This window comes from Kitasatospora purpeofusca (assembly GCF_042691725.1).
Classification (GTDB): Bacteria; Actinomycetota; Actinomycetes; order Streptomycetales; family Streptomycetaceae; genus Kitasatospora; species Kitasatospora purpeofusca_B.
Map to the genome: position 1 here is coordinate 7,695,159 of NZ_CP170483.1, position 57,671 is coordinate 7,752,829.

At 72.2% G+C, this 57,671-nt stretch carries 42 protein-coding genes and 2 pseudogenes (1 of these 44 only partly in view); 16 read left to right on the top strand and 28 right to left on the bottom strand.

The annotated features are described in order from the left end of the window. The 3 genes in view from ACFCLZ_RS33175 to ACFCLZ_RS33185 are tightly spaced (at most 50 nt apart) and all read right to left on the bottom strand, a layout consistent with a single transcriptional unit that may run on beyond the window. Positions 1–106, bottom strand: the start of a protein-coding gene (locus ACFCLZ_RS33175) for a beta-ketoacyl-[acyl-carrier-protein] synthase family protein (protein ID WP_380281582.1). It extends 1,154 nt beyond the left edge of the window; 106 of the gene's 1,260 nt are visible here — the first part of the coding sequence; its start codon is at positions 104–106; its stop codon lies off the left edge, out of view. Beyond that, positions 103–537, bottom strand: a complete 435-nt coding sequence (locus ACFCLZ_RS33180; protein WP_380281583.1) for a cupin domain-containing protein — start codon at positions 535–537, stop codon at positions 103–105. Before ACFCLZ_RS33180 ends, ACFCLZ_RS33175 begins: the two co-directional genes overlap by 4 nt. A gap of 50 nt (positions 538–587) precedes the next feature. After that, on the bottom strand, positions 588–1,754 hold the full coding sequence (locus tag ACFCLZ_RS33185; protein WP_380281584.1) for a SchA/CurD-like domain-containing protein: 1,167 nt from the start codon (positions 1,752–1,754) through the stop codon (positions 588–590). Positions 1,755–2,056: 302 nt separating this feature from the next. Here ACFCLZ_RS33185 and ACFCLZ_RS33190 point away from each other — a divergent pair, with 302 nt between their 5' ends. After that, entirely contained in the window at positions 2,057–3,682 is a 1,626-nt protein-coding gene (locus ACFCLZ_RS33190) for an FAD-dependent oxidoreductase (protein ID WP_380281585.1), read from the top strand. Positions 3,683–3,846: 164 nt separating this feature from the next. Here the strand turns inward: ACFCLZ_RS33190 and ACFCLZ_RS33195 are convergent, their stop codons facing one another. Further along, the gene (locus tag ACFCLZ_RS33195; protein ID WP_380281586.1) at positions 3,847–5,511 is read right to left on the bottom strand and encodes an APC family permease; all 1,665 of its coding nucleotides are present in this window, start codon (positions 5,509–5,511) and stop codon (positions 3,847–3,849) included. 468 nt (positions 5,512–5,979) lie between these two features. Between ACFCLZ_RS33195 and ACFCLZ_RS33200 the strand changes: the two genes are divergently transcribed. Then, complete coding sequence (locus ACFCLZ_RS33200) at positions 5,980–6,843, top strand: EamA family transporter (RefSeq protein ID WP_380281587.1); 864 nt, start codon at positions 5,980–5,982, stop codon at positions 6,841–6,843. A 69-nt stretch (positions 6,844–6,912) separates the two neighbouring features. Here the strand turns inward: ACFCLZ_RS33200 and ACFCLZ_RS33205 are convergent, their stop codons facing one another. Continuing rightward, positions 6,913–7,224, bottom strand: coding sequence for a hypothetical protein (locus ACFCLZ_RS33205; protein WP_380281588.1), 312 nt, complete (start codon positions 7,222–7,224; stop codon positions 6,913–6,915). After that, positions 7,221–7,550 (bottom strand): SAV_915 family protein, encoded by a 330-nt coding sequence (locus ACFCLZ_RS33210; RefSeq protein ID WP_380281589.1) that lies wholly within the window; start codon positions 7,548–7,550, stop codon positions 7,221–7,223. The genes ACFCLZ_RS33205 and ACFCLZ_RS33210 overlap by 4 nt, the downstream gene beginning before the upstream one ends. A 287-nt stretch (positions 7,551–7,837) precedes the next feature. Between ACFCLZ_RS33210 and ACFCLZ_RS33215 the strand changes: the two genes are divergently transcribed. From ACFCLZ_RS33215 to ACFCLZ_RS33225, 3 genes are all read left to right on the top strand, one after another. Further along, positions 7,838–8,302, top strand: a complete 465-nt coding sequence (locus tag ACFCLZ_RS33215; RefSeq protein WP_380281590.1) for a helix-turn-helix domain-containing protein — start codon at positions 7,838–7,840, stop codon at positions 8,300–8,302. After that, positions 8,295–8,687, top strand: a complete 393-nt coding sequence (locus ACFCLZ_RS33220; protein WP_380281591.1) for a DUF4180 domain-containing protein — start codon at positions 8,295–8,297, stop codon at positions 8,685–8,687. The genes ACFCLZ_RS33215 and ACFCLZ_RS33220 overlap by 8 nt, the downstream gene beginning before the upstream one ends. 131 nt (positions 8,688–8,818) lie before the next feature. Beyond that, positions 8,819–11,041, top strand: coding sequence for an NADP-dependent isocitrate dehydrogenase (locus ACFCLZ_RS33225; RefSeq protein ID WP_380281592.1), 2,223 nt, complete (start codon positions 8,819–8,821; stop codon positions 11,039–11,041). A 98-nt stretch (positions 11,042–11,139) separates the two neighbouring features. Here the strand turns inward: ACFCLZ_RS33225 and ACFCLZ_RS33230 are convergent, their stop codons facing one another. Further along, a complete protein-coding gene (locus ACFCLZ_RS33230; RefSeq protein WP_380281593.1) occupies positions 11,140–12,600 on the bottom strand; it encodes an MFS transporter in 1,461 nt (486 codons plus the stop codon). Between the two features lie 142 nt (positions 12,601–12,742). Between ACFCLZ_RS33230 and ACFCLZ_RS33235 the strand changes: the two genes are divergently transcribed. Beyond that, positions 12,743–13,456 carry a TetR/AcrR family transcriptional regulator gene (locus ACFCLZ_RS33235; RefSeq protein ID WP_380281594.1) on the top strand — a complete coding sequence of 238 codons (714 nt, stop codon included), beginning with the start codon at positions 12,743–12,745 and terminating at the stop codon, positions 13,454–13,456. Between the two features lie 112 nt (positions 13,457–13,568). Here the strand turns inward: ACFCLZ_RS33235 and ACFCLZ_RS33240 are convergent, their stop codons facing one another. Next, on the bottom strand, positions 13,569–14,537 hold the full coding sequence (locus ACFCLZ_RS33240; protein ID WP_380281595.1) for a cytochrome c oxidase assembly protein: 969 nt from the start codon (positions 14,535–14,537) through the stop codon (positions 13,569–13,571). A 254-nt stretch (positions 14,538–14,791) separates the two neighbouring features. Beyond that, positions 14,792–16,828 (bottom strand): acyltransferase domain-containing protein, encoded by a 2,037-nt coding sequence (locus ACFCLZ_RS33245; protein ID WP_380281596.1) that lies wholly within the window; start codon positions 16,826–16,828, stop codon positions 14,792–14,794. Between the two features lie 171 nt (positions 16,829–16,999). Here ACFCLZ_RS33245 and ACFCLZ_RS33250 point away from each other — a divergent pair, with 171 nt between their 5' ends. Then, the gene (locus tag ACFCLZ_RS33250; RefSeq protein ID WP_380281597.1) at positions 17,000–17,998 is read left to right on the top strand and encodes a zinc-binding alcohol dehydrogenase family protein; all 999 of its coding nucleotides are present in this window, start codon (positions 17,000–17,002) and stop codon (positions 17,996–17,998) included. 21 nt (positions 17,999–18,019) lie between these two features. Here ACFCLZ_RS33250 and ACFCLZ_RS33255 read toward each other — a convergent pair whose 3' ends face one another. The 9 genes from ACFCLZ_RS33255 to ACFCLZ_RS33295 all read right to left on the bottom strand — a co-directional run bounded on the left by ACFCLZ_RS33255 (position 18,020) and on the right by ACFCLZ_RS33295 (position 26,669). After that, a complete protein-coding gene (locus ACFCLZ_RS33255; protein WP_380281598.1) occupies positions 18,020–18,967 on the bottom strand; it encodes an alpha/beta hydrolase in 948 nt (315 codons plus the stop codon). After that, on the bottom strand, positions 18,967–19,671 hold the full coding sequence (gene fabG / locus ACFCLZ_RS33260; protein ID WP_380281599.1) for a 3-oxoacyl-ACP reductase FabG: 705 nt from the start codon (positions 19,669–19,671) through the stop codon (positions 18,967–18,969). Before fabG ends, ACFCLZ_RS33255 begins: the two co-directional genes overlap by 1 nt. A gap of 38 nt (positions 19,672–19,709) precedes the next feature. Beyond that, positions 19,710–20,945 carry a beta-ketoacyl-[acyl-carrier-protein] synthase family protein gene (locus tag ACFCLZ_RS33265; RefSeq protein ID WP_380281600.1) on the bottom strand — a complete coding sequence of 412 codons (1,236 nt, stop codon included), beginning with the start codon at positions 20,943–20,945 and terminating at the stop codon, positions 19,710–19,712. Next, positions 20,942–21,184: an acyl carrier protein gene (locus ACFCLZ_RS33270; RefSeq protein WP_380281601.1), complete on the bottom strand. Its 243-nt coding sequence runs from the start codon at positions 21,182–21,184 to the stop codon at positions 20,942–20,944. The genes ACFCLZ_RS33265 and ACFCLZ_RS33270 overlap by 4 nt, the downstream gene beginning before the upstream one ends. A 96-nt stretch (positions 21,185–21,280) precedes the next feature. Beyond that, positions 21,281–22,303 (bottom strand): beta-ketoacyl-ACP synthase III, encoded by a 1,023-nt coding sequence (locus tag ACFCLZ_RS33275; RefSeq protein ID WP_380281602.1) that lies wholly within the window; start codon positions 22,301–22,303, stop codon positions 21,281–21,283. After that, a complete protein-coding gene (locus ACFCLZ_RS33280) occupies positions 22,300–23,883 on the bottom strand; it encodes an FAD-dependent monooxygenase (protein ID WP_380281603.1) in 1,584 nt (527 codons plus the stop codon). The genes ACFCLZ_RS33275 and ACFCLZ_RS33280 overlap by 4 nt, the downstream gene beginning before the upstream one ends. Beyond that, positions 23,880–25,001, bottom strand: coding sequence for a ketoacyl-ACP synthase III family protein (locus ACFCLZ_RS33285; protein WP_380281604.1), 1,122 nt, complete (start codon positions 24,999–25,001; stop codon positions 23,880–23,882). Before ACFCLZ_RS33285 ends, ACFCLZ_RS33280 begins: the two co-directional genes overlap by 4 nt. A 1-nt stretch (position 25,002) precedes the next feature. Further along, positions 25,003–25,686 carry an HAD family hydrolase gene (locus tag ACFCLZ_RS33290; protein ID WP_380281605.1) on the bottom strand — a complete coding sequence of 228 codons (684 nt, stop codon included), beginning with the start codon at positions 25,684–25,686 and terminating at the stop codon, positions 25,003–25,005. Beyond that, on the bottom strand, positions 25,683–26,669 hold the full coding sequence (locus ACFCLZ_RS33295; RefSeq protein WP_380281606.1) for an AfsA-related hotdog domain-containing protein: 987 nt from the start codon (positions 26,667–26,669) through the stop codon (positions 25,683–25,685). The genes ACFCLZ_RS33290 and ACFCLZ_RS33295 overlap by 4 nt, the downstream gene beginning before the upstream one ends. Before the next feature lie 496 nt (positions 26,670–27,165). On the opposite strand from ACFCLZ_RS33295, the gene ACFCLZ_RS33300 reads away from it, so the two are divergent. From ACFCLZ_RS33300 to ACFCLZ_RS33310, 3 genes are all read left to right on the top strand, one after another. Further along, positions 27,166–30,438: a BTAD domain-containing putative transcriptional regulator gene (locus tag ACFCLZ_RS33300; protein WP_380281607.1), complete on the top strand. Its 3,273-nt coding sequence runs from the start codon at positions 27,166–27,168 to the stop codon at positions 30,436–30,438. 188 nt (positions 30,439–30,626) lie between these two features. Continuing rightward, the gene (locus tag ACFCLZ_RS33305; RefSeq protein WP_380281608.1) at positions 30,627–31,547 is read left to right on the top strand and encodes a BTAD domain-containing putative transcriptional regulator; all 921 of its coding nucleotides are present in this window, start codon (positions 30,627–30,629) and stop codon (positions 31,545–31,547) included. Positions 31,548–31,645: 98 nt separating this feature from the next. Continuing rightward, entirely contained in the window at positions 31,646–32,560 is a 915-nt protein-coding gene (locus ACFCLZ_RS33310; RefSeq protein ID WP_380281609.1) for a TIGR03560 family F420-dependent LLM class oxidoreductase, read from the top strand. 98 nt (positions 32,561–32,658) lie between these two features. On the opposite strand, the gene ACFCLZ_RS33315 is transcribed toward ACFCLZ_RS33310, so the two are convergent. Beyond that, on the bottom strand, positions 32,659–34,266 hold the full coding sequence (locus ACFCLZ_RS33315; RefSeq protein WP_380281610.1) for an MFS transporter: 1,608 nt from the start codon (positions 34,264–34,266) through the stop codon (positions 32,659–32,661). 173 nt (positions 34,267–34,439) lie between these two features. Here ACFCLZ_RS33315 and ACFCLZ_RS33320 point away from each other — a divergent pair, with 173 nt between their 5' ends. Beyond that, on the top strand, positions 34,440–34,772 hold the full coding sequence (locus ACFCLZ_RS33320; RefSeq protein ID WP_380281611.1) for an ArsR/SmtB family transcription factor: 333 nt from the start codon (positions 34,440–34,442) through the stop codon (positions 34,770–34,772). Here ACFCLZ_RS33320 and ACFCLZ_RS33325 read toward each other — a convergent pair. Continuing rightward, a complete protein-coding gene (locus tag ACFCLZ_RS33325) occupies positions 34,759–35,142 on the bottom strand; it encodes a PPOX class F420-dependent oxidoreductase (protein WP_380281612.1) in 384 nt (127 codons plus the stop codon). The two genes, ACFCLZ_RS33320 and ACFCLZ_RS33325, sit on opposite strands and share 14 nt — an antisense overlap. A 176-nt stretch (positions 35,143–35,318) precedes the next feature. On the opposite strand from ACFCLZ_RS33325, the gene ACFCLZ_RS33330 reads away from it, so the two are divergent. Together ACFCLZ_RS33330 and ACFCLZ_RS33335 are read left to right on the top strand one after the other, a co-directional pair. After that, the gene (locus ACFCLZ_RS33330) at positions 35,319–36,149 is read left to right on the top strand and encodes a mycofactocin-coupled SDR family oxidoreductase (protein WP_380281613.1); all 831 of its coding nucleotides are present in this window, start codon (positions 35,319–35,321) and stop codon (positions 36,147–36,149) included. Positions 36,150–36,174: 25 nt separating this feature from the next. Beyond that, positions 36,175–36,960, top strand: coding sequence for a BTAD domain-containing putative transcriptional regulator (locus ACFCLZ_RS33335; RefSeq protein WP_380281614.1), 786 nt, complete (start codon positions 36,175–36,177; stop codon positions 36,958–36,960). Here the strand turns inward: ACFCLZ_RS33335 and ACFCLZ_RS33340 are convergent. Both ACFCLZ_RS33340 and ACFCLZ_RS33345 read right to left on the bottom strand, forming a co-directional pair. Continuing rightward, entirely contained in the window at positions 36,951–37,517 is a 567-nt protein-coding gene (locus ACFCLZ_RS33340; protein ID WP_380281615.1) for a DUF2087 domain-containing protein, read from the bottom strand. The two genes, ACFCLZ_RS33335 and ACFCLZ_RS33340, sit on opposite strands and share 10 nt — an antisense overlap. 120 nt (positions 37,518–37,637) lie before the next feature. After that, positions 37,638–38,873, bottom strand: coding sequence for a CynX/NimT family MFS transporter (locus ACFCLZ_RS33345; protein WP_380281616.1), 1,236 nt, complete (start codon positions 38,871–38,873; stop codon positions 37,638–37,640). A gap of 112 nt (positions 38,874–38,985) precedes the next feature. Here ACFCLZ_RS33345 and ACFCLZ_RS33350 point away from each other — a divergent pair, with 112 nt between their 5' ends. Next, entirely contained in the window at positions 38,986–39,810 is an 825-nt protein-coding gene (locus ACFCLZ_RS33350) for a helix-turn-helix domain-containing protein (protein ID WP_380281617.1), read from the top strand. Positions 39,811–39,853: 43 nt separating this feature from the next. On the opposite strand, the pseudogene ACFCLZ_RS33355 reads toward ACFCLZ_RS33350, so the two are convergent. Both ACFCLZ_RS33355 and ACFCLZ_RS33360 read right to left on the bottom strand, forming a co-directional pair. After that, positions 39,854–40,543: pseudogene (locus ACFCLZ_RS33355) on the bottom strand (NAD(P)-dependent oxidoreductase); the annotation flags it as partial. 620 nt (positions 40,544–41,163) lie between these two features. Next, positions 41,164–44,682 carry a ricin-type beta-trefoil lectin domain protein gene (locus ACFCLZ_RS33360; RefSeq protein ID WP_380281618.1) on the bottom strand — a complete coding sequence of 1,173 codons (3,519 nt, stop codon included), beginning with the start codon at positions 44,680–44,682 and terminating at the stop codon, positions 41,164–41,166. A gap of 843 nt (positions 44,683–45,525) precedes the next feature. Here ACFCLZ_RS33360 and ACFCLZ_RS33365 point away from each other — a divergent pair. After that, positions 45,526–52,491 carry an RHS repeat-associated core domain-containing protein gene (locus ACFCLZ_RS33365; protein WP_380281619.1) on the top strand — a complete coding sequence of 2,322 codons (6,966 nt, stop codon included), beginning with the start codon at positions 45,526–45,528 and terminating at the stop codon, positions 52,489–52,491. Beyond that, positions 52,439–53,128, top strand: coding sequence for a hypothetical protein (locus ACFCLZ_RS33370; RefSeq protein ID WP_380281620.1), 690 nt, complete (start codon positions 52,439–52,441; stop codon positions 53,126–53,128). The genes ACFCLZ_RS33365 and ACFCLZ_RS33370 overlap by 53 nt, the downstream gene beginning before the upstream one ends. A 141-nt stretch (positions 53,129–53,269) precedes the next feature. Here the strand turns inward: ACFCLZ_RS33370 and ACFCLZ_RS33375 are convergent, their stop codons facing one another. The 4 genes and pseudogenes from ACFCLZ_RS33375 to ACFCLZ_RS33390 form a co-directional block, all read right to left on the bottom strand. Continuing rightward, positions 53,270–54,325 (bottom strand): tyrosine-type recombinase/integrase, encoded by a 1,056-nt coding sequence (locus tag ACFCLZ_RS33375; protein WP_380281621.1) that lies wholly within the window; start codon positions 54,323–54,325, stop codon positions 53,270–53,272. Continuing rightward, positions 54,325–54,468 carry a hypothetical protein gene (locus tag ACFCLZ_RS33380; RefSeq protein ID WP_380281622.1) on the bottom strand — a complete coding sequence of 48 codons (144 nt, stop codon included), beginning with the start codon at positions 54,466–54,468 and terminating at the stop codon, positions 54,325–54,327. Before ACFCLZ_RS33380 ends, ACFCLZ_RS33375 begins: the two co-directional genes overlap by 1 nt. After that, positions 54,468–55,912: pseudogene (locus ACFCLZ_RS33385) on the bottom strand (replication initiator). The gene ACFCLZ_RS33380 and the pseudogene ACFCLZ_RS33385 overlap by 1 nt, the downstream one beginning before the upstream one ends. A gap of 736 nt (positions 55,913–56,648) precedes the next feature. Continuing rightward, positions 56,649–57,644 carry a 2-hydroxyacid dehydrogenase gene (locus tag ACFCLZ_RS33390; protein WP_380281623.1) on the bottom strand — a complete coding sequence of 332 codons (996 nt, stop codon included), beginning with the start codon at positions 57,642–57,644 and terminating at the stop codon, positions 56,649–56,651. Between the last annotated feature and the right edge of the window lie 27 nt (positions 57,645–57,671).

Here is a 57,671-nt window from a genome sequence, read left to right on the forward strand (position 1 = left end):
GGGTCGCCGTCCGCCCGGCGGTGAGGAGGTCCCAGAACGCCGGGACCCCGACCCCTCCGGGCGCGACCACGCCGATTCCGGTGACGGCGACCCGACGGCGGCTCACGAGCTCACCTTGGCGTGTTCCGGAGGGCCGGAGTTGACCACCGGCCCGGTCTCCTCGGTGTCGACGTGGCCGAGTTCGGGGCGCGGCGCCAGCGGGCCGAGGTGGAAGACCATCTTGGCCACGGTGTCGCCGACGTTGCGGAACCGGTGGCGCATGTCGATCGGGATCATCAGGCCCTGCTCGGGCTTGAGCACCCGGGTCTCGCCGTCCAGGTCCACCTCCAGGTCGCCGGTGACGACGAACACGAACTCCTCGGAGTACGGGTGGTAGTGCTCGCCGATCTTCTCGCCGGGCTGCACGATGGCCAGGCCCATGAACCCGCTGGTGGCTCCGCAGGTGGCCGGGGTGAGCATGGCGCGCAGGTCGCCGCCGCGCCGGCGGTTCTCCGGCGCCTCGGAGACGTGCACGATCCGTGGGTACTGCGTGGACATGGTTTCTTCCCTCTCTTGCCGGAGCTTCCGGTGCCGGAGTGCGGTGGTGGTCAGGAGTCCTGGGACGTCCGGTCGGTGACCGGGTTCATGCTGCGGGCGGCGAGGAAGGCGCGCAGCCCGGCGTCGGTCCGCAGGTCGCCCTCCGGGCCGAGGTCGAGCAGCCGGCCCAGTACGGCGGCCTCGCGCTCACCGGCCACGCCGAGCGCCGCCGCCGGGTCCGCCTCCGGCGGCAGCCGCAGGTCGGCCAGCCGCACCACGACGTCGTCGCGGTGGAAGACGGTGCTTCCGGCGACCGGGCCGGTCGGATCGGCGGTGGCGAGGTCGTCGTGCTCGGCGAGCAGGTCGGCGACCGCCGGCCCGTTGCCGGGCTTCACCGGGTACAGCACGGCGTGCCGGTGCAGCCGTCCGGAGGCGGGGGAGCCGGCCACGGCCTGGTGGACGGCCGGCAGCGCGGCCCGGGCGAAGAAGGCGCGCGCCGCCTGCGGGTCGCCCAGGCGGCGTTCCTCCTCCAGGTACGGGTTGATGGCCTCCTCGACGGCCCGCACCTCGGGCTGCATGGCGACGTGCCGCAGCGCGTCGCCGAGGCTGCCGATCACCTCGACCGCGCGGACCACCCGGTTGCCGTGCATGAACAGCGAGGTGCGGTGCAGCCGGGTGGTCTCGTCCACCTCCGCGCGCGGGGAGGCGTAGCCGGACAGGATCCGGGCCACCTCGGGCTCGCTGCCGGGCTCGACGGTGAAGGTGAGCGCGTGCCGGACCACGCCGTCGGGGCCCGGGTCGGCCTTCGGCGGGCCGGCCTGTCCGGCGGGGGCGGTGCGCGGCAGGTCGGACGGCACCTCCAGAGGCGGCCGGCTGCCGGTGGCGCCGGCGGCGGAGGTCTCCCGGAGGATGGCGTAGCGCAGGGAGCGGAAGGTGTCGCTGACGCAGCCGTGCATCGGCTTGACCATCTCCCGGTGGGCCGGGCTGTCCACCCACTGCAGGAAGGTCTCCTGGTCCTCCCACTCGCTGGTGATGAGCCACTGGCGGGGGTCGTTGATGGACTGGCAGAGCTGGTCGCTGACGTGGCCGGGCACGGTCGCGACCTCGTGGCGCAACTGCTCGTAGACGTCCATGAAGCGCTGCTGGGCGCCGTCCTGGATCTCCAGCATCAGCACCACCCGCAGGCGGGTCTCGGAGGGGGAGTGCTGCCGGGCGGGCGGTTCGGACAGGGTCGTCATGATCCACTTTCTGCTTCTGGGCCGCGCGCGTCGGGGGCCGCGTGCGGCGGCGCCGGTGCCGGAGGGCCCGGGCGGCCCCCGGCGGGAGGGGTGCTGCGGTGGCCGTCGGCCACCAGGCCTGAAGTCGATCGTGCGCGGCGCTTCTGAGTGGCGCGAGATATGCGGGCCATCCGGGCGAAGAGACGGCACAACGCGTCCGGCACGGGGGACGGTAGGACCGGGCCGTCGTGCCCGAGGCCCCTGCGAGGGCCGCGCCGAGCCTCGCACTCGGCCCAGAACTCCCGTACAGGCTGGAGCAATTGATGAATCCGAAGGTGGACGACCGGGTACCGGTCCTGATCGTCGGCGGCTCGCTGGTCGGGCTGTCGGCCTCGCTCTTCCTGGGCCGACTGGGGGTCAGGCACCTGCTCGTCGAGAAGCATGCCGACACCTCGCGTCACCCGCGCGGCCGAGGCAACAACGTCCGGACGATGGAGCTGTACCGGGTGGCCGGGATCGAGAAGGCGATCCGCGAGGCGGCGTCCGTCCTGGCCCCGAACCACGGCATCCTGCAGGCCCCCTCACTGACCGGCGAGGAGCAGGAGTGGCTGTTCCGGGAGATCGACCCGGGTGGCCGGCTGGCCCGGTTCAGCCCCAGCTCCTGGTGCCTGTGCAGCCAGAACGACCTGGAGCCGGTGCTCCGCCGCGCCGCCCGCGAGCTGGGCGCCGACATCCGCTTCGGCACCGAGCTGCTCTCCTTCGAGCAGGACGCCGACGGGGTGACGGCGCTGCTGCACAGCCGGGAGACCGGCGAGGAGCGGGTCGTCCGGGCCGACTACCTGGTCGCGGCGGACGGTCCGCGCAGCCCGGCCCGCACCCGGCTGGGCATCGGCCAGAGCGGCAAGGGCGAGCTGTTCCACAACGTCAGCATCACCTTCCGGGCCAAGCGGCTGGCCGAGGTCGTCGGCGACCGCCACTTCATCGCCTGCTACCTCACCGCCCCGGAGGCGGACGGCGCCCTGCTGCCGGTCGACAACCGGGAGGAGTGGGTGTTCCACGCGCCGTGGCACCCGGAGCACGGGGAGCCGCTGGAGGCGTTCACCGACGAGCGCTGCGCCCGGCACATCCGGGCCGCGATCGGCGTGGCCGACCTCGAGGTCGAGGTGACCGGCAAGGCCCCGTGGCACGCCGCCGAGCGGGTCGCCGAGCGCTACTCGGGCGGGCGGGTGTTCCTGGCGGGGGACTCGGCGCACGAGATGTCCCCGACCGGCGCGTTCGGCTCCAACACCGGCATCCAGGACGCGCACAACCTGGCCTGGAAGCTCGCCGCGGTGCTCTGCGGCTGGGCCGGTCCGGGGCTGCTGGACAGCTACGGGCAGGAGCGCCGGCCGGTGGCACAGGTGACCGGTGAGCGTGCCTCGGCCCGCTCCGCCGAGCACAGCCACCCCGGGTACGCCGTCGTCCCGGGCGTCGGCCGGCAGGCCGGGGTGCTGGCGGTGGCGCTGGGCTACCGCTACCCGCAGGGCGCGGTGCTCGGCACCGACCCGGCCGGCCCGGTGGTCCCGGACTCCTTCGAGTCCGCGGGCGAGCCGGGCGGCCGGGCCCCGCACCAGTGGCTGCTGCGGGCGGGCGTGCGGCTGTCCACCCTCGATCTGTACGAGCAGGCGATGGTGCTGCTGACCGGCTCGGCGGGCACCGCCTGGCAGGACGCCGCCCGCCGGGCGGCGGACCGGCTGGCCGTCCCGCTGGACGCCTTCCGGATCGGCGACGGCGCGGACGACGACCTGGCCCCCGAGCCGGGCGCCGACTTCGCCGCCCTGCACGGCATCCGCCCCGACGGCGCGCTGCTGGTGCGCCCCGACGGCTTCGTCGCCTGGCGCTCCGAGCACCCGGCCGACGACCCCGAGGCCGCCGTCGAGTACGCCCTGCGCGCGGTGCTGTCGCTCTGAGCCGCCCCGCCCGGGGCCGTGCGGGAGGCCGGCGGGCGGCCCCGCCGCGCCCCGGGCCGAAGGCCCACCCGCCCCGAGCCCCATGCACGAGGCGAGCGGGCGACCAACACAAGGGCCCGCCGGATGCACTGGCCGGCGGGCCCTTCCTGCTGCCTGTCGCGGGGTCAGTGACCGCCCTCGTCGACCACCTCGACGTCCTCGATGTTCCGCTCGATGATGTCGGCCGGCAGCGCGACCCGGATCGCCCAGTAGTAGATCGCCAGGGAGAAGACGGCGACCGCCGCGATGTCCCACCACATCGGGATCCGGCCGGTGCCGTCGCCGAAGCCGCCCTGCCAGGAGATCAGGCCGAGGCCCAGCAGGTAGGCCGGCAGCCACTGCGCGGCCCGCCAGTCCATGTGCGGGGCGTTCGGCAGGCCCTTGCGGATGGCGTACAGGGCGTAGCTGCCGAGCAGCAGGTAGCCGATGACGATCGCGATGCCCAGGCGGGACAGGGTGTGCCAGCCGGACCAGTAGATGATGAGGCTGGAGACGATGAAGGACGCCGGGGCGATGACCGCGCCGCCGGGCAGGCGGTAGGAGCGCTCGCGCGCCGGCAGCCGGCGGCGCAGGGCGCCGAAGGCGAGCGGGGCGCCGGCGTACATCAGCACGCTGGCCGAGGTGATGAAGCCGACCAGCTCCTGCCAGCTCGGGAACGGCATGAAGCAGATGACGCCGGTGACGAACGACATGATCAGGCCGAACCACGGTGCGCCGCGCTTGTCGACCCGCTCGAAGAGCTGCGGCGCGTAGCCGTTCTTGCTGAGGCCGTACGCGATGCGCGAGGTGGAGGTGGTGTAGATGAGGCCGGTGCCGCCGGGGGAGACGATGGCGTCGAAGTACAGCACCCAGGCCAGCCAGCCGAGGCCGACCACGGTGGCCAGGCCGGCGAACGGGCCCTCGATGCCGGGGAAGTCCAGCTTGTCCCAGCCGTTGGCGAAGGAGGCGGCGGGCAGCGCGGCGATGAAGACGACCTGCAGCAGCACGTAGATCGCGGTGCCGATGGCGACCGAGCCGAGTACGGCGCGGGGGATGTCGCGCTTGGGGTTCTTGCTCTCGCCGGCCAGCTGGATCGCCTGCTCGAAGCCGAGCAGGGCGAAGATGATGCCGCTGGCGCTGACCGCGGTCAGCACGCCCTTGATGCCGAACGGGGCGAAGCCGTGCGAGCTGAAGTTGGAGCCGTGGAAGTTGGTCACGGACAGCACGAAGATCGCGAACAGCGGGACGAAGATCTTCAGCCAGGTGGCCGCGCTGTTGGTGCGGGCGAGCACCCGGACGCCGAGGAAGTTGACCGCCACGAACAGGCCCATCAGGGCCACCGCGACGACCATGCCGCTCGGGGTGAGCGTCCCGTTGTCGTTGAGCAGGCCCTGCGCGAACTCCCAGTGCCCGGCGTAGCCGATCATCGCCTCGACCTCGATGGGCGCGACGGTGGCGGCCTGGAGCCAGGAGAACCAGCCGAACGACATGCCGGCCAGCCCGCCGAAGGCGTAGTGCGGGTAGCGGGCGGTGCCGCCGGCGACCGGGAACATGCCGCCGAGCTCGGCGTGCACGAAGGCGAGCAGGACGATGGCGACCGCGCCGATGCCCCAGGCGACGAGCGCCGCCGGTCCGGCGACGACGACGGCGTTCTTCGCGCCGTAGAGCCAGCCCGAGCCGATGATCGAACCGACCGAGGCCCACATGAGGCCGATGAGGCCGACTTCGCGGCGGAGCGACCGGTGGGTGGTGGTCCCGGTGCCGGAACCGGTGCCCGTACCGGGCGGGGAGAGCTGGTTGAGGGAGGCCATGCGCAATCTCTCTGTGCTGTGGGGGCTCCGGCGGTGCGGAACGCGGAGAGTTGCCACACGGTAGGCGTATTCAGAGACATCTGCACAGATTTCATTACTGAATGTTTACCTACTTCGCAGGATATTTCCGCAGGTAGGCGGCCATCTGGTCATGTGCCCGTTACGTGACTCATGAGTAGTTCCGGTATTTGAGCCCGATTTGAGCCTGGCTTTGCCCTCGGGCAGGATGGACGGGCGATCGGATGATGGAAATCGGACCGTTCGTATGAATATGCATCGACCCCCGATCGCGTAGGGTGAGCCCATGCGTTCCCGGATCCTGCCGCCGCCCGTCCGCTAGCGGGCGGCCCACTCCACGCACCCAGCCCGACGGCTCCGCCGTTCCCGGGCCGATGAGTGCCGCCCGCGCCACCGGTGGACCTCATCCGGCCGGGCCCCGCCCGGCATCCCGTCGTGGAGAACGAACGCATGACCACTCATGCCGCCGTGCCGGTCCGGCACGGCCTGCTGTCCATCTCGGCCGCCGCCGTCGCCTGGGGCGCGGGCGGGGCCGTGGCCGCCCTGCTCATGGCCGCCGCCGGGCTCGGCCCGGTCGCCGTCTGCGCCTGGCGGTTCGCCGTGGCCGCCGGCTGCCTCGCCCTGCTGCCCGGCCGAGGCGCCGCCGGGCCGCGCCGCGCCGCCGTGCTCACCGGGCTCGGGCTGGCGGTCAGTCAGTGCGCCTACTTCGGCTCGGTCCGGTACGCCGGACTCGGCCTCGGCACCCTGGTGACGATCGGCGCCGGGCCGGTGCTCACCAGCCTCGGCGCCCACCTGCTGCTCGGCGAGCGGCTCACCGGCCGGGCCGTGGCCGCCAACCTGCTCGCCCTGGGCGGACTGGCCCTGCTGGTGGCGGGCCCGGCGAGCGGTCCGCGGCCCGTCCTCGGGGTGGCGCTCGCCGTCCTGGCCGGCGCCGGGCAGAGCGGGCTCACCCTCTGGGCCCGCGCCGGCGGCACGGCCCGCGCCTCGACCGGGGCGTTCACCACCGGCCTGCTCTGCCTGCTGCCGCTCGCGCTGACGGTGGACGGCGGCGTGCTGCCGTCCACCGGCGCACCGCTGGTGACGGCCGGCGCCCTGCTCTTCCTGGGGACGGTGCCGACCCTGCTCGCCTACCGCTGGTACTTCGCCGGCCTGGCCACCGTGCCGGGGGCGACCGCGGCCGTCCTGGTGCTGCTCGAACCGGCCACCGCCGCCGTCCTCGGCGTGGCCTTCCTCGGTGAACCGCTCACCCCGGCGCTGCCGGCCGGCGCCGCCCTGCTGCTCACCGCCGTCGCCGCCCTGACCCGACGGCGCTAGCGGGACATGCCCCGCGCCCGCCCGCCGGCTGTCCGGACGGCGGGCGGGCGCGGGAGTCCGCGGGCGGTGTCAGGGCACCGGGCGCAGGACCGGGTGGGTGGGGACGAGGGCGCGCAGGACCAGGTCGACGTGGACGTGGGCGGCGCCGGCCCGGAGCAGGGCGGCGGAGACGGCGCGTAACTCCTCCGGGCCGGTGCAGGCGAGCCGCAGTTCGAGGTCGGCGTCGCCGGCCAGGGCCAGGCCGCTCTGCACCGCCGGGATCTCGGCGGCCAGCCGGTCGAAGTCGATCGGGACCGGGCCGAAGCTCACCCGGGCCAGGGCCTGGAGCGGGCGGGCCGGCTCGGGCTGCGGTGCGCCGGGGACCAGGTGGAGTGCGCTCACCGGCGCTGGAGCCGCGCGCCGGAGCGGGTGGCGGGGTGCCCGGTGGCCGGGCGGGCGGCGCCGCCGTCGGCCGGGCCGCCGACTGGTGGGGCGACGAGGCGCGGATCCAGGACCAGCTCGTCGATGCCCAGCGGCGCGGTCAGCGCGCGCAGTGCCGGTTCGCCGAGTTCGACGGCGGCCTGCTCCGGGCCGAGCAGCTCGGCGAGCGCGCCCGCGGAGCGGAAGCCGACGGCGCAGCGGCGGCCGTCGCGCAGGCGGAAGAGGCGGAGGGAGGTGGTCCGTCCGGTGACGGTGACCGGGACGTGCCAGATGACGACGCGGGCCATGCGGGTGCTCCCGAGTGGTGGAGAGGGGCCTGCCGGAACTGCTCGGTGGTGCTCGGTGCTGTTCGGAACTGCGCGGTGCTGCGTGGAACTGCTCTGTCCGACGCTAGGGCGGGTCCGGGCACACGGTGAACAGTCCTGACGCAGCGTTGACCGAATGCTGCACCGTGTTGACGAAGTCCTGACGGCCGGGTGCACCGCTCATCGGACGACCTTCCTCATCCTTCCCTATTGTTCCCCGTCCCATGGTAGTTTTCGTGACAAAGAAGACAGTCGGAGGGAGGCGGCCGGTGCCGGAGCACCACCCGGAGTACTACTCGGTCGAGCAGGTTGCCGAACTGCTCGGCCTGCACGTGCGGACGGTCCGCGGCTATGTCCGCGACGGCCGGCTGCGGGGGGTCAGGATCGGCAAGCAGTACCGGATCGCCCGCCGCGACTTCGAGGCCTTCACCGGGGCTCCGGCGGGCGCCGAGGAGCCTGCCGAACCGGCGGCGCCCGTCCCCGGGCCGCTGCACTCCGAGGCCTCCGCGGTGGTCCAGATCGACGCCATCGGCGTCCGCGAGGCGGCCCGGCTGTCCAACACCCTGCTCGCGGTGGTCGCCGGACCGCGCGAGGGTCCGGTGCCGCTGCGCATCGAGACCCTGCACAACGAGGAGCGCTCGACCCTCAAGGTGATCGTCCTCGGCGCCCCGGCCGACACCGCCGAACTGCTGCTGCTCATCCACACCCTGACGACGGAGAACCGCCATGTCTGACCTGTCCGGAGCCGGTCCCGCCCCCGTGGTGCTGCGGCTGCCCGCCGAGGGTCCGGTGGTCCGCGACGTCGGCGCCGGGATGGACCTGCTCGGCGAGGCCTTCGGCCACGACGCCGAGTGGCTGGTCGTCCCGGCGGCCCGGTTCGGTGAGGAGTTCTTCACCCTGCGTACCCGGCTCGCCGGGGAGATCACCCAGAAGTTCGCCCAGTACCGGATCGGCCTCGCCGTCGTCGGGGACATCTCCCGCTACACCGGGGCCGGCGGAGCGCTGCGGGACTTCGTCCGGGAGAGCAACCGGGGCGGTGGCCTGTGGTTCCTCGCCGACGAGGCCGAGTTCGACGCCCGCCTCGCCGCGTCCGCGCACGCCCGGAGCGGCACGGTCTGACCCGCCCCGCTTGCCCCGCGCCCGCGCCGGGACGACGGTGGAGCTGATCCGGATCCGGGGGGAGGTGGAGCGGAGGGGCGGTCACGAGATATCTTGACGTCAAGACGTTGGAGACGTGAAGCGGAGTACCGATGACTGACTCGACCATCATCTATACGCACACCGACGAGGCGCCGGCCCTGGCAACGTACTCGTTCCTGCCGGTGGTCCAGGCGTATGCCTCGACGGCGGGCGTGAAGGTGGAGACTCGCGACATCTCCCTCGCCGGGCGAATCATCGCGAGCTTCCCGGAGCGTCTGGCCGAGGGCCAGCGGATCGGCGACGCGCTCGCCGAGCTGGGCGCGCTCGCCAAGACCCCGGGCGCCAACATCATCAAGCTGCCGAACATCTCGGCCTCCATCCCGCAGCTCAAGGCCGCCATCGCCGAGCTGCAGGCGCAGGGCTACGCGCTGCCGGACTACCCGGACGACCCGCAGACCGACGAGGACAAGGACGTCCGCGCCCGTTACGACAAGGTCAAGGGCAGCGCCGTCAACCCGGTCCTGCGCGAGGGCAACTCGGACCGCCGCGCCCCCGCGTCGGTCAAGAACTACGCCAAGACCCACCCGCACCGCATGGGCGCCTGGTCGGCCGATTCCAAGACCAACGTCGCCACCATGGGCGAGAACGACTTCCGCTCCACCGAGAAGTCGGCCGTCGTCGCCGAGGACGGCGCGCTGCGCATCGAGCTGGTCGCCGAGGACGGCACCACCACCGTGCTGCGCGAGTCCGTCCCGGTGCTGGCCGGCGAGGTCGTGGACGCCTCGGTCATGCGCGCCGCCGCGCTGAACGAGTTCCTGGCCGCGCAGGTCGCCCGGGCCAAGGCCGAGGGCGTGCTGTTCTCGGTCCACCTGAAGGCCACCATGATGAAGGTCTCCGACCCGATCATCTTCGGCCACGTGGTCCGCGCCTTCTTCCCGCAGACCTTCGCCAAGTACGGCGAGGCGCTGGTCGCGGCGGGCCTGAACCCGAACAACGGCCTCGGCGGCATCCTGGCCGGCCTGGAGAAGGTCCCGTACCTGGGCGAGGAGATCAAGGCCTCGTTCGAGGCCGAGCTGGCCGAGGGCCCGGCCCTGGCCATGGTCGACTCCGACAAGGGCATCACCAACCTGCACGTGCCGAGCGACGTCATCGTCGACGCCTCGATGCCGGCCATGATCCGCACCTCCGGCCACATGTGGGGCCCGGACGGCCAGGAGGCCGACACCCTCGCCGTGCTGCCGGACAGCAGCTACGCGGGCGTCTACCAGGCCGTCCTCGACGACTGCCGCGCCCACGGCGCCCTGGACCCGGCCACCATCGGCTCGGTCCCGAACGTCGGCCTGATGGCCCAGGCCGCCGAGGAGTACGGCAGCCACGACAAGACCTTCGAGATCGCGGCGGCCGGCACCGTCCGCCTGGTCGACACCGAGGGCAACGTCGTCCTGGAGCAGGCCGTCCAGCCGGGCGACATCTTCCGCTCCTGCCAGACCAAGGACCTGCCGATCCGCGACTGGGTGAAGCTGGCCGTCACCCGCGCCCGCGTGACCGGCAGCCCGGCCGTCTTCTGGCTGGACGAGACCCGCGCCCACGACGCCGTGCTGATCGAGAAGGTCAAGACCTACCTCGCCGAGCACGACACCGCCGGCCTGCAGATCGAGATCAAGTCCCCGGTCGAGGCCACGGCGTTCTCGCTGGAGCGCATCCGCCGTGGCGAGGACACCATCTCGGTCACCGGCAACGTGCTGCGCGACTACCTGACCGACCTGTTCCCGATCCTGGAGCTGGGCACCAGCGCCAAGATGCTGTCGGTCGTCCCGCTGATGAACGGCGGCGGCCTGTTCGAGACCGGCGCCGGCGGCTCCGCCCCGAAGCACGTCCAGCAGCTGGTCAAGGAGAACTACCTGCGCTGGGACAGCCTGGGCGAGTTCTTCGCGCTGGCCGCCAGCTTCGAGCACCTGGCCCGCACCACCGAGAACGCCCGCGCCCAGGTGCTGGCCGACACGCTGGACCGCGCCACCGGCACCTTCCTCAACGAGGACAAGTCGCCGAGCCGCCGCCTCGGTGGCATCGACAACCGCGGCAGCCACTTCTACCTGGCCATGTACTGGGCCCAGGAGCTGGCGGGGCAGACCGAGGACGCCGCGCTCGCGCAGGCCTTCGAGGGCCTGGCCAAGACGCTCACCGAGCAGGAGCAGGCCATCGTCGAGGAGCTCATCGCGGTGCAGGGCTCCCCGGTCGAGCTCGGCGGCTACTACCAGCCGGACCCGGCCAAGGCCGCGGCCGTGATGCGCCCGTCGAAGACCCTCAACGAGGCGCTCGCCAACCTCGCCTGAGCCTGACGGCGGAGGCGTTGAACCGTTGAACCCGGGAGGCCCCGGAGGTCCGGCATCGGACCTCCGGGGCCTTTCGGCCGTCTCCGGCACCCTGGGCCTCAGTGGTCCGCGCCCTCGGGCCGGGCGTGCCGGGGGAGCAGGAAGGCGGTCAGGAAGGCCACCGCGAGCAGTGCGGCGACCAGGCCGTACGTCCAGCCCGCCGCGTGCCGGAAGCCGTCGGTGCGGGCCCAGCCGAAGAACGCGGTGCCGAGCAGCGCGACGCCCACCGAGCCGCCGAGCTGCTGCTGGGCGTTGAGGACGCCGGAGGCCGAGCCGGTCTCGGACTCCTCGACCCCGGCCAGCGCGATGTCGAAGAACGGCGCCATGATCAGGCCGAGGCCCAGGCCGGTGACGGCGAGCGCCGGGGCCAGCTGCCCGCCGGTGAGGTCCGCGGCGCCGTGCTCGACGGTGGCCCACAGGCCGAGCGCGCCCGCGACGGCGACGGCGATGCCGGCGTGCAGCACCCGGCGGCCGTGGCGCGGGGCCAGCAGGCCGCCGGAGAGGACGGCGCCGACGACCACGCCGATCGACAGCGGGATCATCGAGAGCCCGGCGTGCAGCGGAGTCCAGCCGAGGCCGAGCTGCAGGTGCAGGGTGAAGACCAGCAGCAGCCCGGAGAGCGCGGCGAAGAACACCAGCCCGGTGGCGAGCGCCGAGACGAAGGGCCGCTTGGCGAACAGCGAGGGCTCGATCAGCGGGGTGCCGCCGCGCCGCAGGACGCTCCGCTGGTGCAGCGTGAAGAGCCACAGCACCGGCACCGAGGCGGCCATCGACAGGAAGGTCCACAGCGGCCAGTCCAGCTCGCGGCCCTGGACCAGCGGGTAGACCAGCAGCAGCACGGCGAGGCCGAGCACCAGCACGCCGACCGGGTCGAGCCGCCCGGCGCCGGCGGCGCGGTCGGTGTGCTCGGCGGGCAGGATCCGGGTGGCGGCGAGCACCGCGAGCAGGCCGAGCGGCAGGTTGACCAGGAAGACGGCCCGCCAGCCGAGGCCGAACACGTCGGCGTCGGTGAGGTAGCCGCCGAGGGTGGGGCCGAACACCGAGGAGAGCCCCAGCACGGGGCCGAACAGGCCGAAGGCGGTGCCGAGCTCCCTGGGCGGGAACATCGCCTTGATCAGGCCGAGCCCCTGCGGGATGAGCAGCGCCGCGAACAGGCCCTGCACGGTCCGGGCGGCGATCAGGGTGCCGGCGCCGGGCGCCGCCGCGCAGAGCGCGGAGGCGAGGGTGAAGCCGGCCGCGCCGAGCACGAACAGGCGCTTGCGGCCGAAGAGGTCGCCGAGCCGCCCGCCGGTGATCAGCAGGACGGCGAAGGCGAGCGTGTAGGAGGCGGTGATCCACTGGATCTGGGCGTCGCTGCCGCCGAGGTCCTGCCGGACGGCGGGGGCGGCGACGCCGACGATCGTGGTGTCGAGGAGGTCCATCACCTCGGCGACGAGGATGACGGCGAGGCCCGCCCAGCGCAGCCGGTGGCCGGCGGGCGCAGCCGCGGCGGGCTGTGGAGGGGCGATCTGACTGGTCATGGGTGCTCTCCGGACATCAGAGCTGCCGACGAACGCTGTTCGTCGCAACGAACACTGTTTGGTTCAACGAACGGTGTTCTCCCATGGAACGGTGTTCGTGTCAAGTAATCTGGGATCCGCCGACGATCACGAAGGAGTCCCCATGACCAGTGCCGCCCCGCGTTCCGGCTGGCCCGAGCACTGGCAGGGGAAGGCGAAGGCCGCCCCCAGGCGGCAGCCGCTGAGCCGGGAGCGGATCGTCGAGGCGGCGCTGCGGATCGTCGACGCCGAGGGCATGGACGCGCTCAGCATGCGCCGGGTCGGCCAGGAGCTCGGCACCGGCGCCGCCAGCCTCTACGCCCACGTCGGCTCCAAGGAGGAGCTGCTCGAACTGGTCCTGGACCTCGTCTACGCCGGCATCGAGCTGGAGTCGGCCGACCCGGCGCGCTGGCAGGAGCAGGTCAAGCAGCTGCTGCGGACCTCCCGCGCCGCGCTGCTCTCGCACCGCGACCTGGCCAAGGCCGCCGTGGTGGCCAACGTCCCGGTCACCCCGCACGCGATGGACATCGCCGAGGCCATGCTCGCGATGCTGCGGGCCGGCGGCCTGGACGAGCGGACCGCCGCCTACGGGGTCGACCTGCTGGGCCTCTACACCACCGCGACCGCCTTCGAGGTCTCCTCCCGGGGCGGCGCCGACACCGAGGCGTTCGGCGACCGGATCCGCGACTACTTCGCGACCATCCCGGCCGAGCGCTACCCGATGATGACCTCGATGGCCGTAGCGCTCACCCGCAACGTCGGTGACGAGCGCTTCGAGTTCGGCCTGGACATCCTGGTCGCCGGCCTCGCCCGGCAGGCGGCGGGCGGCGGCGCCTGAGCGTCCGGCCCGGGGAGCCGCCCGGGGAGCCCGCCCGGCAAGACGCCCGGGAAGACGCTGGAGCCCCCGTCCGGGATCGGACGGGGGCTCCAGCGGGTGGTGGTGGCGGCGGTCAGCCGGCGTCGGCCGCCGGGCGCCGGCTGCGCTGGTCCAGCGAGGCCAGGTAGGCGTTGTACGCCGCCAGCTCGGCGTCACCGCTGCGGTCCTCGGCGCGGTCCCGGCGGCGCGAGAGCCGCTGCTCCGAGCCCATCCACTGGTAGACCAGCGCGATCAGCACGATCGCGGTCGGGATCTCGCCGAACGCCCAGGTGATGCCGCCGGCGAGCTTCTGGTCGGCCAGCAGGTCGGTGCCGGGGGGCGCCCCCTCGGTGGTGAAGGTGTTCACCAGCTGGTGGTTGGCCATCATCACCGCGACGCCGAAGAAGGCGTGGAACGGCATGCCCATGAACAGCTCGATGATCCGCATCACATGGCCCGGCCGGTGCGGGCCCGGGTCCACGCCCATGATCGGCCAGAAGAAGACCAGGCCGGTCGCCAGGAAGTGGACCATCATGAAGATGTGCCCGAGCCGGTACTGCATGAGGAAGTCGAACAGCGGGGTGAAGTAGACCCCGTAGAGGCTCGCGATGAACAGCGGGATGGTGAAGCCCGGGTGCGAGACCACCTTGATGTAGGTCGAGTGCAGCAGCGCCACCAGCAGCTCGCGCGGCCCGCGCGGGCGCCCCTTGCCGGCCGGCCGCAGCGCGCGCAGCGCCAGGGTGATCGGCCCGCCGAGCAGCAGCAGGATCGGCGACAGCATGGAGAGCACCATGTGCTGGATCATGTGCGCGCTGAACAGGGCCATGCCGTAGTCGTTCAGCCCGGTGCAGGTGACCAGGATCACCGAGCCGATGCCCAGCACCCAGGCCACCGTGCGCCCGATCGGCCAGGCGTCGCCGCGCCGGTGCAGCCGGACCGCGCCGGTGACGTACAGCGCGAGCGCGGCCAGGCTGCCGAGCAGGAACACCCAGTCGGGGGACCAGGTGAGCACGTTGGAGAGCGAGAAGGGGCCCAGTTCGGTCATCCCGCCGTGGTGGTGCATGCCTGACATTCCGTCGCCCATCGGCGGGTCCTGCTTTCCCTCGTCACGGCCCCTGGATGGGTCCGGTTCGCCCGTTTTGCTTCGGCGTACAGCCTAGGCGGGCCTTACCTCGGCCCGCGCCCCGGCCCCCGTCGGGGCCGGTCGCGGCCGCCCGCACGGGCGGCGGGGGAGCGGGAGCGGGGGGCGTGCCGCCGGTCCGGGGGTCCGGGGGTCCGGGGGTCCGGGGGTCCGGGCGGTCCGGGCGGTTCGGGCGGTCAGCGGTCCGGCGTGCCGCGGCCGTGGACGGGCAGGGTCGGTGCGGCCGACCGGGCGGCCTCCGGGGCGGCGGCCGGTCCGAAGACGGCCGGCCAGTCGGGCTCGGCGCCCAGGGTGAAGAGCGTGGCGACGGCGGTGAGCAGCGTGGCCCGCTCGGGCAGTCCGGGGCGCAGCGCGAAGGCGAAGCCGCCCTCGGGCGCGGCCGCCCGCGCGAACGCGCTGAGCACGGGCGCGGGCCCGAGTTCGAGGAAGGACCGCACGCCGTGCTCCGCGAGCCGGCCGGCCCCCTGGGCGAAGCGCACGGGGCGGCGGATGTGCTCGACCCAGTAGCCGGGGTCGAGCAGCTCGCCGGCCTCCGCCTCCCGGCCGGTGAGGTTGGAGACGACCGGGATCCGCGGGGCGTGGTACTCCACCGCGCTCGCCGCGGCGCGGAACTCCTCCAGGATCCCGTCCATGTGGAGCGAGTGGAAGGCGTGGCTGACCCGCAGCCTGGTGGTCTTGACCCCCTGGGCGGCCAGTGCCGCGGCGACCGCGCCGGCCGGTTCCTGCTCGCCGGAGATCACCGTGGCGGTGGGTGAGTTGACGGCCGCGACGTCGACCCGGCCGTCGCCGTGCCGGGCGATCGCCTCGGTGACGGCCGTCTCGTCCGCGGCGATCGCGATCATCGCCCCGCCGGCCCGCGCGGACTGCATCAGTTCGGCCCGTGCCGCGACGAGGGCGCAGGCGTCGTCGAGCGTGAACACCCCGGCGACGTGGGCGGCGACCAGTTCCCCGAGGGAGTGGCCGATCAGCAGCCCGGGGCGCAGGCCCCAGTCGGTGACCAGCCGGAAGAGCGCCGTCTCCAGGGCGAACAGGGCTGGCTGGGCGTACAGGGTGAGGTCGAGCAGCGCGGCCCGCTCGGAGCCCTGCGGCGCGAACATCACGTCCAGCAGGGGGAGCGCGAGACGGCTGTCGAAGCGTTCCGCGATCTCCTCGATCGCCTCGGCGAACACCGGGTACTCGGCGTGGAGCTCGCGCCCCATGCCGGGCCGCTGGCTGCCCTGGCCGGTGAACAGGAACGCCGTGGGTCCGTCACCGGCGCGGGCGGCCGGGACGGCGTTGGCCGCGAACCCGTCCTCGGCGAGCGCGGTGAGGGCGGCCAGGGCCTCGGCGCGGTCCGCGGCGACCAGCGCGGCCCGGTGGGGCCGCGGCCCCGGTGCGGTCGCGAGGGCGAACGCCGTCGCGCCCAGGTCGAGTCCGGGGTGCTCCTCGACGTGGGTCCGCAGGCGCGCGGCCTGCCGGGCGAGGCCGGCGTCGTCCTCGGCGGACAGCACCCAGGGCAGGGCGCGAGGGGGTGCGGCGAGGTGGCCGGCGAGCACGGTGCCCAGCAGCTCCAGGAAGGCGGCGCGGTTCTCGCGGACGAAGAAGTGGCCGCCGTCGACCTCGTGCAGGCGGAATCCGGACGCGGTCCGCTTCGCCCAGCCGGCCAGCGTGCCAGGGGGCACCAGGCGGTCGCCGGCGCCCGTGAACGCGTCGATCGGGCAGGGCAGCGGGGGATGGCCGGTGTCGTGGTGGCCACGCCACAGCAGCAGGTCGTCGCGGAGCGCGGCGGTCACGGAGTGGACCCACTCGGGGTAGGCGAGCACCTCCCGGGGCATGCCGGTGAGCTCCAGGATGAACTCGATGAGGGTGTCCTCGTCGAGTTCCAGGGAGTCCAGTGCGTGGGGCGCGTCCGGTGCCGGGACCGCCCCGACGAGCAGGGCCTCGGGGGAGCGCAGGCCGCGGGCGGCGCGGCGGCGCACCAGCTCGTACCCGACCAGGCCGCCGAAGCTGTGCCCGTACACCAGGTGCGGGCCCTCCAGCACCGCTGCGAGGTCCTTGTCGAGCCGGTCGACCAGTGCGTCCAGGTCCGCGGCCCGCTGTTCGTCGCCGCGCCCCGGCAGGTTGACCGCGACGACTTCCAGCGCGTCGCCGAAGTGGTGCTGCCACCCGGAGAACAGGGAGGCGTCGCCCCCTGCGTGGTGGAAGCAGACGAGCCGCATGGGAATCCCGCTCAATTTATTCCCTCCTCGCACTCCGGCGCCTGCGATTCACTCTTTCGAAGGGCTCTAAAGCGTTGTACAAGGCGCGGCCATGGCGCTGTGTTTAAACTGCATCGAACACTTGGGATCCCCGGCCGTCACCCGCGGGACCCCCGCCCCAGGGCATCCACCACCGATGGGAGCACCATGCGCGCGGTCGGTTTCACCTCACCCGGCGGGCCCGAGGCACTGCGGGTCCTGGAGATGCCCGTACCGGTCCCGGCGCCGGGGCAGGTCCTGGTCGAAGTCGCCTACGCGGGCGTCAACTTCGCCGAGGTCTACCGCCGCCGCGGCTGGGCGCGGGCCACCGGTGAGCCGGTCGTGCCCGGACTGGAGGTCTCCGGGAGGGTGGCCGGCTGGGGCGAGGGGGTCGACGGCCTGTCGCTGGGCGACCCGGTGGCCGCGCTCACCCACGAGCAGGTCGGAGCCAGTGGAGGATACGCGCAGTTCGCCGTCGCGCCACAGGAGTTGGTGTACCCGCTGCGCACCCCGGCGGGCGAGGTCGACCTGCTGCCGGCCGCCGCGCTGCCGTGCACCGTCACCACCGCGTACGGCTTGCTGAGGACCGGTCGGTTCGCCGCCGGGGAGGACGTGCTGATCCACGCCGCGCTCGGCGGGGTGGGCAGCACGACGGCCCGGGTCGCGCGCCTGCTCGGGGCCCGGAGGGTGCTGGGCACCGTCGGGACCGCCGCCAAGCTCGACCGGGCCGAGGCCGCCCTCTACGACGCGTTGTACCTGCGCGAGGACACCGCCGGCTGGGCGCGGCCGGACGGCCCGGACGGCGGCTTCGACCTGGTCCTCGACTCGGTGGCCGGACCGACCACCCAGGCCAGCCTCGGGGCGCTGCGGGCGCTGGGCCGGGTGGTCGTCTACGGCAACCCGGGCGGCCATCCCGACACCCGGCTCTCCGCGCAGGAGCTCTGGCTCTCCTCCCGGGCCGTCATCGGGTACAACCTGGGGGAGATCGCCGTGCGGGCCCCGCACGTCCTGCGGGAACAGGCGCTGGCCGCCGTGGACCTGATGGCCGACCGGCGGCTGACCGTCGGCATCGGCGGGATCATGCCGCTGGAGTCCGCGTGGGAGGCCCACCGCCTGCTGGAGAGCGGCGCCAGCGTCGGCAAGCTGGTGCTCAGCATGGCGAACTGAGCCTCCCCCGGCGGGCCCGGTCTACCGCTGCGGCTCCGGCGCGTGCAGCAGCCGCCCGATCTCCCCGGCGAAGGCCCGGTTGGCCGCGGCGGCGGCCGCGCTGACCCGGTCCATGTAGAAGAAGCCGTGCATCAGCCCCTCGCCCCGCGCCACGGTGACCGGGACCCCGGCGTCCCGCAGGCGCCCGGCGAGCGTCAGCGCCTCGTCGTGCAGCACGTCGAACTCGGCCAGCTGGAAGACCGCCGGGGGCAGCCCGTCGACCCGTGGCGCCCGCGCCGGGGTGGCCTCGACCGGCGGATCCGCCAGCCGTTCGCCCAGGTACTGCGTCCAGAACCACTTCGCGTTGGTGCGGGTGAGCGCGTACCCCTCGGCGTAGCGCCGGTAGGAGGGCGTGTCGAAGCCCGCGTCCAGGGACGGCGTGATGACGGCGAGGGCCCGCAGCCGGCCCGGCGCGGTCCGGGCGAGGCGCAGGGCCGCCCCGATGGCCAGCGCGCCGCCGGAGCTGTGCCCGCCCACGCCGATCCGGCCGGGGTCGGCGCCGAGTTCGGCGGTGTGCTCCACCGCCCAGGCCAGGGCCGCGGCGGCGTCCTCGCCCGGCAGTGGGAAAGGGTGCTCCGGGGCGGAGCGGCACTCGACCGCGAGCACCGCGACCCCCGCCGCGACGGCGATGCGCCGCACCGGAGTGTCCTCCACCTCCAGGGAGTTGGCCACGAAACCGCCGCCCACCACGAACACCAGCAGCGGCAGCGCCCGGGCGGGCCGCGGGTGGTACAGCCGGGCCCGGATCGTGGTGCCGCCGGGGCCGGGAACGCCGAGGTCCTTGACCTCGGCGACCTCCGGACCCTCCTTCGCCACCTCCATCCAGCCGTCCACGGCGGTGCGCACCTCGGCGACCGAGAAGTCGTGGAAGTCGACCTCCCCCTCGGGCGCCGCGGCCAGGAACGCCCGCATCTCCTCGTGCAGTGCCATCAGTGCCCCATTCCCAGTCCGCCGCTCACCGGCAGGACCGCACCCGTGATGTACCGTGCCCGTTCGTCCGCGAGGAAGCGGACCGCCTCGGCGACCTCCGCGGCCGTCCCGGGGCGGCCCAGCGGTGTGGACGCCAGGAGTTCCGCGCGCCGCGCCTCGGTGATCGCGGCGGCCATGTCCGTCTCGATCACACCGGGCGCGACGACGTTGGCCGTGATGCCGCGCGGCCCCAACTCCCGTGCCAGGGAGCGTGCCAGGCCGATCAGTCCGGACTTGGACGCGGTGTAGTTGGCCTGTCCGGGCGCGCCGGTCATGCCGACGGCGGACGAGATGAACACCATCGTCCCGCGCCGTTGGCCGAGCATGCCGAGCGCCGCCCGCCGGGCGACCCGGAAGGCGCCGGCGAGGTTGGTCTCCAGCACCGCCAGGAAGTCGTCGTCCGACAGGGTGAGCGACAGCCCGTCCCGGGTGATGCCCGCGTTGGCGACCAGCACCTCGACGGGGCCCTGCCGGGCCTCGACCGCCGTGAAGGCCTCCTCGACGGAGGCGGTGTCCGTCACGTCGCAGCGCACCGCGAAGAGGTCTCCCTCCGGGGGCCCCGACCGATGGGTGACGGACACCGCGTCCCCCGCGTCCGCGAAGGCGCGGGCGATGGCGAGGCCGATCCCCCGGTTCCCGCCCGTCACCAGTACCGAACGACTCACTGCTTCCCCTCCGTGTTCCTGCTCGGTGTGCCGCGCGGTCAGCCGCGGCCCAGCACCAGTACGCCGTTCTGCCCGCCGAAGCCGAAGGAGTTGGTCACGGCGACCTCCAGGGGCGTGGACCGGGCCTCCTTCGCCACCACGTCGACCTCGATCCGCTGGTCCAGGCTCTCCAGGTTGGCGGTCGGCGGCACGAGGCCGTCCTCCAGCGCCAGCACGGTGTACGCGGCCTCGATGGCGCCGGCCGCGCCGAGCGCGTGCCCGGTGACCCCCTTGGTGGAGGTGACGACCGGCCGCTCGCCCAGGACCCGGCGCAGCACGCGCGCCTCCGTCACGTCGTTCAGCGGGGTGGACGAGCCGTGCGCGTTGACGTGGTCGACCTGGTCCGTGCCGAGCCCGGCGTCGGCCAGGGCGGCGCGCAGGGCCCGCTCCGCCCCCTCGCCCCCGGGGTGCGGGGCCGACGGGTGGTGGGCGTCGGCGGAGGCTCCGTAGCCCAGCACCCTGGCCCGCACCCGGGCGCGGCGCGCCCGGGCGTCCGCCACGCGCTCCAGCACCAGCACGCCGGCCGCCTCGGCCACCACCATGCCGTCCCGGCCGGAGTCGAACGGCCGCGAGGCGGCGCCCGGGTCGTCGACACGGCGGGAGAGCGCGCCCATCTGGGCGAGGCCCGCCATGGTCAGGTGGGTGACGGGGGCGTCCGCGCCGCCCGCGACGACGATGTCGCAGGCTCCCGAGGCGAGCAGGTGACGGGCGGTGCCGACGGCGGTCGGACCGGAGGCGCAGGCGGTCGCGGTGACCAGGTTGGGCCCCTGGGCGCCGAGTTCGATCGCGAGGTAGGCCGCGATCATGTTGACCGGCGCCATCACCCACACCAGCGGGGAGATCCAGCCGGGCCCCTCCTCCAGGGTCTTGCGGTGCTCGGCCTCCAGGGTGCCCATGCCGCCCATGGAGGTGCCCATGACGACACCGACGCGGGCACCGTCCCAGGTCCCCGGGTCGAGCCCGGCGTCGGCCACCGCCTCCCGCGCCGCCACCAGGGCGAGCTGGCTGACCCGGTCGAGCTTCCAGGCCCGGGCGGCCTCGAAGTGCTCCTCGGCCCGGTAGTCGGCGGCCCGGCAGGAGATGTCCACCGGGAGACCGGCGAGTTCCGGGTCCCGGGCGGCGGTCGGGGCGCCGGAGAGCACCCGTTCCCAGTTCCGCGCCACGCCGAGCCCGGCCGGGGACACCAGCCCCAGGCCGGTGACGGCGATCTCCTGACGGAGGGTCGGTGTGCTCACTTGACCGCCGCCCCCTTGGACCCGATCAGCTCGACGATCTCGGCCAGGGTGTGGGCGGAGGTGATCTCGTCCGGTGCGAGCGGCACGCCCAGCGCCTTCTGCAGGGTCAGCGTCAGCTCGACCGTGACGAGGGAGTCGATGCCCAGTTCGCCCAGGGTGCCGCCGGCCTCGATCCGGGCCGCCGGGACGCCGAAGCGGGAGGTCAGGATGCCGGTCAGGTTCTCGGTGATGTCGCTCATGTCGGTCACTCCTCGGTCTGTTGGATGGTCTCGGGTGCGGGTGCGGGTGCGGGTGCGGGTGCGGGTGCGGTGCCGGCCGCGGGCGCGGCCGGGCGGTCAGGAGTTCGCGGGGGCGAGGCCGGGCCACTCGACGGCGGCGGCGCCCCAGGTCGCCCCGCCGCCGTAGGCGGTGAGCAGGACGCGGTCCCCCTTGGCCAGCCGCCCGGCGCCGAGCGCGTCGGCGAGGGCGAGCGGGATGGAGGCGGCGGCGGTGTTGCCGACCCGGTCGATGTTGGCCACCAGGCGCTCGGCGGGCAGGTCGAGCTGCTCGGCGACGGCCTGCAGGATCCGCAGGTTGGCCTGGTGGCCCACCACGGCGTCCAGGTCCCCGACGGCCCAGCCGACCCGGCCGAGGACCTCGCGCGAGGACTCCGTCATCCGCAGGACGGCCTCCCGGAAGATCTCCCGGCCGGCCATGCGGAAGTACCGGTCCTCGTCGCCGACGCCGGCCCCGTGCAGGGGCCGGGCGGAGCCGCCGGCCCGGACGGTGATCAGGTCCGCCCGGGTGCCGTCGCTGCCGAGGCGCACGTCGAGCAGGGCGCCGGGCTCCCCGGGCTCGCCGGCGCGGAGCAGGACGGCTCCGGCGCCGTCGCCGAAGACGGCGAGGGTGGTGCGGTCCTGCGGGTCGAGGATGGTGGAGAAGGTGTCGGCGGCCACCACCAGCACCTGTTCGGCGAGCCCGGTGGCGATGTGCCCCTGCGCGGCGGCGAGCGCGTACAGGAAGCCGGAGCACACCGCGTTGACGTCGTAGGCGGGGACGCCGCCGAGGCCGAGCCGGGCCGCGACGTCGGGGGCCGTGGCCGGGCAGGGCCGGTCCGGGGTGGTCGTCGCCAGGACCAGCAGGTCGGCGCGGGCCGGCCGGCCGCCGGTCGCGGCGGCCGACTCCAGGGCGCGGCGGCCGGCCAGTTCGGCGAGGTCGCCGGTGGCGGTGCCGGGGTCGACGACGTGGCGCTGCCGGATGCCGGTACGGCTGCGGATCCACTCGTCGGAGGTGTCGAGGCGGCGGGCCAGCTCGTCGTTGGTCACCACGCGCGGGGGCAGGGCGGCCCCCACGCCGGCGAGCACCGCGGCGCGGTTCATCGGGTACCTCCGGTCGGGGTCGGGTCCGGCGTGCGGCCGGCGCGGTCGTGCCGCACGCCCAGCCGGTGGAGGGCGCCGACGACGGCGTCCGGGTCCTCGGGCGGTACGGCGGCGGCCAGGTGGCCGTCCGGCCGGACCACCACGGCCAGCGGCCTGCCGCCGAGGACGGAGCGCAGCCGGCGGCGCACCAGGGCGTCCGGTTCGACGAGCGGGGCCAGCCCGGCGAGCTCCTTGCGCAGCCGCTCCCGGACGCGCTCCCAGTCGGCCGGGCGGGCGCGCCCCGGCCACAGGAGGACGCCGGGTTCGTCGCGGGCGATCAGCCGGCGCCCGTTCACCGCGGTGAGCGGCAGCGGCACCCGGTCGCCGGGGCGCAGGCCGGGGGCGTGGGAGCGGCTGGAGGCCGGGGTGTCGTAGCGGACGCCGAGCTGGCTCACCAGGGGCGTGACGGTGCGGCGCAGCAGTCCGGTGCGGTGGGCGAGGTGGAAGAGGCCGTCCCGCAGCAGGATCCGCCGCGGGGTGCGGGCCATGCCCCACTTGGTCTGGGCGGTGGTGGTGCGGGCGACGAAGTGGGCGGCGGCCCGGCGCTCGTGGTCGTAGTGGTCGAGGACCTCCTCGTCCAGGCTGCCGTCGACGACGCCGGCGAGCCGCCAGCCGAGGTTGACGGCGTCCTGGATGCCGGTGTTCATGCCCTGGCCGCCGGCCGGGCTGGTGATGTGCGCGGCGTCGCCGGCCAGCAGGCAGCGTCCGACCCGGAACGTGGCGGCGATCCGGCACCGCGCCCGGAAGACGGCGCTCCACCGCAGCTCGCCGACCACGGCGTGGCCGGGGGCGCGCGCGTCGACGGCCCGCTGGAAGACCTCGCGGCCGGGCGGCGGGGTGCCGGGATCCTGGTGCGGCACGGTGATGGCGAGCCGCCACACGCCCTCGCCGAAGGGGCCGAGGGCGAGGCCGCCGTCGGGGGAGTAGCAGTAGTAGGTCAGGTCGTCGTCCGGCGCGCCGGTGACGGGGGCGTCGGCGACGGCGAAGCTGACGTCGACGACGTCGCCGTCGAACTCCACGCCGAGCAGGTCCCGGGTGGTGCTGTGCGCGCCGTCCGCGCCGACCAGCCAGTTGCTGCGGAGGGTGCGGACGGTGCCGTCCTCCTCCTCCAGGGTGGCCAGCACGCCGCCGTCGGGCGCGGTCGGGTCGAGCGCGGTGAGCCGCAGGCCGGACTCGACGGTGCCGCCCAGTTCGGCGAACCGCGCGCGCAGCACCTCCTCGACGGTGTTCTGGGAGATGACCAGGCCGAAGGGGTAGCGGGTCGAACCGTCCACCGGGACGTCGCCGATGCGCCGGCCGCGGGAGTAGTAGCCGACCCCGGAGACCGGGTGGCCCAGGCCCACCAGGCGCCGGGTCACATCGGTCCGGTCGAGCAGTTCCATGATCCTCGGCCACAGCACATTGGCCCGCGAGTGCCGGGTGAAGCGCCGCTCGGCGTCCACCAGGCGCACCCGGGCGCCGCGTTGCAGCAGCTCGCAGCCGGTCACCAGGCCGACCGGCCCGGCGCCGACGATCAGGACGTCGCAGTGCGTCGCGCTCATCGCGTCTCCTCCTTCGCTTCGTTCGCCGCAGCCGCAGCCGCAGCCGCAGCCGCAGCCGCAGCCGCGGTGGCCGCCGGCCGCTCGCGGCGGGCCGCCAGGCGGGTGACCAGCACTCCGGAGTAGGCGAACCCGGCGCCCGCGTTGAGCACCAGTCCGCTCTCGCCGGGGGCGAGCCGTCCGGCCAGGTCGGCGACCCCGGCCAGGGCGTCGCCGGGTCCGAGGTGTCCGGTGCGGTGCCCCACGGACACCGTCGGCGCGGCCGTCACCCCGGCGATCGCCGGCACCCACGCCTGTCGCAGGGTCTTGTCGCCCAGCCGCGGCAGCACCACGTGGGCCAGCCGGTCCGTGCCGGGGTCGAGGTCCGCGTCGGCCAGGCAGTCCCGTACGACCGCCCGGACCATCTCGCGGGTGGTCCTGGTGAAGGCGTCGAGGCCGTACCGGCTCAGGTAGGACTTCTTCGCGCGCCGGATGTCCACCCGCTGGTCGGGCCACAACGGGGCGGGACCGAAGGGGAGTTCACCGCGGTGCATCCGCTCCAGCTCCGGGGCGGAGTGGGTCACCAGCGCGCGCAGCCGGAACAGGTCGCGGTCCTCGTCCAACGGCGCGACCAGCGCGGCGGTGGCGCTGTCGCCGTAGACCAGCGAGTAGTCGGCGTTCCACCGGTCGAAGGCGGGGGCCGCGAAGCGGTCCGCGGTGGTCACCAGCACCCGGTCGACCGAGGGCTCCGCGGCGATCCGGGTCGCGGCGACCTCCAGCGCGGCGACGGCGCCGTTGCACACCTGCAGCACGCCGATCGGCTGGGCCCGCGCGGCGCCGAGCGCGGAGGCCAGGAAGTGCGGGGCGGACCACACGTCGTGGCCCTGGTGGTACATCCAGGAGTGCGCGATCAGCCCGAGGCCGTCGGCCGGCCAGCCGGCGTCGGCGAGGACGGTGCGGGCCGCCCGCAGGGCCATCTCGGGCGGTGCCTCGTCGGCGGACACCGGGACCTCCCGGTAGCCGAGGTCCTCGACGTCGCCCGCGTCCAGCCGGCCCTGCGCGACGGCCTCCCGCGCGCTCTCGCGCCCCGGGGGGAAGTACGCCTCGACGGCGGCGATGCCCAGTTCGGTGGCGAGGCGCATCTCAGGCCCCCGGCGCGGGCCGCAGCAGCCGCGGTTCGAGCCGGCGGATGGCCTGCTCGGCGTCGGTGAAGTGGACGGCCTGCCAGCCGGCCGCCCGCGCGCCCGCGCAGTTCTTCTCCAGGTCGTCCACCAGCACGCACCGCGCCGGATCGACGCCGGCGCGCTCGGCGGCGAGCGCGAAGATCTCCGGGTCGGGCTTGCGGCTGCCCACCTGGAAGGACATCACCAGGTCGTCGAAGAGGCCCTCGGGCGGGACCATCCGGCGCCAGTGGGTGTCCCAGGCCGGCGGCATGTTGGACAGCAGGCCGACGAAGACGCCGCTGCCGTGCACCGCGCGCAGCCACCGCTCCCAGGCCGGGTTGCCGCTGCGGCCCCCGAACCAGCGGTCGGCGAAGCCGGAGAGGTCGGTGCGCACGCCGTACTCCTCGGCGAGGGCCGCCTGGACCTCGGCGGCCCAGACGTCCTCGGTCACCAGCGGGGTGTCCAACGGGCCCATCGGGTCGGTGCCGTAGCGCTCGCCGACGATCCGCATGGCGCCCTGGAACTGCTCGGGGGTCATGCCCTGGCGGGCGCAGAACACCGCGGTGTCGTCGGCGACCGGCGGGGTGAGCACGCCCCCGAAGTCGGTCCAGACGGCGGAGACGGTGCCGGCCCCGGGCACGGTGGCGGTGCTGGCGGACGTCATGCGTTCCTCCTGGCGGCCTCGGCGGGCGCGTAGGTGATGCTGAGGGTGGCGATGGTCCGGTCGTGCTGGCGCACCTCGACCGGCACCGTGCCGTTCGGATCCTGCGGGCCGGTGCCGCCGGGCGCCGGGCCGGCCTCCAGCAGGACGGGCGCGTCGAGCTCGGCGAACCGGCCGAAGGTGCCGCTGAAGCCGGTCAGGACGAGTCCGGCGGCGGCCGCGCCGGTGGCGCGGGCGTGCCGGGCGAAGCACAGCTGGCGGGCCGCGTCGGTGAGGGTCAGCGCGGTGAAGTGGTCGTTGGGGTGGACGAACAGCGTGGGGTGGCGCAACGGGACGGCGAGCCGCGCCCGGTCCGGGGCGGGCGTTGCGGAGAGGTCGGCGATCAGGACGTTGCCGGCCCGGCCGCGCCCCACCTCGGCGGCCCGCGCGGGGGACGCGGGGGGTTCGTCGGGCAGCAGGTCCGAGCGGGGCGGCGGTCCGCCGGGCCGCAGCGCGCGCAGCGCCGCGTACTCCTCCTCGCTCGCGTACACCACACCGATGGCGACCTCGCCCACCTCGGTGCCGCCGGCGTCCAGGGCGATCCGCCAGCGCACCGAGCGGACGGCGCCGGCGCGGCGCACCGGGTTCTGCGCGGTGACGCCCAGGGTCAGTTCGGCGTCGCCGTCCTCGAACAGCCGCCGGGCGGCGGGGCGGGTGCGGACGTCCCAGCCGGTCACCAGGAAGGCGGTGGTGAGCGGCAGTTCGAACTCCGTGTGGGCGAGGTAGCTGCCCGCCTGACGGCAGGCCTCCAGCAGCAGCAGCGGATCGGCGTGCCGGGGGTTGTCCGGAAGGTCGTTGTAGTACGGGTGCCGGCCGGGCAGCCGGGCCGTCGCGGTGAATTCGTGCTCCCCCCTCCGCCGGGCGCCGACGAGGAAGACCTCCGTCGCGGCGCTGCGGTGCACCAGCGCGCCGATGTCGGCGGCCGGGAGCACGTTGCCTGCGGTCATCTGAAATGCCCCCCTCGCGGACCTGACCTAGTCGAACCGTGCGCATGGCGACCCTCGGGGGTCGGTGGCGGCGCGGTGGACCCATGCTGGCAGCCGCCGTGCAAGGGGCACTCAAGGCGCGGCCAAGGCGCCCTCTCGCCGCGAAGTCCGCACCGTGTCCGGGGCCGGCGATCCGGATTTCCCCGGGCCTTCCGGAATTTGCGGGTCCGGACCCGGCGGCCCGGCTGCCGTGCGGGGGAGACGCGGTATCACACGGCGAAATGACGCGTTCACAATAGGCGTCAGGTTCCGGCCAGGGGCGGCCGTCTGGTTTGGCCCGGAAACGTCCGGTCGAGCAGGAAAGTTGCGGCTTGACAGCGAGCGAATGTGACGCAGATCATACTGCCGAGTATATTTCCTTCGTCATGATGTTTCCTTGCCCGCCGGGCGGCCCACGGACCCGGCAAAGTGTCAGGGGGACTCATTGTTCACTTTCAAGCTCCTTGGGCCGCTGAATGTGTCGGTCAATGGCCGGCCGGTCCGGATCAATGCCAGGAAACCGCGCGTACTCCTCGCCGCGCTCCTGCTCGGCGGAAGCCGCGGAGTCGGCAACGACCGCCTGGTCTCGCTCCTGTGGGACGGCGAGGACGCGCCCAAGAACAGCCGCGGCGCCCTGCACATCCACATCAATCGCCTCCGCCGTACACTGACCGACGAATCGGCCGAGGGCGGCGACCTCATCCGCACCACGCCCGACGGGTACGCCATCGACGTCGGCGCCCAGGAACTGGACATCCTCCGCTTCGAACAGCTGGAACAGGAATTCCGCAGGAAGCGCGGCCGGATCACCCCGCAGGCCGAATCCGACCTGGCCGAGGCGGCGCTGTCGCTGTGGCGCGGGCCGGCATTGTGCGACATTCCCAGCGACCGGGTGCGCCGGCGGGTCGCGGCACAACTCGCCGAACGCCGGCTGGCGCTCATGGAATACCAATTCGACCGGAAGCTGCGCACCGGTGCCCAGGAAGAGGCGATCGGCGGTATTCGCAATGCCCTGATCAATTACCCGCTGCACGAGAACCTGTGGGCCCAACTGATTCGCGCGCTCTACGAGACCGGGCGCAAGGCGGAGTCGCTGGAAACCTACCTCGCGCTTTCCCGGACACTCGCCGCGGAAGCCGGAATCGACCCCAGCAAGGAGCTCCAGGATCTGCACCGGAGCATCCTGGACGACTCCTACGCGCCGCGCGGCCCGGAGGCCTCCGCCGGGCCCAGGGAGCCGGAGCCCGGCCACGACGGCGCGCCGATCGCCTCCCACAGCTGGACCGAACTCTGCCAACTCCCGCCCGTCGTCGCGGACTTCGTCGGCCGGGACGAGCCGCTGGAACAGGTGGCGGCGCTCCTTACGGACAGCACCCAGGGCAGCGCGCTGCCCATCGTCGTGGTGACCGGCCCGGCCGGGGCGGGCAAGACCGCGCTCGCCGTCCGGGCGGCCCACCAGGTGCGCTCGCACTTCCTCGACGGCCAGTGGTTCGTCCGCTTCGACGGCGCCGACCGGCCCGATTCCCCGTCCGAGGTGCTGGCCGAACTGCTGCGCCGCTCCGGCGTCTCCAGCGCCGCCATCCCCTCCGACGTCGAATCGCGCGCGGCCCTGTTCCGGGCACGGCTGGCCGACCGGCGCGTCCTGCTGCTGCTGGACGACGTCCACGAGGCCGAGCGGATCGTCCCCCTGCTGCCCGGGACGTCCAGTTGCACGGTGCTGATCACCAGCCGCAGCAACCTGACGGAGCTGGTCGCCCTGCACGGCGCCCGGCTGGTGCCGCTGAACGTGCTCACCGCGGGGGAGGCCGAGTCGCTGCTGGAGCACATGCTCGGCCCGGCGCGCTCCGCCGCCCGCGGGGAGCTCGCCGAACTCGCCGAGCTGTGCGCCTACCTCCCGCTCGCCCTGCGGATCGCCGCCGCCGGCCTGCTGTCGAGACCGCAGCTGCCCCTGCGGACCTACATCGAGGAACTGCGCCACGGCAACCGGGTGGGCAAACTGACCGTGGGCAGCAACCGCCGCGCGGCCGTGCAGGCCGCCTTCGACCTCTCCTACCACGCGCAGAGCCCGCGGGGCCGGCAGCTCTTCCGCGCGCTGGGGCTGGTGCCGGTGCGCGACTACACCGCCGCCTCCGCCGCGGCCCTGCTCGACCTGTCCGTCGCGGAGGCCGAACTGCTGCTCCAGGACCTCGCCTTCGCCAGCCTGCTGGAGGAGCACCTGTCCGGCCGCTACCGCTTCCACGAGCTGATGCAGATCTACGCCGGCGAGCGGGCGCGCGAGGAGGACAGCCCGCAGGCCCGCCGGGCCGCCGAGTTCCGGCTGTTCACCTGGTACCTGTACAGCGCGGCCTCGGCCGTGGTCCCGCGCTACCCCGGCATGATCCGGCTGCCGCTGGCCGACCCGCCCGAGGCCGTGCGCCCGCTGCCCTTCGCCACCGACGAGGCGGCCCTGCAGTGGCTGCTGGTGGAGCGCGCCAACCTCATCACGGTGATCTCCTGCACCGCCGCCCGGGACGACCGGCGGGCCCACGAGATCGGCTGGCTGCTCACCGACGTCCTGCGGGGGTACTTCTGGTCGGGCTGGAACAGCAACGAGTGGAAGACGGCCGCCGGTTCGGGCCTCGCCTCGGCCCGCAGGGCGGACGACCCGCCGGCCCGGTGGGCGATGAACTACAGCCTGGGCCTGGCCAACTACCGCAGCGCCGACTACGGCCTGTCCCACTCCCACCTCACCGAGGCCTGCGGGCTCGCCTCGCGGCACGGGCTGCGCGCGTTCGCCGCCGAGACCAGCAACGCCCTGGGCCTGCTGCTGCTGGCCCAGGGGCGCCTGGGCGACGCGGCGCGGGCGCTGGAGGAGGGCCTCGTCCTGGACCGCGAGCTGGACCTGCCGATGGCGGAGGCGCGGGCCCGGCGCCACCTCGGCAGCGTCGAGCACGCGCGCGGCCACTTCGGCAACGCCCTGGCCCAGTTCGAGCGGGCGCAGCGGATCGACCGGGAACACGGGGTCGAGTTCACCAAGTCGGAGAACCTCGGCCGGATCGGGCTCACCCTGTGCGCCCTCGGCCGTCGCGCGGAGGGCCTCGAGGCCCTGTGGCTCGGGCTGCGGACCAGCCACGACCTGGGTGGGCGGTTCGACCGCGTCGCCGCCCACGCGCGGCTCTCCGTCGGACAGCTGGCGGAGCGCCAGCCCAGGATCGCGACCGAGCACGCCCGGGCCGCGGAGATGCTGGCCAAGGACCTCGGCGACCAGATCGTCCTGGCCGACGCGCACAACATCCTGGCGACCTGCAGCCGGATGTCGGGGCGGCTGGACCTGGCGGAGCACGAGCACGAGCGGGCCGCCGAGCTGGCCGCCCTCGCCGGGCATCCGCAGTCGGCCGTCGAGGCGCTGTTCGGGCTGGCGCTCATCCGCATGGAGCGGTGCCGCCCCGAGGAGGCGCTCGACTGCCTCGCCCGCGCGCTGGAGACGGCCCGCGCGGACCACCTGGTGCTCTGCGAGGCCCAGGGCCTGCTGCTGCGCGCGATGGCCCTGGGCGTGACGGGCCTTTGGCACGACGCGGTGCGGACGGGGGCCGAGGCCGCGGCGGCGTACCAGGCGCTCGGTGGCACCTGCGGCGAGGAGCGCTCGCGCGAGCTCGTCCGGCTGGCCGGGCTGCGGATGTTCGACCTGGCGGACCTCCTGCGCACGGCGCCGCGCTTCGTCCCGCTCGCCACCACCGTGCTGGCGCAGTCGGCCTGCGGCTTCGACAGCTGAGCCGGGCGCGCACCCGCCCCGAGGCCGCCGGCGTGTGCAAGAGCGACGAAAGCGGCCCGACATCACCGTCTGACAGCGTGGAAGCGTTCAGCACGGGAGCACAGCGTGGTGCCCCCGGTGTCTGTGTCTGTGCCCGATCGCGGAGGCACATCCACCACGGGCCATCAGTCAGCAAGGAGGTTGTGCTCATGTCCCCTTCGGCATCCGTCCTCCACCGGAGCGACGCGCTCGTCCCCGTCCATCCCGCCGGTCAGTGCCCGGTGCGCATCCAGGTTCTCGGCCACTTCCAGGCCGAGGGGGACCACGGCTCCGCGACGCCCAGCGCGCCGAAGGTCAGACAGGTCCTCGCGCTGCTCGCGGTCAACGTCCACCAGGTGGTCCCGGTCTCCGCCATCTTCCGCGAGCTGTGGTCCGAGGAGGCCCCGCGCACCGCGCTGCGGACCGTCCAGACCTACCTGGGGCAGCTGCGCAAGCTGCTGGCCGACGCCACCGGCCTGCCTGCGGCCGTGGTGGCCAAGGACCTGCTGGTGACCGAGGGCCGCGGCTACATGCTGCGCGGCGGCGCGGTCGCCCTGGACACCCGGGAGTTCGAGCGCCTGGTGAACCGGGCGCGCAGCGCCGCGGCGGCCCAGGACCACGCCAAGGCCGCCATGCTCTTCACCTCGGCCCTCGCGCTGTGGCGCGGTCCGGCGCTCGCCAACGTGCAGGCCGGCCCGCTGCTGCACACGCACATCGGGTGGCTGGAGGAGTCGCGGCTCAGCGTCGTGGAGCAGTGGATCGCGGCGAAGCTCGCCCTGCAGCAGCACCAGGACGTGCTGGGCGACCTCACCGCGCTGGCGGTGCAGCACCCGCTCAACGAGGGCCTGCACGCCCAGCTGATGACGGTCCTGCACCGCTGCGGCCGGCGCGCCTCCGCGCTGGAGGTCTACCGGCAGCTGCGCGCCCGGCTGATCGAACACGTCGGCCTGGAGCCGGCTTCCCAGGTCAGGGCGCTGCAGCAGGTCATCCTGGCCGGCGACCACGTGCCCGACTCCGTCACGGCGTTCGGCGGCCCGGCGTCCCGCCGCCCGGCCGACCGCGGGCAGCGGGGCCTCGCCCGCCCCGCGTGACGTCTCCGGCCGGCCCGGGGTCCGCACCGGCGTCCGGTCGGCGGTTCCACACCCCTTTCCCCGCTCTTTCGTTCCCACACTTCCACGAAAGGCCGTCCATGCGTCTGCGCATCCACACCGAGCCGTCCCAGGGCGCCTCCTACGACACCGTGCTGAGGGTCGCCCGCGCCGCGGAGGACCTCGGCTTCGACGCCTTCTTCCGCTCCGACCACTACCTGAAGCTGGGCGAGGTCGACGGGCTGCCGGGCCCGTCCGACGCCTGGGTGACCCTGGCCGGCCTCGCCCGGGAGACCTCCCGGATCCGGCTCGGCACGCTGGTCACCCCCGTCACCTTCCGCTGGCCGGGCCAGCTCGCGATCCAGGTCGGGCAGGTCGACCACATGGCCGGCGGGCGGGTGTCGGTGGGCATCGGCACCGGCTGGTTCGCCGCGGAGCACGAGGCCTACGGCATCCCGTTCCCGCAGAAGCGGTTCGGGCTGCTGGAGGAACAGCTGGAGATCGTCAAGTCGCTCTGGGAGACGCCGCCCGGCGGCACCTACGACTTCGCGGGCGAGCACTACCGGCTCACCGGCGCGGTCGCGCCGCTGCGGGCCGGTGACGGCCGCCCGCGGATCATCGTCGGCGGGGTCGGTACGGGCCGGACTCCGGCGCTCGCCGCCAAGTACGCCGACGAGTTCAACACCGCGTTCGTCCCGCCCGAGCGGGCGGCCGAGCTCTACGAACGGGTGCGCGAGGAGAGCCGCGCGGTCGGCCGTGACCCGGCCTCGGTGGAGTTCTCGATCATCCAGACGGTGTGCTGCGGCAAGGACGACGCCCAGGTCCGGGCGCGCGACGAGGCGTTCAGCGAGCCCCTGGACGGCAACGCGCTGCGCGGCACGCCGGCCGAACTGGTCGACAGGCTGGGCCGGTTCGCCGAGGCCGGGGCCCAGATCGGCTACCTGCGGGTGCTGGACCTGCACGACCTGGACCACCTGGAGCTGATCGCCTCCGAGGTCCTGCCGCAGCTGGCCTGACCCGCTCCCGGGCCGTCCCCGAGGGGACGGCCCGGGGCGACGTGCGCCGAGGGGCCGCCGGATCTCCGGCGGCCCCTCGGTCGTGGCGGTCACGGACCTCAGTCGGTGGCGCCGGCCACCTCGGCCGGGCGGGGCGCCGCGCTCTTCTCGGGGGTGGTCACGGGGACGTCGGCGCCGGCGCCGCGGCGTTCGCGCAGCAGCAGGGCGACGACCACGAAGGTGACGGCGCACAGCGCGGACAGCACCCAGAGCAGACCGTGGAAGCCCTGGGCGAAGGCCGAGGCCGCGGCGTCGCTGAACGCGTCGCGCTGCGAGGCGGGCTCGACGGTCTCGGCGGCGCTCTTCAGCTCGCCCTGGTTCATCAGGTTGGCGAGCGCGGCGGGGTCGTCGGCGAAGCGGGTGTTGAAGCCGTCGAGCTTCCCGCTCACCTCGGACTGGGTGAAGCTGACCAGGAGCGAGCCGGCGACCGCGATGGCGATGGTCTCGCCGGCCAGCCGGACGGTGTTGAACATGCCGGCCGCCATGCCGGCCCGGGAGACCTCGACGCTGCTCACGGCGGCGGCGTCCAGCAGGCCGAAGGAGAGGCCGACGGCGATGCCGATCAGGGCCAGCGGGGGCAGCAGCGTCAGGTAGCCGATGCCGGGCTCCAGGACGGTCAGCCAGGCGAGGCCGACGGCGGCGAGGACCACCGTGAGGACGATCTGCGCCTGGGCGGGGATCCAGCGGGTGGCGTAGCCGGCGATGGTTGGGAAGAACAGGGTCAGACCGGTGAGCATGATCAGGATCAGGCCGGCCTGCTGGGCGCTGACACCGTCGGCGGCGATGAAGTACGCGGGCAGGTAGACCGCGAGCGGAGTGAACCCGAAGACCACCGGGATGGTGGCGAGGGAGACGCCGACGAACTTGCGCTGCTTGAGCAGGCCCAGGTCGAACATCGGCTCGGACTGGCGCTGCTCGACCACGCCGAAGGCGATCAGCAGGGCGACGAACCCGATGAGGCTGCCGATCACGAGCGGGCTGCCCCAGCCCGCCTGCGGGCCCTCGACCAGGCCGAGGATCAGCAGCAGCAGCGCGAGGGTGAAGGTGACGGTGCCGGGCCAGTCGACCTTGCTGGCCGAGGGGTTGCGGGAGTTGGCGAGGGTGGGCGTGAGCACCAGCACGACCAGGGCGATCACCGCGGGCACCAGGAAGACCGAGCGCCAGCCGAGGTTGCTGGTCAGCGTGCCGGCGATGCTGGGACCGAAGGCGAGGCCGAGGCCGATCGAGGTGCCGAAGAGGCCGAAGGCGCGGGCGCGGGCCGGACCGTCGAAGGCGTGGGCGAGGATGGCGCTGCCGCTGGTGGTCGCCGCGGCGGCGCCGATGCCGGCCACCGCGCGGGCGAGGTCGAGGACGAGGATGTCGGGCGACACGGCGGAGACCAGCGCGCCGCCGCCGAACAGCACCAGGCCGACCTGGAACACCTTGCGACGGCCCACGAGGTCGGCGATCGAGCCGCTGGCGAGCATGAAGCTGGCGTAGGTCAGGTCGTAGCCGTTGACCACCCACTGCCCGGCGGCCAGGGAGTTGCCGAGGTCGGCGCCGATCGACGGCAGCGCGACCGACGCGCCGGTGATGGCCAGCGGGAACAGCACCACCGTGAGGCACACGGCGAGGAGCGTCAACCCCGGCCGGCGGACGTCGTCCTCGGTTAAGGCGGTAGAGGTCATGGGCGTCTTCCTTCGTTGACGGACGGTCGGGGCGGGACCGGCCGGGTAAGGTGTACGACATGAATCAAACAGAGTCTAAGGATGTACGATCCCGCTCAAACACCGCTTCGCGCAAGTCGGATGCGAAAGTCACCGCCCGAGCCGCGACTCTGACGCACCGTCACCCGCGTGACGTGCCGCTGCTGGCCGTGCTCCAGGCGGTCGCCGACCCGGTGCGGCTGTCGCTGCTGCGACAGCTCGCCGCCGCCGAGCCCGCCGAACTCGCGTGCGGCACCTTCGATCTGCCGGTGCGCAAGTCGGGGCTGAGCCACCACTTCACCGTGCTCCGGCAGGCCGGACTGCTGCTGCAGCACGACGACGGGTCCCGCCGGCTCAACCGGCTGCGCCGGGCGGAGATCGACGAGCAGTTCCCGGGCCTGCTGGACCTGGTGCTGGCCGACCGCCCGATCACCGAGCCGCCGGCCGAAGCGGGCCCCGGCGGCGACGTCCCGGTCACTGGAAGGTGACGTGCCGGGGCGTCATCCGGTAGGCCACCCGGGACGGCGCGTCCGGCGGCACCGTCGCCTCCCGCACGCCGTACCGCTCCGCCAGCCGCAGGAACGTCGACGCCGCCGGGTCCGGCTCCACCAGATCGACCTGGCCCCGGATCTCCAGGTACCGGTAGGGCTGTTCCGGATCGACCACGGAAATGGCCACCGCGGGATTCTCCTGGATGTTCAGATATTTGCGCCGCAGCGTCGAATTGGTGAACCACAGGTGCGTCCCGTCCCAGGCGAACCAGGTGGGATTCACCTGCGGGGAACCGTCCGGGCGCACCGTGGCGAAATGCGCGAACAGCGGCCGCTCCAGCAGGTCTCGATGGCTCTCAGGAATCACAGGGCTGCCCTTCTTCTGCCGCGTTCGGCCGGAAATCCCGACATCGGTCGAGATCCTGACGAACGCCGGTCCGGCCTGTCCAGCAAGGCCGCGGCACCCTCGGCCGATCCTTGTGCGGGGCTTGTGCGGCGCGGCCTAGCCTCGACCGAAAGGTCATCGTGCGAAGGGGGTCCGGCGTGTCCAGGTTCAGCGGAAAGGTCGTGGCGATAACGGGGGCGGCCCGCGGGATCGGACGTTCCTACGCCCTCGCGTTCGCCGCCGAGGGGGCGCACGTCGTCCTCTCCGACATCGCGGCGCAGATCGATTCCGTACCGATCCCGATGGGCACCTCGGAGGACCTGGAGGAAACCCGGCGGGCCGTCGAGGCACTCGGCGCGAAATGCGCGGTCCGGGCGGCCGACGTACGGCGCTCCGCCGAGGTGGACCGGGTGGTCGACGCCGCGGTGGAGGAATTCGGACGGCTGGACGTCGTCTGCGCCAACGCGGGCCTGTGGAGCACCTCCCCGCTGCTGGACATGACCGACGAGGTCTGGCGCGACATGATCGACACCGACCTGACCGGGGTCTTCCACACCTTCCGCGCCGCGGCCCGGGTGATGGTCCCGCAGCGCTCCGGCCGCATCCTGGTCACCGGCTCGGTCGCCTCCCGCGTCGGCGCGGCGAACATGGCCCACTACGCCGCCGCCAAGTGGGGCGTGCTCGGCCTGCTCAAGTCCGCCGCACTGGAACTCGGCCCGTACGGCATCACGGTGAACGCCGTCTCGCCCAGCTTCACCAACACCCCGATGATCAACAACGAACTGAACTACCGTCAGTTCAGCCCCGACGATCCCACCCCGCAGGCCGCCGCCGAGGCCTGGTCGAACCTCATGCCGATGCGCGTCCCCTACATCGAGCCCTCCGAGGCCGCGGACGCCGCGCTGTTCCTGGCCTCCGACGCGGCCCGGCACATCAGCGGCGTCTCGCTCGACGTGGCCGCCGGCTGGAACGCCCAGTACACGGCCTGACCGGCGACGAGCCCGGGGGGCCGCCATGCGCTACGAGGTGCTCGGCCCGCTGCGGGTCACCACCGGGACCGCCGTCCTGACCGTCAACGCGCCCAAGGTGGCCACGCTGCTGACGGCCCTGGTGCTCCGGGTGAACACGGTGGTCTCCAAGGAGGCGCTGGTCACCGAGATCTGGAACGGCGCTCCGCCGCGCCGCGCGTCCGCCGGCCTGCACGTCTACGTGTCCCAGCTGCGCAAGCTGCTGGCGCAGGCCGGGCCCGGACCGTCCCCGATCGTCACGGAGCGCCCCGGCTACCTGCTGGCGGCCGACCGGGCCGACACCGACTGGGGCGAGCTGGAGCAACTCGCCCGACGGGCCCGGGCCTTGCGGGCGGCCGGGGACCTGGAGGAGTGCTCCCGCCTGCTCACCCGCGCGGTCGGACTGTGGCGCGGCCCGCTGTCCGGCCCCCGCCAGGGCGGCCCGCTGATCGGCGTCTTCGCCGCCTGGGCGACGACGCAGCGGCTGCAGTGCCTGGAGGACTACGTCGAGGTCGGCCTCGCCCTGGGGCGGCACCGCTCCCTGATCGGGCCGCTCTCCGCCCTGGTGACCGAACACCCGCTCCACGAGGCGTTCCACGCCCAGCTGATGCGCGCCCTCGGCGCCTCGGAACGCCGGGCCGAGGCGCTCTGCGTCTACCGGCGGGCCGAGGCCACCCTGGGGCGGGAGCTGGGCCTGGGCCCGGGCCGCCAACTGCTGGAGGCGCAGCGGGAGATCATGGCCGGTGAGCTCCTCCGCAGGGCGACCGGGCAGCGGATCACGCCTCAGGGCTGATCCGGGCCACCGCCGGTCCTGCTCATGGGGGCGGCGATCCGGTAGCGTCCGGACTCCCGGGCCAGGAGTCCGTCGTCGACGAGGGCGCGCCGCAGTGCCACGGCGTCCAGTGCGCCGCCCTCGCACCACGGCCGCAGGCGTTCGGTCACCGTCCGCTCGTCGCACTCGCCGCCGGCGGCGAAGGTGCGCCCGGCGATGTGCCCGAGTACCGCGCGGCGGGCGTCGTGGCCCCGCTCCGGCAGGTCCACCAGGACGCCGCCGCGGATGTGGCCGCGCAGCCGCGGGTCGGGCTGGTCGTTCGCCGTCTCCTGCGCCACCCGTCGGGCGGCGGTACGGGCGGCGGCGGCGAGGGCGCCGTCGTCCAGGGACACCGAGCCGCGCCCCTGGACGAGCAGTCCGGCGCGGACGAGCCGTCCGACGGCCGGGGCGGCGTCCGGTGCGCCGAGCCCCGAGACGGTGAGGACCTCGCAGGAGGTCGACGCACCCAGGGCGACCGCCGAGAACACCCGGCGCAGGACCGGATCGGCGAGCTGGAGGGCGAGTTGTTCGGGTGTCATGAGGGGGCACGTCCTTTCGGTGGCCGGCCGGCCGATGGGGGACTCGGGGTCGAGCACCGGGCGCCGGCTGCCCGGTGTCGGCCCTGGCGCGGGGCGGCGGCCCGGCGCCGCGCGCACGGGTCAACGGCCGGTCGGCGCGCCGTGTTCTGCCGGTGCGGCGGCGGGTTCGGGCCGGGGCCCGGACACCGGGACCACCGTGCCGCGCCCGGCCACCAGCGCCACCACCGTCTGGGCGGCCGCGGCGACGACCATCAGCAGCAGCGGGGCCCGCCAGCCGGAGCCGAGCGAGTGGAGGAGGCCGAAGACCACCGGCCCGACCGCCGCCAGCAGATAGCCGACGGACTGCGCCATCGCCGACAGCCCGCCGGCCGAGGCCGCGTCCTGGGTCCGCAGGCCGATGAACACCAGGGCGAGCACCAGGCAGGCGCCGCCGCCGAGGCCCAGGACCACGCTCCACAACAGGGCCCACTCCGGCTCCGCGACGAGGCCGGCGTAGCCGACCAGCAGGACCGCCGAGCAGGCCGCCGCCAGCCCCCGCTGGTCCCGCGCCCGGCGCATCGCCCGGGGGACCGCCAGACTGGTCACCACCGCGACGGCCTGGAACAGGAACAGCAGCCAGCCGGCCGTCGCCGGGCCGACCCCGTTGTCCTGGAACACCTGCGGCAGCCAGGTCACGACGACGTAGAAGCCCAGCGACTGCAGTCCCATGAAGGCGGTGACCGCCCAGGCCAGTCCGGAGTGCCAGGGCAGCGGCTGCCCGTGCCGCGCCGGCCCGACCGGGCCGGGGGTGCGCAGCTGCGGCAGCCACACCAGCACCGCCACCAGGGCGAGGACCACCCAGCAGCCCAACGCGGTGTGCCAGCCGCCGGGAGCGGCCTGGGCGATCGGCACCGCCACCCCGGACGCCACCGCCGCCACCCCGCCCATCACCGTGGCGTAGGCGCCGGTCAGCAGGCCCACCCTGGTCGGGAAGTCGCGCTTGACGAGGCTCGGCAGCAGGACGTTGCCCACCGCCACGCCCGCGCCGATCAGCACGGTGCCGAGGAACAGGCCGGCCGCCGTGGGGATCCACCGGACCGCGACGCCGAGCGTCAGCACCACCAGCGAGCCACCGAGGAGCCGTTCCGCCCCCCACCGCGCGGCCAGTCCGGGCACCAGCGGCGACAGGGCCGCGAAGGCCAGCAGCGGCAGCGTGTTCAGCAGACCCGCGACGGCCGGAGCCAGGCCCAGGTCGGACTGCACGCGGTCCAAGAGCGGTCCGACCCCGGTCAGACTCGCCCGCAGGTTCGCGGCCACCACCAGCAGCCCCCACACCAGCAGCGCGTGAGCGGTGCGGCGCGTCGACGTGTTCTCCATGCCGTCAGCATCGGTCGGCGCGGCGGCGGACATCGAGGCCCGGCGAAGACTGGCCCCCGCAGGGCCACCCTCGGCTCCGCACGCTCGGCGGCGGGGCCCCTATCCTGCAAACGTGGGCACGCCATTGGGCAACTTCATCCGGGCCAAGCGCGACGCCGTCCAACCGGGGCTCCTCGGGCTGCCGGAGCGGCAGCGCCGCCGATCGCCCGGGCTGCGCCGGCTGGACCTCGCCAACCGGGCCGACGTCAGCGTGGAGTACCTCGCCCGGATCGAACAGGGCCGCGACCGCAATCCCTCGCCGGCGGTGGTCAACGCGCTCGCCGACGCGCTGTGCCTGAACGCCTCGGAGCGCACCCACCTGCGGTACCTCGCCAAGATCACCGGCGACACCTGCACCATCGACGTCCGCCCCGTGCCACCCTCCAGGCGGGTGCGCGCCTCCGTCCTGCGCACCCTCGAACTCCTCGAACCGGGCGTGGCGATCGTGACCAACCGACTGGGCGACGTGCTCGCCCACACCTCCGGCTACCGGGCGGTCACCGGCGGGGCCGGGCTGTTCGACGCGGAGCGTCCCAACCTCAACCACTACCTGTTCACCGATCCGCGGGCCCGGACCTTCTTCGCCGACTGGGACGACGTCGCGGACGAGCAGACCTTCGACCTGTGGCAGGCGCCGTCCCTGGAGAACCTGGAGTGGCTCACCGCCGAACTGACCCCCGTCGCCGGCGACGAGTTCACCCGCCGGCTGAACCTGGGCAAGGTGCCGAGCCGCGGCGTCCTGCGGCTCGACCACCCCGAGGGCCACCGGCTCCGGCTGCTCCGCGAGACCCTCGAACTGCCCGGTGACTCCCAGCAGCTCGTGGTCTTCCTCCCCGAGGACGACGCCACCGCCGAGACCCTGGACCGGCTCCGGGGCCGCCTGCGGACCGTCTCCTGACGGGCCCCGTTGAACGCCCGCGGAGCGCCGACCTCCTGTGGGGTCAGTTCTTTGGAACGAGGGTGTTCTCGTTGGTGCGGCCGGCGGCGTAGTCGTCGATGTTGCGGACGGTGGCGTCGATGATCTGGCCGACGGCGGTGTGGGTGAAGTAGGCCTGGTGGCTGGTGACCAGGACCTGGGGGAAGGTGACGAGGCGGGCGAGGGTGTCGTCGGTGATGCCCTGGATGGAGCGGTCGGTGAAGAAGACGCCGGTCTCCTCCTCGTAGACGTCGAGGCCGACGCCGGAGAGGCGTCCGGCGCGGAGGGTCTCGACGAGGGCGAGGCTGTCGACGAGGCCGCCGCGGCTGGAGTTGACGAGGATCGCGTCGTCCTTCATGCGGGCGAGGGCGGCGCCGTCGATGAGGTGGTGGGTGGTGGGGAGCAGGGGGACGTGCAGGCTGATGAGGTCGGCGCGGGTGAGGAGTTCGGGGAGTTCGGTGTAGGTCATGCCGAGGTCGAGGCAGGCGGGGTTGGGGGCGATGTCCCAGCCGAGGAGGTGGGTGCCGAAGCCGGCCGCGATGCGGGCGAAGCACTCGCCGATCTTGCCGGTGCCGATGACGCCGACGGTCATGCCGTGGATGTCGCGGCCGAGCAGGCCGTCGAGGCGGAAGTCGAACTCGCGGGAGCGGTTGGCGGCCCGGGTGAGGCGCCGGTTGACGGCCAGCGCCAGGGCCCACGCGTGCTCGGCCACTGCGCGTATCGCGGTGTCGCGTAGTCGTCGCTCGGGCGGGCAAGCGTCGTCCTTAGGCCTTTCCTTCGCTCTTTGGCTACGGGGTTCAGGTGGCGGGCTCGGCGCCAGTTGTACGCACCAGCTGGCCCGACAGCGGGTTTCCACGGTTTTACCAACAGACGGTTCGGGATGCCGGGTTGGGGATCCGGTAGCCGCGATGGCGACACGGATGAGGGCTGCGCCGAGGCTGGCAGGGAGAACCAGGTGCAGGCGGCTGTCGTTACGTATGTATTCAGCTGAAGGGTTCAAGCGGAGGCACGTGGCGGGACAGTGGGACGTCTGCTCTTGTACGGATGGCCATGTTCGCGAGGGCGCACTTGACCGTACTTGGCAGGTCTATGGCGCCACCTTGAGCGCCTGCCTGTCAGTGAATCGGCCACGAAGACGTCAGTGAGCCGGTCGCGGCTGTAGAGGGCCGTTCAACCGGATGTGCGCGCAGGTTGTAGGGACGGGTCCGTCGCCTCTGTAAGCCCTGGCGGTGTTCGGGCAGAGCGGCCTGAGGAGACGGCAAGGGCCCCGGCCGGAGCCGGGGCCCTGCTACGCCGAGGGCGGTCTACCTCGCCGCCCTCGGTGGGTTGGGTGTGTCAGGGGGTGCGTTCGGGCTGGAGGGTCCAGCGCTGGTTGGCCTGGAGGCTGGGGCAGTCCCAGATGCCGAGTCGGGTGCCTTGTGCTGTTGCCCAGCCGGGCAGTTCGAGGCACTTGCCGCCTTCGCTGCCGGCGTTGACGGTGCCCGAGATGAAGAGTCGTCCGTCGGGTCGCATGCTCCACTTCTGGCCGGTCGCACCCGTGCAGAGGGCGAGGACCGCGCGGGTGCCGTTGGTGAGTGCGTTGTCCTTGGTCGACAGGCAGTAGCTGCCGGCGCGGACGGTGCCGTCGCTTGCGAAGTTGAAGCGTTGGTTGGCTGTCTGCCAGCAGGCGTAGGCGGCGAGTTCGGCGCCCGGACGGGGGCCGCCTTCGGCGTCGGCGCAGAGCCCGCCGTCCATGGCGGAGTGGATGGACACGCTGGCGTCGGCGTAGCCGGCGCGGACCCAGGGGGCGAAGCCGGTGACCTTGCCGGAGGTGCCGGTGCCGGGGAAGATCGCGAGGGCGTTGGTGGTGTCGATCACCCAGAGGTCGGCGAGGCCGTCCTCGTTGAAGTCGCCCGCGCCGATGCGCGGGTGGGTGCCGGCCTTGAGCGCGGCACCGGTGACGAGCTTGATCCCCTTGTCCGGCTTGGTCAGTGCCGAGTAGTCGACGGTGGTGTCGGGGTTCCAGCCGAGCGGGTAGGCGTAGATGTCGCCGGTGGAACGGCTGCGGGCCCAGAGTGTTGCCTGCGTGACAGGCAATTCGGTGGGCGTGCTGCGGGTCGGCCCGTTGGCGGCACCGGGGTTGATGAGTTCGAGATCGTCCCAACTGCCGCTTGCCGTGGGGATGAGCATCGCGTCGCTGACGTTGTTCGCGCGGCCGTCGGTGGTGAAGAGGTAGAGCTTCCCGTCCTCGATGGTGAGGATCGAGGTCTCCGTGGTGAAGACGGGCTGGGTGCCGCCGATCTTCGCGGCGGTGGCTTCACCGGCGGGGGTGCCGAATGCGAGGAGCTGTGAGATGTGGCTCCAGGTGCCGTGGTAGGCATCGCACAGCGTGTTGCTGGTGCCGTACACGGTGCATTTACGGGGGGCGGGGCGGGTGATCGTCCCGGCCGTGAGCTTGTCGAAGCCGCCGGCTCCGTCGTTGTTGATCAGGTAGAGCGCGTCCGCGAGGGGTTTGGTGGTGTCGGTGACGGGCTTGTTGTAGTGGGCGATGACCTGGTCGACGGAGTCCCCGACGCTCAGGGTTCCGTGGTGGCTGATCTGGAAGTCGGACCAGGTGGTGCCGTAGTCGTTGGCCCCGGGAGCGGCCGCCGAGGTTGCGGCGAGGGAACTCACCGGATCGGCGTTGCCGCCGATGACACGGAGGTTGCCGTTCTTGTCGGCGCCGACGATGTCGGCCTTCTGGTCGTTGTCGACATCGCCGAACAGCGGCTGGGTGCCAGGCTTCCAGGGGACGTAGAAGTTGTAGACCGCGGCCTGGCTGTAGTTGCCCGCGATGTCCATGGCCCAGGCGTAGACGGTGTTGATGCCCCACTTGCGTGCCTGGTAGTTGAACGTGGCCCCCGGGGCGAGGGTGGAGGGGTCGGTGGGGTCGCACGTCCAGCCGACGACGGGGGTCGGGTCGGTGCTGACGCGCACGCAGGCGATTCCGGATGCCCGCAGGCCGGGGCCGGGGGCGGGGTCCTCGGCGTTGATCGAGATGGCGCCCTGGTCGTTCATGTACTTGGCGGGTTTGGGGTTCGGCGTACCGGCGGGCGGGAAATCGCTGGAGCTGATGCTGACCCGCGGGTTGGTGCGGTCGATGCGGAAGTAGCACCACTCGCTCGCCGGTGATTCGAGGATGGCGTCGGACGACTGCGCATACCAGCCGTACTGGTGTCCGTCACTCAGCGGGCCCGGAGTGACCGGTTCGGCCGGGTAGTTCCAGCTCCCGCCCAGGCGGCTGTCCACGAAGGAGAACGAATGGTCGTTGTCGTCCCACATGTGGAAGCCGGTGTGCACGGGCTGGCCGGTCGGGGACCAGCTGTTGGCGTAGAGGTAGATGTTCTGGTTGCTGCCGATCCACCCGGGGTTGTCCCAGGGGCTAGGACCCTTGCTGGTGCACTCGGCGGCGCCGCCGTTGCTGTTCTCGGTCTTGGCGAAGCCGGGCGTCGGGTAGGCGCGCGGGTGCCAGACCGTGGGTGCGATGTCGTAGGTGGTGGTGACGCTCGGCTTGCTGTCGAGGTGGTGCCGGTAGAGCTTTTCCATCTCGCCGGCCCTGGGCGCGATGCCGATGGTCCAGGTGGACCACGTGCCGTTGGCGGCGCGCTTCATCATGTCGGTCACGTCGATGGCGAGCGGGCCGCCGTTGCCGCTGATGACCTGGCTGCCGACGAACTCGCAGCCTTCCATGACGGCGCTCTTGTTCCCGTAGCCGCAGGGCTGGTCGGTCCACTTGCTGTGGTCGTGGATCGCCGTGGGGGCCGAGTAGATGCCGAGTTCGGTCGGGGTTCCGGGGCTGGCCGCGCCGGTCACCAGGCCGTTGAGGGTCGAGCTGAACAGGACGGGCGGGAAGTCGGCGCCCTGGACCTTGGTGTGGATCGCCGGATTGACCGCGAACTGGAAGTACGCGCGCTGGCGGCCTTCGATGCCGCAGTCCTGGTTCGGATCGGAGCTGTGGTAGCCGCAGAAGCCCGTCGCGAGGTTGGTCTTCTTGTTGTAGTACTCGTAGCCCGGGTGGTTCTCCTGGACCTCGACCGATCCCTGGATCCCGCTCGTGACCGCGGTGAGTGACGGGTCGAGGTACCAGGGACCGGTGCCGGCGCCCAGCGCCTGCGGGTCGGGGGTCAGTTCGATGGCGCCACCGGCGACCTTCGCGCTCATGGTGGCGACGTTGGCGCCGTCCCCCGGGCCCTCCGCGGTCGACGGCAGTCCCACAGACTGGGCGTCGGCGCCTCCTGCCGCGGGGGCCGCCGCGGACCCGAGGGACTTGGCAGCCGGGCCCGGAGCGGTCTGACCCGTCCGCGAGGAATCCCACTGCAGCGAGGCGGGTGAGCGGAACCGGGCCACGCCGGCGTCGTCCTTCACGTCGAGCTGGCCCTGGTCGTCCGCGGTGACGGTCAGGCCCTTGGCACTGATCGGGAAGCGGAGGGTCTTCAACGCGGGGTCTGCCGCGGCCTCGGGGGTGCGCACGACGATGACGTCCCGCCAGCCGCCGAGGTCGAGCGCGGTCAGCTGCAAGTCGACACCCGGCAGCACGTTCGCGTAGGTGGCGGTGCCGCCGTCCACGGAAGGCTTGGGCAGCGCGAACGGCGCCCCGACGGAGAGCTCCTTGCCGTCCGGGGTCGCCACAGTGGCCATCGGGCCGGCGCCGCCCCCGGAGAAGGTCACGGTGGTCGGGGAGACGGACGGGCTGAGACTGCCGTCGTGGTTGGCCCGCAGACTCGCGTCGATGTCGGCCCACGCGCCGTCGCGCTTGACGCGCACGGGCTGGGCGTTGTCCGTGGTGGTCAGCCGCCCGTCCGGGTTCGCCACGGTCCTCGACGTCTCGCTCGTCATGGTGTCCACGACGACGGACTTGCCGCTCGCCTTCGCGTTGGTGATGGCGTCGAATACCGCCTGCTGCTCAGGAGTCCGGGGGGGGTGGTGGTTGCGAAGGCGCAATCGGCGCCGCGCCACCGACGGGCCCATGCATGGGCATGGAATCTTCGGCGAATGCGGCGGGCGCACTGAGCAGGCTGATACCGAGGACACAACTCGTTGCGATGACGGTCAGACGATCCATACGTCTGCGTACGGGTTGTGCAGATGATGTGTTCGCTCTTCTGTGCGATGTAGTGGACATGTCTTCCGTGCGTTCCCCTTCCGGGCTGCGGCCCCAGTCTGGGGTCACGTTCGGGTCGGAACGATGGTGCTTGACCTGCGGTTTAGTCAACCCGTCTGCGGATTCGTGCCAGCATGTCCGGAAATCTCCCGACCCCAAGGTCAAGAGTCCATAAACATCGTGCGCATGGTGGCCGAACGATCTGGTGGCGTGTCAGAGCACTCACCTATCGTCACTCCCACCGTGGCGCAGCTGTGTTTATTTGACGCCACGTCGATACTGACCTAGGAGAATCTCCGGTGGGATTTTTGCCTGCCCGTATACGGGCCGGGAGTTCGACAAGACGCCGATGGCGTTCACCAGTGGTGGCGACAATGGTCGCCCTGGCACTGACAGGGGTGACCGTACCGCCGGCCGTAGCGTGGACCTATCCCGAACCGGAGGGGAAGGTCTGGAGCCCTCCCAACTCTCCGGCGGTAGGAGCGGCGGTATCGGTGGAGGGGCACGACGCCCCGCCGCCGAACCAGGCGCCCACTGCCCGAACACCCGATGGGAAGCCGCAGGCCGCGCCCGCCGTCGTGACCGGGACAGAGACCGTCACGATCGGTGTCGACAGCGCCGGGGCGAAGGCCGCCCACGCGGCCACCGGGGGCGCCTCGCCCGCCTCGAGCGGCGCCAACGGCGCCAAGGCCGGCGCACTGGCCGTCCGCGTCGCCCCTGGCAGCGGGGCCGGCGAGACTGCGCGCACGGTCAACGTCCAGGTGACCGCTCCGGAAGCGGGCAAGGCGGCGGGTGTCGCCGGTCCGCTGATCGCGGTGTCCGATGCCGAGGCGTCGACGACTGGGGACGGTCGCAGTGCCAAGGTCTCTCTGGACCTCAAGTCGCTGCAGGCCGGCGGATGGTCCGACCGTGCCGTGCTCATCGCACTGCCCGCCTGCGCCCTGACCACGCCGGAACGGGCCGAGTGCCGTACCCAGACGCCGATCCCTGCTCAGGCCGATGGCCGCGGGTCGGTCAGCGCCGAGGTGACGCTGCCCGCAGCCACCCGGTCCGACCAGACCCAGGGGACCGGGGACGCGGTCAAGGCGTCGTTCTCTGCCGGGGCAAACCCAGCCTCCGTCGCGAGCGGGCCCGTGGTGCTCACCGCAGTTCCCGCTCCGTTCGGCGCCGGCGGAAACTACACCGCGACGCCGCTCTCCCCTTCCGCCGGCTGGAGCGCCGGGTCCAACGCGGGAAGTTTCTCCTACAACTCTCCCGTCTCCGTCCCGCCGGCCCTCGGCGGCGCGGCTCCGGTCGTAACCCTCAACTACAACTCGGCGGCGGTGGACGGTAGGACGTCGGCGACCAACTCCCAGTCCTCCTGGGTCGGCGACGGCTGGGGCTACGAACCCGGCTTCATCGAGCGTTCCTACAAGGGGTGCGACAAGTCGGGGATCACCGGATCCGCCGACCTGTGCTGGGGCGGCCAGAACGCCACCCTCGCACTCGGTAGCCGTTCCGGCACCATCGTGCGCGACGACGCCACCGGTACCTGGCACCTGCAGGACGACGACGGCTCCAAGATCGAGCAGCTGACCGGCGCGCCGCGCAGCGGCAACGACGTCAGCTACCAGGACATGGAGTACTGGCGGATCACCACGCCGGACGGGACCCAGTACTACTTCGGTCTCAACCACCTGCCCGGTGGCGACGGCACTGACCCCGCCGCCAACTCGGTCCTGACGACGCCGGTGTACTCGCCGAAGAACGGCGACCCGTGCTACAGCTCGTCGACCGGGAACGGCTCTTGGTGCCAGATGGCGTGGCGCTGGCAGCTCGACTTCGTCGTCGACAGCCACGGCAACCTGACGACGTACAAGTACGCGACCGAGGGTAACAAGTACAACCGTGGTGGCGCCCCGGACAGCAGCAAGGGCGTGCTCACCGACTACCAGCGGAGCGCCTATCTGCGGGAGATCGGCTACGGTCAGCGGCTCGACGAGCAGAAGGCCGCCAAGGGTGCGCTCAACCCTGCGGCGAAGGTCGCCTTCACGGTCGCGGAGCGATGCCTGCCCTCAGGTGTGATCACCTGTGCCGAGGACCAGCGCGTCACCGTCAACGCCGACTTCTGGCCCGATGTCCCGATCGACCAGATCTGCACCGGCTCCGGCACCTGCACGAACTACGCACCGACGTTCTTCACCACCAAGCGGCTGACCACCATCGCCACGCAGGTCCTCGTCGGCGGCACCTACCGCAACGTGGACAGCTGGGCGCTCACCCAGTCGCTCGCGGAACCCGGCGACGGGACCAGGAAGACCCTGCAGCTGGACTCTCTCCGGCGGACCGGGTCCAACGGCCAGACGCCGATCACCCTCCCGCCTGTCACCTTCACCTACCGGATGATGCCCAACCGCGTCGACGGTCTGGTCCCGCCGGAGCACATGTTCATGCGCCCGCGGATCCAGGGCATCACCACCGAGGCCGGCGGCCGGATCAACGTCGTCTACGGCGATGCCGAGTGCTCCCGGGTCAACAACCGCATGCCCACCTCCGAGGACACCAACTCGATGGCGTGCATGCCGGTCAAGTGGTACCTGCCCTACCAGGGCATGCCCGGCCAGGACCCGGTCCCGGTCAATGACTGGTTCAACAAGCCGCTCGTCAAGTTCGTCACCGAGCAGGACCTCGTCAGCACCCCGGCGATCGGCAAGACCACCGAGTACACGTACAACGGCGGCGCCGCCTGGCACCGCAACGACGCCGAGTTCACCGACCCCAAGACCCGGACCTGGGACCAGTTCCGCGGCTACCAGTCGGTGACAACCACCACCGGCAGCGGCTCCTCCGCCGAGGCCCCCAAGACCCAGCAGACCGTCACCTACCTGCGCGGGATGCACGGCGACTACCTCGCCAACGGCACCGACAAGCGCAACGTCCAGGTCACCAGCCCACTCGGCGGAACCGTCACCGACGAGAACTGGCTCGCCGGCCGCGTCGTGGCCACCGAGGACTACGCCCAGGCCGGCGGGACCGTCCGATCGGTGGCCGGCCAGCAGTACAGCGGCCAGCAGATCACGGCCACGCACGCGCAGAGCGCCGGTGCGCCGGAGATCTTCGCCCGCTACTCGGACTCCCAGGTCACGGCGGTCTCCAAGGTGAAACTCGCCGATGGAAGCTGGCGGACCGCCAGCGCAACCACGACCACGGACCCGGCCCACGGAAACCGGGTCGTCCAGATCAACGACAAGGGTGACGGCACCGCCGCCACCCCCGAGATCTGCACAACCACCACCTACGCCACCAGCGACAACCCGCTCCTGCTCACCCTGGTCTCCGAACAGATCGCGGTCCAGGGTAACTGCGACACCAAGCCGACGGCGGCCAACACGATCAGCGGCAGTCGCACCCTCTACGACAGCAGGCCGTTCAAGCTCGCCGGCGCCCTGGGGGACCCGACCAGCACCCAGGCGCTCGACCACTTCGACCAGGCCGGCAACCCCGTTTACGTCCACGATTCGAGCGCGACCTTCGACACCTACGGCCGCAGCGTGACCAACGCGACGACCAACGGCTCGACCTATGACCACCAAGGCGCCCAGCTCAGCGGGCCCACGGTCACCCCTGCGGTCACGACGGCGGCGATCACCCCGGCGACGGGCGCCCTGCCCACCGAGGTGCGGACGACCGGCCCGATGGGCGCGGGCTGGACCACCATCCTCGCCCAGGACCCCGCCCGCGGCCTGCCGCTCACCAGCACCGACATCAACGGCCGCGTCACTACGTCGAAGTACGACGCGATCGGCCGCATCACGGCCGTCTGGGCACCGGACCGCCCGACGAACGAACTCCCGAACAAGACCTTCGCCTACTCCGTCAAGGGCACGGCGGGCCCGTCCGCCATCACGACCAAGTCGATCAACGACGACGTCGCCACCTACCTGACGACCATCGAGCTCCTCGACGGACTCGGCCGCGCCCGGCAGACCCAGACCATGAGCACGGCCTACCCGACCGGGCGTCTGATCACGGACACCGTCTACGACACCCACGGCTGGGTGATCAAGACGTCCAACCCGTACTACGAGAAGACTTCGTTCCCCACCGAATCCATCTTCCTCCCGGTCGGTGACGGCCAGATTCCCGGCCAGACCTGGAACACCTACGACGGCGCCGGGCACCTGGTGCGCTCGGAGTTCCGCTCGAACGGCAACCTCCAGTGGGCCAGCACCACGGCCTACCCCGGTGCGGACCGCACCGACACCACCCCGCCCGCCGGGGCCGCGCCAACCTCCATCGTGACCGACGCCCGAGGCCGGACCACAGCCGCCTGGCAGTACCGCACCAGCACGGCCACCGGGAACCCTGCCGACGCCGACATCACGACCTTCGCCTACACGGCCGCCGGCCAGCCCTCAGGGCAGACCGACAGCAGCGGCAACACCTGGAGCTACACCTACGACCTGCGGGGCCGGAAGGTCTCCGCGACCGACCCGGACACCGGCACCAGCCAGACCTTCTACAACGCGGACTCGCAGGTCGACCGCACGACCGACGCCAAGGGCCAGACCCTCGCGTACACATACGACCTGCTCGGCAGGAAGACCGGAACCTACAGCGGCAGCGTCGCCCCGGCCAACCAGCTGGCGTCCTGGAACTACGACACGCTGGCCAAGGGCCTGCCGACCTCCTCCACCCGCTACGTCGGCGGATCCGGTGGACCGGCCTACACCACGGCCGCCACCGGCTACGACACCGGCTACCGGACCCTGGGCACGTCGGTCACCATCCCCAAGACCGAGGGCGCCCTCGCCGGCACCTACACAACCACCAACAGCTACAGCACGGGCCTGGGATTCCTCGAGAGCACGAGCATCCCGGCCGCCGGCGGACTGCCCGCCGAGACCGTGTCCTACAGCACCACCATCACCGGCCTGCTCACCTCGGCCGCCAGCCTGGGCAAAGCGGTCATCCCCAAGGTCACCTACGACCCGATGGCCCGCCCCCTGACGACCACCTTCGGCGCCTACGGCGTGCAGGTCGTCTCGCTCCAGCAGTACGACTGGGCCACCGGACGGGTCATCAACTCGTTCGTCTCCCGCCAGACCGGCACCGTCGCCACCGACCAGACCAGCTACACCTACACGCCGTCCGGCCGGATCACCTCGGTCAGCACCATCCAGGACGCCGCGAGCACCGACACCCAGTGCTTCACCTACGACCACCTGGGCCGGCTGACCAACGCCTGGACGGACACCCAGGGCGTCCGCACCACCGCCGACTGGACCGACTCCTCCGGCACCACCCACGGAACCGGCGGCTCCACCAGCGTGCCCGGCATCGGCGGCTGCAACAACGCCGCAGGCCCGGCCCAGGTCAGCCCCGGCGGCCGCAGCATCGGTGGCCCCGCCCCCTACTGGAACACCTACAGCTACGACGCCAGCGGCAACCGCACCGGCCTCGTCCGGCACGACATCACCGGCAACAGCACCAACGACTCCACCACCACCCAGACCTTCGGAGCCGCCAAGAGCCGCAACACCCCCACCACCGCGCCCAACACCGGCGGCGGCACCGGCGGGCCCCACGCCCTCCTGACCTCCACCACCACCGGACCCGGCGGAACCAAGGCCGTCAACTACCAGTACGACGCCAAGGGCAACACCACCGCCATCACCGACACCGCCGGCACCACCACCCTGACCTGGAACGGTGAGGACAAGCTCACCTCCCTCACGAAGACGGCCAGCGGCACGACCGCCTACCTCTACGATGCCGACGGCAACCAGCTCATCCGCCGTAACCCCGGCAAGACCACGCTCAACCTCCCCACGGACGAGCTCACGCTCGACACCGCCACGGGCGCGATGAGCAACGTCCGCACCGTCGCCTCGGCCGGTGGCCTGACCTACCTGCGCGTCACCGCCCCCATCGGCGGCGGCACCACCCTCATCCAGGCCACCGACCCCCACGGCACCAGCGGCCTCCAGATCGGGACGACCAGCACCCAGCCAGTCACCCGCCGCCCCACCGACCCCTTCGGCAACCCCCGCGGAACTCAGCCCCCCGCCTCCAACTGGGCTGGCAGCAAGGGCTTCGTCGGCGGCACCAAGGACGACACCACCGGCCTCACCAACCTCGGAGCCCGCCAGTACGACCCCACCACCGGCCGCTTCATCAGCCCCGACCCGATCCTCGACAAGACGAACCCGCAGCAGTGGAACGGCTACGCCTACAGCGAGAACGACCCGATCAACCGCAGCGACCCCAGCGGCCTCGCCTCACCCGAATGCGGCCCGCTCTATAACTGCAGCGGTAACGGCAACACCATCACCATGAACAACAGGGCGGAGACCAGCGGCTATGTAGACGTCAACACCCAGCACCGCTACTACGAAACCCAGGTCGACACCTCGTACGCCAAGAACCGCGAGTACGTCTACACCCAGGTCCTCAAGAACGGCGGTGTCAAGGACGCCCGTCCTACCGGCACCAAGGCCATCATCAAGTCCTTGGGCAGAGCAGCCGCCGGCCTCACCTACGAACTGACCTCGGCCGGAGACTTCAAGGACTGCGCCACCAAGGGCGATCTGGTCGCCTGCGGCTTCGCCGCAACCTCGTTCGCCAAGACAAAGTGGATCAAGACAATCGGCGGACAGATACTCAGGGACGCCCGCAAGGCGCCCGAAGTACCGCGGCCGCAAGCGCCACCGCAGTCCAACTTCATACCGTGCGAGAACAGCTTCCCCCCGGACACCAAGGTGTCGATGTCCGACGGAAGCAGCAAAGCAATCGGAGAAATCGAACCCGGTGACTCCGTCACGGCGACCGACCCGCAGACCGGTGAGACCGCCTCAAAGTCGGTGACAGCGACGATCGTCACCCCTGACGACTCCAAGTTCACTGAACTCACCCTGGTTGCACCCGCGAAGCGCAATGACCCCGCCGCTACTACGACCATCGTTTCCACCGCCACCCATCCATACTGGGATGAAACCACCCAGCGCTGGACCGAAGCAGCCTCGCTCCAGACCGGCCACCACCTCACCACACCTGACCGGGCCACCTTGCTCGTGGTCGGAACCCGCACATATACCACCCCGCCCCAGCAAGCCAACAACCTGACGGTCGCCGACCTCCACACGTACTATGTACTGGCGGGAAATGCGCCAGTGCTGGTGCATAATTGCAACGACCTGGTAGCGGATGGTGCCCGATTCCCTGCCGCGCATGTCCTCGGCGAGCATGTGAATATCACCGACCAGCAGTTGGTTCAGATGGCTCAATCCTCGGGAGTTAAATCTCGGTTCGTCGATCTCCAGACGGCCCAACAGGTCGTGGACTACGGTATCGCTGGGAACCAGAAGCGCATTAGCAATTGGCTGCGAGGCGGAGGAGTTGGTCCGCTTGAAATCAAGGGAAACTTCGGCGCCAATAATCCAATTGGAGTAAGGGCGGATGCCAGCGGATCAATCGTGCCAACCGGGAATGCGTATACGATAGTCCTTCAGCGTGCAGCAGGACATCCGGGTGGATATTATGTATCGACGGCATATCCCAGGTAGGAGATTGCTAATGGGTGTCAGATTTACTGAGGATGACTTTGGGGTCACCCACCTGGCCTCCCTGTTCCATCAGGACTGGAGGGCTCTCGGAAGCGCTCGGGACGTAGTGGTGAGCTATGTCGAAGAGACGTCAGAACCTTATGCTGAGGCGTTGGCCGATGACGCACACAGGCTGGCGGGAAGCAATGCTGCTAGTGCAGTGGCGACGCTCTGGGAATGCGCAACCGGATCAAATCACCAGCTCGATGCCGACAAGGCCTTGGCTTGGTTTCGAGAAATCGCTACGATTTGCGAATCTCGCCTAAGTGGGGTCGGCTGGTCAGTTTCATCCCCGATCGGCGAGAGTCCGTATGGCGAGCTCCGAGAGAGGGTCGTTGCGGAAATTGACCAAATTGGCCCTAGGTTGGCCGAGGCAATCGAGAGGAATTCCTGGAAGGGGATCCCGGAAGCCGTAGCGTCACTGAGATTCTGTGCCGTCAGCATTTGCCCCGAGCTCGCCTTTAGGATCCTCATGAGGGTGCTAATGGAGTACTCCTGCAATATCGACCCGGATCGGTATGTCAGGTTCGTCAAACTGGGGCGAGAATTCTCCCATGGGGAATTTGTAGTATCTCGGGCTGAATTTCTCGTTTCGTGATTGATCGATCCGAGCGCCAAACCCTAGGTTAGTTCTTGGTTGTCCAGCTGTGAAAGCTGGTCCTGTGAATCAAGAAGCCGCCGCCGAAGTAGTTTCGGCGGCGGCTTCTGCGGCTCTTGACGGCAGTAGTTGACGGCAACGTCAGCGGACGGGTGTTGCACAAAGCGGTGGGTCGCCGTCGTCGGGGTCGGTGGTGGCCCCGGAAGGCTGTCCGAGGGTGCGGCCGAGGAGGTCGACGGCGTCGCGCTGGAGGCGGAGGCGAACGTGGGCGTAGACGGTGGCGGTCGCGCCGATGTGGGCGCGGCCGAGGAGTTCCTTGATGACGACGAGTTCGACGCCTTGCTCCAGGAGGAGGGTCGCAGTCGAATGCCGAAGGTCGTGGAAGCGGATCTGGCGGAGGTGGGCGCGGCGGATGCTGGCGGTGCTGCTGCTGTTGTCGAGGTCTTCCCAGCGCAGGCCGAGGAGTTCGCCCTTCCGGAGCCCCGTGCGCAGGGCCAGTTCGAACAGCGCATGCAGCCGGTGGCCACTGGTGGCAGCGAGGAACTGACGGCCCTCGTCGGCGGTGAGGGGTTCGAAGCGGCGGGGGCGGGGTGTGCCGGTGCGGACATTGCGGGCGACGTTGCGCGGGATCTCTTCCTCCCGGACGGCGTGCTCCAGGGCGGACTTGAGCACGGAGTGGATGTAGGCGAGGGTCAGAGGGGAGAGCCGTTTGCCGCAGCACGTACCAGCCGCGCAGCAGCGGGGCTGGCTGCGTGCGGCGTCGAGGCCGCGGGTGCAGCACTGGCAGGTGATGCGGAGCTGGTTGAGCCAGGTGCGGACATCCTTGGCGGTGAGCTTGGTGAGCTTCTTCTTGCCGAGGCCGGGGATGAGGTAGCGGTTCGTGCAGGCGGTGTAGCGGGTGTGGGTGGTCTCGCGGAGTTGGTGGACGGCGACGTTCTCCAGCCAGTACGTCAGATAGGCGGCCAGGCTGCCCTGGACAGAGACGACCGGGACGCCGCGGTTGCTGGCGGCGACCTTCTCGGTGAGCTTGGCGAGGGCTTCCTTGCGGGTGATGCCGTAGACGCGGACTCGCTTGCGGGTGTCGCCGGGGGCGAGGACGTAGCCGGCGGCTTCCCAGCGGCCGTCCTTGCGCTGGTAGACGGTGCCGTTGGCGCGGACGCGGCGGGAGGCGGGGGTGTCGCGCGCGAGGGCTGTCATCAGGCGGCGTCCTGTTCGAGTCGGGTGCGGATGAAGTCGGTGAGCGCGTGGGCCGGTATGCGGCGGGCGCGGCCGAGCTGGAGGCGAGCCATGACCTGGGGAACCGTCAGCAGCTCGGCCGCCGGCCCCGGGAGTGGGGTCATCAGCAGCCGCCCTCTGCGGTGAGCTGCCGTTCCAGCTCTCTGCGGTGCCAGACAGCGGCGGCGAGGCGTTCCGCGCCGGGGCTGTAGCCCGAGCCGTGGTAGGCCCAGTGGCCAATGACGAGGGTCGTGCTCGGGTCGAGGTCGGGCAGGCCGGCGTGGGCGCGGGCTTGTTCAGTGCGCCAGGTGGGGCGGTCGTCGCGCAGCGTACCGAGGGTGACCGAGTAGCAGCGGGACTTGGTGGAGAAGTGGCCCCGGAAGCCGAGCATGTGCGCCCACTTCCAGAGCTTGAGGTCGGCGAACTCCGGGCACTTGCCCAGCTCCCAGCAGGTGCGGATCATCTGCCGCACGTGGCGTTCGACGGCGAGGCGGGGCAGGGGTCGGGCCTGTCCGGTGCCGCCGCAGGCGGTGCACTGGAGCGGGGTTCCGTGTGCGGCCAGAGTCATGCCGCGTCCCTGGCAGGGGCGGCAGAACAGGGCGCGGTCGAGAGCGCCGGATGAGTCGGCGGATGTGGTGGCGTACTTGGCCACGTAGGCGGCGACCGCGTGATCGGTCAGCTCTGCGTTGGTGCCGAAGGCGGCGATCTCGCGCACGTCGAGCTGTTTGCCCCAGGCGAGTTCGCGTTCCCTGATGGAGTCCGAGATGACGCTGATCGAGACGCGGGCGGCGGCGGCCCGGATGGCGTCGCTGAGCATGGTCACGGTGGCGGACGGGGGTGGGGGCTGGGTGCTGCCGTCGGGGCCGTCGAGGCGTATGACGGCGTGGAAGTGGACCATGCCGCGTTTCTGGTACTCGGCGACCTTGGCGAAGAGACGCGCAGTACTGCGCGGGCGGCCTTCTGGGTCAGGCCGAGCCGGGCGGCGATCTCACGACGCAGGTAGATCGTGAAGCGCGCCCACAAGACTCCGGCATGCGCGTTGAACAGCACCGCGCCCGGGTAGTCGTAGGTCTTTGGGTCCAGCGGCGTGCCGAGTAGCGCGTCCGTGGGTTCGTGGCGTTTGCCGCAGCGGCACGGCCGGAGGAGGCCGCCCGCCTTGGTGGGGCGGTTGTGGACGGGACCGAAGGAGGGCGCGGTGAGCGTGGCGAACACGCGGGGGTGGCTGCGGACGGTGTCCGGCACGCTCTTGCCACCGGACAGGCCGGCGCGGATGAGCTGGTAGGCGTCGGCCGCGTAGAGGCGGGAGCAGGCCGGGCAGCGTGAGGCGTGGCGGTTGCCACAGGCCGTGAGCAGGTTGCCGGTGGGTTCGTCGGCGGTGCTCTAGGAGTGCAGCACCTCACCGGTTGCCATGTGGACGGTGGTGGTCTGGCCGATCAGGCGCACGGGCTCGGTGCAGCCTTTGAGGTGTTCGATCTGCTGCTGTGAGCGGTTGAAGTCCGGGTGGTTGACCATGTGGATCAGGTCCCGCAGGGCGGGGCTTGCCATGTGGCGCAGGTCCAGGGTGAGCATGTCGGGGCGTGTCCCTTCTGTCGGGTGAGGTGGCCACGAGCAGCAATAGAACTGTCCATGCCGAGCCCGGAGCATGGCAGTAAGATCACGCGCGCGGCCAGCAGCAGGGCGATTGGTCTACACCTCTGACGGCAGTAGCGACGGCAACAACCACGGACTTCAGCGCACATCCACCGACACCGACGGACCGTCAGATCACCGTTGACCTGCGAAAAAGCAGGTGGGGAGGGGTCATATAGCACACGTACACCGCCCTGAACGCCGCCACGGTCATCGGTGCGCTCAACCGGAGTAGGCCCGCCAGCGCACCGATCGACCTGGCGGACCGGCTCCTCCCAGTCGTGCGCGGAGCCGACTCGGACGTTACTCGGGCGCTGGGCGAGGCGGTGGGGTCCATGTCGCGTCAGGTCTGCAAGAAACTCGACGAGGTTCCGCAAGGCCGCCGGCCTGTAGCCGCTCGTGCCCCTTCCCATGCGACCCAGGGAAGGGGCACGGCCTCAGCACACGGTGGGGCCGTGAAGTGCACAGATCCTGCCGTTGTGTCTCGGTGGAGGTGCGTGGGCTACGCGGCCGCGAGCAAGGGCCCTTCGCCGTCGTCCTTGCGGAAGTGTGGCCGGTCTGGTTGAAGAAGGAGGGTTTCCGATCGGCTCGGTTGTTTCGCGATCGGGTATGCCCCCTGGGTAAAGACTGGCAGGTTGTGGTGATCGGTGTGCGACGACCCGGCGTGTGAGTGGGGTCAGGTCTTCGGGACGAGGGTGTTCTCGTTGGTGCGGCCGGCGGCGTAGTCGTCGATGTTGCGGACGGTGGCGTCGATGATCTGGCCGACGGCGGTGTGGGTGAAGTAGGCCTGGTGGCTGGTGACCAGGACCTGGGGGAAGGTGACGAGGCGGGCGAGGGTGTCGTCGGTGATGCCCTGGATGGAGCGGTCGGTGAAGAAGACGCCGGTCTCCTCCTCGTAGACGTCGAGGCCGACGCCGGAGAGCCGGCCGGCGCGGAGGGTCTCGACGAGGGCGAGGCTGTCGACGAGGCCGCCGCGGCTGGAGTTGACGAGGATCGCGTCGTCCTTCATGCGGGCGAGGGCGGCGCCGTCGATGAGGTGGTGGGTGGTGGGGAGCAGGGGGACGTGCAGGCTGATCAGGTCGGCGCGGGAGAGGAGTTCGGGCAGTTCGGTGTAGGCCATGCCGAGGTCGAGGCAGGCGGGGTTGGGGGCGATGTCCCAGCCGAGGAGGTGGGTGCCGAAGCCGGCCGCGATGCGGGCGAAGCACTCGCCGATCTTGCCGGTGCCGATGACGCCGACGGTCATGCCGTGGATGTCGCGGCCGAGGAGGCCGTCGAGGCGGAAGTCGAACTCGCGGGAGCGGTTGGCGGCCCGGGTGAGGCGGCGGTTGACGGCCAACGCCAGGGCCCACGCGTGCTCGGCCACCGCGTACGGGCTGTAGTGGGAGACCCGGGCGACGGTCAGGCCGAGTTCGGCGGCGGCGTCGAGGTCGATGTTGTTGAAGCCGGTGGAGCGCTGGGCGATCAGCTTGGTGCCGCCTTCGGCGAGCGCGGCCAGCGTCCCGGCGTCCAGTTCGGCGTTGACGCTGCTGCTGACGGCCGGGTAGCCGGCGGCCAGCGGGGCGGTGTCGCGGTTGAGGAAGACGGACAGGCAGCGCAGCTCGTGCCGGTCCGCGAACGCCTCCTCCAACAGCGGCCGCTCATCGGCCTGTACGCCGTACGCGAGGATCTCCATCGCCTGGGTCCTTCCGGGGGGTCCGGT

Excerpts from the sequence above, each read along its gene's own strand:
- ACFCLZ_RS33180 (WP_380281583.1), bottom strand. The coding sequence starts at position 537 with ATGTCCACGCAGTACCCACGGATCGTGCACGTCTCCGAGGCGCCGGAG.
- ACFCLZ_RS33185 (WP_380281584.1), bottom strand. The coding sequence starts at position 1,754 with ATGACGACCCTGTCCGAACCGCCCGCCCGGCAGCACTCCCCCTCCGAG.
- ACFCLZ_RS33190 (WP_380281585.1), top strand. The coding sequence starts at position 2,057 with ATGAATCCGAAGGTGGACGACCGGGTACCGGTCCTGATCGTCGGCGGC.
- ACFCLZ_RS33195 (WP_380281586.1), bottom strand. The coding sequence starts at position 5,511 with ATGGCCTCCCTCAACCAGCTCTCCCCGCCCGGTACGGGCACCGGTTCC.
- ACFCLZ_RS33200 (WP_380281587.1), top strand. The coding sequence starts at position 5,980 with ATGACCACTCATGCCGCCGTGCCGGTCCGGCACGGCCTGCTGTCCATC.
- ACFCLZ_RS33210 (WP_380281589.1), bottom strand. The coding sequence starts at position 7,550 with ATGGCCCGCGTCGTCATCTGGCACGTCCCGGTCACCGTCACCGGACGG.
- ACFCLZ_RS33220 (WP_380281591.1), top strand. The coding sequence starts at position 8,295 with ATGTCTGACCTGTCCGGAGCCGGTCCCGCCCCCGTGGTGCTGCGGCTG.
- ACFCLZ_RS33225 (WP_380281592.1), top strand. The coding sequence starts at position 8,819 with ATGACTGACTCGACCATCATCTATACGCACACCGACGAGGCGCCGGCC.
- ACFCLZ_RS33230 (WP_380281593.1), bottom strand. The coding sequence starts at position 12,600 with ATGACCAGTCAGATCGCCCCTCCACAGCCCGCCGCGGCTGCGCCCGCC.
- ACFCLZ_RS33235 (WP_380281594.1), top strand. The coding sequence starts at position 12,743 with ATGACCAGTGCCGCCCCGCGTTCCGGCTGGCCCGAGCACTGGCAGGGG.
- ACFCLZ_RS33240 (WP_380281595.1), bottom strand. The coding sequence starts at position 14,537 with ATGCACCACCACGGCGGGATGACCGAACTGGGCCCCTTCTCGCTCTCC.
- ACFCLZ_RS33250 (WP_380281597.1), top strand. The coding sequence starts at position 17,000 with ATGCGCGCGGTCGGTTTCACCTCACCCGGCGGGCCCGAGGCACTGCGG.
- ACFCLZ_RS33255 (WP_380281598.1), bottom strand. The coding sequence starts at position 18,967 with ATGGCACTGCACGAGGAGATGCGGGCGTTCCTGGCCGCGGCGCCCGAG.
- ACFCLZ_RS33270 (WP_380281601.1), bottom strand. The coding sequence starts at position 21,184 with ATGAGCGACATCACCGAGAACCTGACCGGCATCCTGACCTCCCGCTTC.
- ACFCLZ_RS33275 (WP_380281602.1), bottom strand. The coding sequence starts at position 22,303 with ATGAACCGCGCCGCGGTGCTCGCCGGCGTGGGGGCCGCCCTGCCCCCG.
- ACFCLZ_RS33280 (WP_380281603.1), bottom strand. The coding sequence starts at position 23,883 with ATGAGCGCGACGCACTGCGACGTCCTGATCGTCGGCGCCGGGCCGGTC.
- ACFCLZ_RS33285 (WP_380281604.1), bottom strand. The coding sequence starts at position 25,001 with ATGCGCCTCGCCACCGAACTGGGCATCGCCGCCGTCGAGGCGTACTTC.
- ACFCLZ_RS33290 (WP_380281605.1), bottom strand. The coding sequence starts at position 25,686 with ATGACGTCCGCCAGCACCGCCACCGTGCCCGGGGCCGGCACCGTCTCC.
- ACFCLZ_RS33295 (WP_380281606.1), bottom strand. The coding sequence starts at position 26,669 with ATGACCGCAGGCAACGTGCTCCCGGCCGCCGACATCGGCGCGCTGGTG.
- ACFCLZ_RS33305 (WP_380281608.1), top strand. The coding sequence starts at position 30,627 with ATGTCCCCTTCGGCATCCGTCCTCCACCGGAGCGACGCGCTCGTCCCC.
- ACFCLZ_RS33310 (WP_380281609.1), top strand. The coding sequence starts at position 31,646 with ATGCGTCTGCGCATCCACACCGAGCCGTCCCAGGGCGCCTCCTACGAC.
- ACFCLZ_RS33315 (WP_380281610.1), bottom strand. The coding sequence starts at position 34,266 with ATGACCTCTACCGCCTTAACCGAGGACGACGTCCGCCGGCCGGGGTTG.
- ACFCLZ_RS33335 (WP_380281614.1), top strand. The coding sequence starts at position 36,175 with ATGCGCTACGAGGTGCTCGGCCCGCTGCGGGTCACCACCGGGACCGCC.
- ACFCLZ_RS33340 (WP_380281615.1), bottom strand. The coding sequence starts at position 37,517 with ATGACACCCGAACAACTCGCCCTCCAGCTCGCCGATCCGGTCCTGCGC.
- ACFCLZ_RS33345 (WP_380281616.1), bottom strand. The coding sequence starts at position 38,873 with ATGGAGAACACGTCGACGCGCCGCACCGCTCACGCGCTGCTGGTGTGG.
- ACFCLZ_RS33360 (WP_380281618.1), bottom strand. The coding sequence starts at position 44,682 with ATGACGAGCGAGACGTCGAGGACCGTGGCGAACCCGGACGGGCGGCTG.
- ACFCLZ_RS33375 (WP_380281621.1), bottom strand. The coding sequence starts at position 54,325 with ATGACAGCCCTCGCGCGCGACACCCCCGCCTCCCGCCGCGTCCGCGCC.
- ACFCLZ_RS33380 (WP_380281622.1), bottom strand. The coding sequence starts at position 54,468 with ATGACCCCACTCCCGGGGCCGGCGGCCGAGCTGCTGACGGTTCCCCAG.
- ACFCLZ_RS33390 (WP_380281623.1), bottom strand. The coding sequence starts at position 57,644 with ATGGAGATCCTCGCGTACGGCGTACAGGCCGATGAGCGGCCGCTGTTG.